We start from the raw sequence: 56,421 nt of genomic DNA, 5'->3' as shown, positions 1-56,421 counted from the left end.
GCGTCTCCTCGATGATCTTGGCCATGGTGAAGGTCTTGCCGGTGCCGGTCGCGCCCAGAAGCACCTGATCCTGTTCGCCGTCGCGGATGCCCTGCGCCAGTTCCGTGATGGCCGTCGGCTGATCGCCCGCAGGCTCGAACGTGGTGTCCATGCGAAAGCGGATGCCGCCCTCCATCTTGGGACGGGCGGCGGGGGCGCGGTTCTGCATGGCGACGTCCGCCCCGTGCATCGGCAGGGTGGCGACATTGCTCTTGGGCTGATTCAGGTTGTTGTGCGCCATGGGTCTCACCGGGTTGGGATGCCCCTTATCTATTTCGCGCGGTGCCGGTCACAACCCCGCACGCCGCCTCTCCTGCCACGGGGGCCTTGCGGCACACTGGGACGAGGTTGTATTCACCCATACGATCCCTGCACTCGGAGAGCTTCATGCGCGCGCGTATCTACAAGCCGGCCAAGACGGCCATGTCCTCGGGCACGGCCAAGACCCGCGAATGGGTTCTGGAATACGTGTCGGAAACGGCGCGCGAAATCGATCCGCTGACCGGCTGGACGGGCGGGCGCGACACACAGGCGCAGGTTCGGTTGCAGTTCGAAACCCAAAAGGATGCCGAAGATTATGCGCGCGACAAGGGCGTCGAATACGTCGTTTTGCGCCCGCAGACCCGCAAGATGAACGTGCGGCCGGGTGGATACGGCGACAATTTCGCCACCAATCGCCGGGGCGTCTGGACGCATTAGCCGCGCAGCCAACCCGGCGCGAAGGTCACATCCGAGACATCCGCCAGCCGTGCGGTGCGGGCCAGCGCGCGCTCCAACCTGGCGATCCGTCCTTTGCCAAACCGAACGCCCGCCTCGGGCCACAGCGCCTTGACGTGCAATCGATCGGCGTCGCGCTCCGCCTTCATGTCGATGCGACCGACCAGACGGTCGCCTTCGAGGAGGGGGAAGACGTAGTAGCCATAGGTCCGTTTCGCCTCGGGGACGAAGATTTCGATCCGGTAGTGGAACCCGAACAGGCGTTCGGCCCGCTTGCGATCGCGCAAAGCGGGGTCAAAGGGGCTCAGGATGCGCAGGCGCGGTGCGATGTCGGGGACAGGTCGATCGAGGGTTGCGGGTCGGATCAACGACGTGCGCCACCGGCCGTCGGCCTGTTCGATTTCGGCTTCGATCAGGTCGCCGTCATGTATCGCGCGTGTGGCCCATTCCCTTGCCTCGGCGGGGGTGATGAGATCCCAGAACGCGGCGAGTTCGCCGGTCGTGGCAAAGCCCAGCCGGTCAATCGCGAAGGTGCAGGCCCAGTCGATCGTCTCCTCCTGCGTGCGATGCGCGTTCAGCTGTTCGGGCGGGATCACGTTTTCGGTCAGATCGTAGACCTTGCGGAATGCGTCGCGGCGCGTGACCGACAGATGGCCCGTGCGCCAAAGGTATTCCAGCGCCGCCTTCGACGGATGCCAGTCCCACCAGCCGCCTGACGACCGCGGCTCGTCCAGGCCCACATCGGCGGAGGAACAGGGGCCATCGTCCGCGATCCGGCGCTGCACCTCGTCCAGCTTGGACGCGAAATCGCGGCCCCATTTCGTCCATCGCTCGGCCAATCTCGCCTCATTGCGCCGGAACCGCAGGCGCCAATGCGGGAAATGTGCCATGTCGATCATGCTGGCATCGTGGGTCCAATGCTCGAACACGCCGCGATCCCGGTCGTGCAGCCGGTGCAGGGCGGCGGGTCGATAGGACGTGCGCCGTGCGTGCAGGATCATGTGGTGAGCGCGGACGACGGTATTGATCGAATCGAGTTGCACGAAACCGAGGGTGCCGATGATCCGGGACAGATCTGTGCCCGAAGGCGCGTCCGACAGGCCGTGCCGGTCCAGGAAGATCGCGCGGGCATGGCGGTTCGAAAGGCGGCGCAGGGCGTTCATGGCACGGACCTAACAGGTCGTGCCGCCCGGATCACGCCTGCAGGCGACCGGCGATTGCGACCCCCGCGGCCCAGCCCGATGACCACGCCCACTGAAAGTTATAGCCGCCCAGCCAGCCGGTCACATCGACCGCCTCGCCGATGGCATAGAGGCCGGGGACGCTGCGTGCCTCCATCGTCTTGGACGACAGGGCGGCGGTGTCGATGCCGCCCGCCGTCACTTCGGCCTTGGCGTAGCCTTCGGTCCCGGTGGGATGGAACGTCAGATGCTGCAGCTGCGCCGCCACGTCATCGAGCGTCGCGTCGGAGGCGTTGCCAAGTTCGGTCGGCAGGGCGATGCGGTCGGCCAGCACATCCGCCAGGCGTTTGGGCAGATGTTCGATCAGGGCCGCCTTCAGCCCCGAGCGGGGCATCCGCGAGCGGGCATCGCGCAATTTGGCCGCCGCATCGCGCAGCAGGTCGATCGTCACCGCCTGACCCGGCGACCAATAGGACGACACCTGCAGCACCGCCGGTCCCGACAGGCCGCGATGGGTGAAGAGCGATGCCTCCTCGAACGCGGTGGACCCGACGCGCGCGACCGACGGGACGGCCACGCCGGAGATCTCTCTGAAGGCGGCATCGCTATCGCCCAGGGTGAACGGAACCAAGGCGGGTCGGGGCGTCACGAGGGGCAGGCCGAATTGCCGGGCCAGGTCATAGGCGACGCCGGTCGCCCCCATCTTGGGGATCGACGGACCACCCGTGGCGATGACCAGCGCGTCCGCCGTGTCGCCAGCGACGTGGTAGGTGGCGTCGGCATGGCGCACCTCTCCGATCTGGGTGGACAGACGGATGTCAGCGCCGCCCTTGGCGCATTCGTCCAGCAGCATCGCCACGATTCGCCGCGCGCTGTCGTCGCAAAACAGCTGCCCCAGCGTTTTTTCGTGCCAGGCGATGCCGTGGGCCTGTACCATCCCAAGAAAATCCCACTGGGTGTAGCGTGACAGGGCGGATTTGGCGAAATGGGGATTTTCGGACAGGAAATTCCCCGCCTCTGTCCCCGTGTTGGTGAAATTGCAGCGCCCGCCGCCCGAAATCAGGATCTTCTTGCCGGCCTTGGGCGCATGGTCGAGCACCAGAACGCGTGCGCCCGCCTGCCCGGCGATGGCCGCGCACATCAGGCCCGCGCCGCCCGCGCCGAGGATGATCGCATCGTAGTGCATGGAGCGCGTCATATGGTCTGCCGCGCGGTGCTGCAACGCGGACGAGGTTTCCACGGTGTCGCAGCGCCCTAGGTGTCTGGTCATGATGAAAGCGATGACCCTGATCCTTGCCCTGACCACCCCGAGTTTTGCGGAGGACGCGATGACCCTGAACCCCGATTGGACGTTCCAGGCCGACACCGTCATGGGCGGCGTATCGAGCGGGCAGGTCACGCAGGAAGTGATCGCCGGGCGCGACGCGACGCGTCTGACGGGGGATGTCTCGCTCGAAAACAATGGCGGGTTCGTGCAGATGAACTTCGATGTCGAGGCGGATCTGAGCGACGCCCAGGGCGTCGAGTTCGACGTCTATGGAAACGGCGAGCAGTACGACCTGCGCGCGCGCACCGATGCCCTGACCCGGCCGTGGCAGAGTTTTCGTTATGGTTTCGACGCGCCGGCGCAATGGACCACCATCCGTGTGCCCTTTGACGCGCTGGAGCCGAACCGGACCGACGCGGCATTCGACAAATCCGGCCTGCGGCGTCTGGGCATCATCGCGGTCGGGCGCGAAATGCGGGCCGACGTCGCGGTTTCGGGCCTGCGCTTTTACGAATGAGCGACGGGACGAAGGCGCGCGCGATCCCCGTTCCGGCGGGCCGGATCAACCGGCTGGCCCGGATGGGCGGGCTGACGGCGGGCGTGGCGGGGCGCATGGCCCTGGGCGGCGCGCAGGCGCTGGGGCGTGGGGAGCGGCCCGATATGCGGGGTCTGCTGCTGACGCCGCGCAACATCACCCGCGTGACCGAACAGCTGGCCCAGATGCGGGGCGCTGCGATGAAGATCGGGCAGCTGGTGTCGATGGACACGGGCGATATTTTGCCGCCCGAACTGGCGCAGATCATGGCGCGGCTGCGCGACGACGCTCACACCATGCCGCCTGCACAGTTGAAGAAAGTGCTGGCTGAAAACTGGCCCAAGGGCTGGCTGGGACACTTCGAGACGTTCGATGTGCGTCCCATCGCCGCCGCCAGCATCGGGCAGGTGCACCGGGCACGCACCAAGGATGGCCGCGATTTGGCGGTGAAGGTGCAATACCCCGGCGTGGCCGACAGTATTGACAGCGACGTCGCCAACGTCGGCGCGTTGATCCGCATGTCTGGCCTGCTGCCCAAAGGGTTCGAACTGGCCCCCTATCTGGAGCAAGCGCGCCTGCAGTTGCACGAGGAGACGGATTACGCGCTGGAAGGGCGGCATCTGGCGCGGTTCGGCGCCCTGCTTGCCGACGATGCCGATTTCGTGGTGCCGGAGGTGCAGGCCGATTGGACGACCGACAGCATTCTGGCGATGTCCTTCGTGCACGGCACTCCGATCGAGGCTGCGGCGGATGCATCGCAGGACGTGCGCGACCGCATCGCGCGATGCCTGATCGCGCTGACCCTGCGAGAGGTGTTCGACTGGGGCGTGATGCAGAGCGATCCGAACTTCGCCAATTATCGCTGGCAGGCGGATACGGGCCGGATCGTGCTGCTGGATTTCGGTGCCACGCGGGACATCGCGCCGGACATCGCGGCCCGGTACCGGGATCTGCTGCGCGCCGGGATGGAAGGGGCCATGGACCGGGCCGAGATTGCAGCGCAGGACCTGGGCCTTTTGACGCCGGCGGTCGCCGCCGAACACCGCGCCCGGATCCTGCGAATGATGGCGATGGTGTTCGATGAATTGCGCGACCACGATCCCTTCGACTTCGCCGCCACCGACCTGCCGCGCCGGATGCAGCGCGAAGGTGAGGCCTTGGCGCGGTCGGGCTTCGTCCCGCCGCCGGTCCCGATCGACGTGTTGTATCTGCAGCGCAAGTTCGCGGGGATGTTCCTGCTGGCATCGAAGCTGCGCGCGCGGGTCGATGTGCGCGGACTGATCGCGGCACACCTGTGACTTGCGCCGCCGCCCCCCGCGCGGCATGAACGCCGCGGGGCCCATAGCTCAGCTGGATAGAGCAGCCGACTTCTAATCGGCAGGTCGAGGGTTCGAATCCTTCTGGGCCCGCGATCCCCCCTTCTTGGTCCGCCCGCAAGGTCGAGTCCAATCGCAGCGGCGACAGATTGCGACCGGCGTGCTACCGTTCGGTCGTAGGCTGCGTCAGGACGGTCGCACCCGTAGGTGTGGGGGCCTGTCGCCGTGGGGTTCCGTAGATCAATCCGACACCCCCTGAAGGGACACTTCATGTCATCCGACGAACTCCAACCGCGCAAGCCGTCTTTCGGCCTGGCCCTCGTGCCGGTGGTTCTGACGCTTCTTGTGCTGGGAATACAGCTTTTCTACTTCGGGGATTTCACGCCGCACATCCCGCTGGCCATCGGCCTGGCGATCACCGCGATCGTCGGCATCTATCTGGGTCACGACTGGGGCAATATGGAAGACGGGGTCTTCCGCGTCATCAACGTGTCGCTGCCGTCGGTGTCGGTGCTGATCGTCGTGGGCATGATCATCGGGGTCTGGATCGCATCGGGAACGGTTCCGACGTTGATCTATTATGGGCTCAAGGTGCTGTCGCCGCAGATCTTCCTGGCCGCCTCCATGATCATGTGTTCGGTTGTGTCGGTATCGCTGGGCACGTCATGGGGCACGGTGGGCACGGTGGGCCTGGCCCTGATGGGCATCGGTGCGGGTTTCGACGTTCCGATGTACTGGACGGCCGGTGCGGTGGTGTCGGGCGCGTTCTTCGGGGACAAGATCTCTCCGTTGTCGGACACGACCAACCTGGCCCCCGCCGTCACCGGCGTGAACCTGTTCGACCACATCCGCAACATGATGCCGACGACGGTGCCTGCGATGCTGATCGCGCTGGCGATCTATATCTGGGCCGGCTTCTCGCTGGTGGGCGGCGGAGAGGTCGCGTTCGAGCGGATCGACGCGATCACCGGCGCGCTGGACGACAATTTCGCGATCTCGCCATGGCTGCTTTTGCCCGCGGTGATCGTGATCGGGCTGGCGATCGCCAAGAAGCCGCCGATCCCGTCGCTGTTCGCGGGCGTCGTCGCGGGGGCGATCACGGCGATGATCGCGCAAGGCGCATCGCTGCATGACATCTTCGGCTACGCCAACGGCGGTTACAGCATCGAGACCGGAATATCCGAGATCGACAGCCTGCTGAACCGGGGCGGCATCCAGTCGATGATGTGGACGATTTCGCTGATCCTGATCGCGCTGGGCTTTGGCGGGGCGCTGGAACGAACGGGGTGTCTTCAGGCGATCATCGCCAAGATCCTGTCCAAGGTGCACAGCTTCGCGGGCGTGCAGACGGCGGCCATTGCCACGTCGACCGCGACGAACCTGGTGGCGGGGGATCCGTATCTGTCGATCGCGCTGCCGGGCCGGATGTACGCGCCGGTCTATCGCGGCATGGGATATTCCACCCTGAACCTCAGCCGCGCGATCGAGGAGGGCGGGACACTCATGTCCCCGCTGATCCCTTGGAACGCGGGCGGGGCCTTCGTCATTTCGGCGCTAGGGCTGGGGGTTGCGGGCGGCAATTTTGAAAACCTGCTGTATATCCCTCTGTCCTTCGCCTGCTGGCTGACGCCGGTGATCGGAATCATCTTCGCCTGGACGGGGCTTTTCTCGCCTAAGGCATCGCAGACGGACTACGCCGATTGGCAAAGCAACGATCGGTCCGTCGCCGACATGACCGCTTACGGCTACGAAGACCCGTTCAAGCTGGGCCGGATGAAGGCCCCGGCAGAATAGGCCGACCGACCCGACACCGAAAAAGGGGCGCACCGTGATGGTGCGCCCCTTATGCGTCTCTGAACTGCCAAGTGCCTTATCCGGCGGCGCGCGATGCGCGCTTGCGCTCGTGCGGGTCGAGGTGCCGCTTGCGCATGCGGATGGCGTTGGGCGTAACCTCCACCAACTCGTCGTTGTCGATATAGGCGATGGCCTGCTCCAGGCTCAGCGTGATCGGTGTCGTCAGGCGGACGGCTTCGTCGGTTCCGCTTGCGCGCACGTTGGTCAACTGCTTGCCCTTGAGCGGGTTGATCTCCAGATCGTTTTCGCGGCTGTGCTCGCCCAGGATCATGCCTTGGTACACTTGTTCCTGCACACCGATGAAGAAGCGCCCGCGATCCTCCAGCTTCCACATCGCATAGGCGACGGACACGCCCGATTCCATGGAGATCAGGACACCCGCACGACGACCCGGAATCGGCCCCTTGAAGGGGGCCCATTCGTGGAACACGCGGTTCATGACGCCGGTGCCGCGCGTATCGGTCAGGAATTCGCCGTGATAGCCGATCAGGCCACGCGACGGGACATGCGCGATGATGCGGGTCTTGCCCGCCCCGGCCTGCTTCATCTCCGCCAGCTCGCCCTTGCGGGCACCGGTGATCTTTTCGATGACGGCACCGGAATATTCGTCGTCGACGTCGATGGTGACTTCCTCGATCGGCTCGTGACGCTCCCCGTCGATGTCTTGGAACAGGACCTGTGGGCGCGAGATGCTCAACTCGAACCCTTCGCGGCGCATATTCTCGATCAGAACACCCATCTGGAGTTCACCGCGGCCGGCAACTTCGAAGGCTTCGCCGCCGGGGGTGTCGGTAACCTTGATGGCGACGTTGGTTTCCGCTTCCTTCATCAGACGTTCGCGAATGACGCGCGATTGCACTTTCTTGCCGTCACGACCTGCCAGCGGCGAGTCGTTGATGCCGAAGGTCACGGTGATGGTGGGCGGGTCGATGGGCTGCGCCGGGATCGCCTCGGTCACGGAGGTATCGCAGATCGTGTCGGCCACGGTGGCCTTGGCCATGCCCGCGATGGTGACGATGTCGCCGGCTTCGGCCAAGTCGATGGGCTGCTGGCCCAAGCCGCGGAAAGCCAGGATCTTGGTGGCACGGAAGCTTTCGATCTTGGTGCCGTCGCGCGACAGGGCGTTGACCGTCTGGCCGGCCTTCAATGTGCCCGACTCGACACGGCCCGTCAGGATGCGGCCGATGAACGGGTCGGCCCCCAGGGTGGTGGCCAGCATGCGGAAAGGTTTGTCGCGGTCGGCGACCTGCGCGGGCGTCTCGACATGTTCGATCACCAGATCGAACAGCGCGTCGAGGTTTTCGCGCGGGCCGTCCAGTTCGGTATCGGCCCAGCCATTGCGCCCCGACGCGTACAGAACGGGGAAATCCAACTGCTGATCATTGGCACCCAGGTTCGCGAAAAGGTCGAAACATTCGTCCAGCGCGCGGTCCGGCTCCGCGTCCGGCTTGTCGACCTTGTTGAGCACCACGATGGGCTTGAGACCCAGGGCCAGCGCCTTGGAGGTGACGAACTTGGTCTGCGGCATCGGGCCTTCTGCGGCATCCACAAGCAGGACTACACCGTCGACCATCGACAGGATCCGCTCCACCTCGCCGCCGAAATCGGCGTGGCCGGGGGTGTCGACGATGTTGATGCGCACGCCTTTCCATTCCACCGACGTCGCCTTGGCGAGGATCGTGATGCCCCGCTCCCGCTCCAGGTCGTTGGAGTCCATGGCGCGTTCGGTCGTCGCCTGATTCTCGCGGTAGGTGCCGGATTGCTTGAGAAGTTCGTCCACGAGCGTCGTCTTGCCGTGGTCGACGTGGGCGATGATCGCAATGTTGCGAAGGTCCATGGGGGCGTGCCTCGAAATGGGGGGTTGGGCGCGCGTTACCGTCAAACGGCGCGAAAGGCCAGCGCTTATGGTGCAGGGCTGCCATCCGCCCGCAGCATGGCCCCGGTCGCACGCCGCGCGTCACCCGGTCGCTTGTCGCGGTGGGGATGGCGTGGTTTGACTGGATCATGATCCGCTGCGCCTTTCTATGCCTTGTCGCTCTGCCGGCCGCGGCGATGGAGTTTCCGTCGCCCGTCACCGACGACGCGTACCGATCCACCGATCCGGCCAAGGTGGCCATGGGGCGGCTCCTGTTCTGGGACCCGATCCTGTCGGGCAATCGCAACATCAGTTGCGGCACCTGCCATCAGCCGCGGTTCGGCACCGGCGACGGATTGGCGCTTGGATTGGGCGAAGGCGGCGTGGGGCTTGGCCCCGACCGCACCGTTGACCCGACCAACCCGCCCGAGGACCGCATCCCCCGCAATGCGCCGGGCCTGTGGAACCTAGGCGCGCATGAATTCACCGTTTTGTTCCACGATGGCCGGATCGAGGAGACTGCGGCGGGCCTGCGCACGCCCATGGGGCCCGAAATGGTCGAAGGGTTCGACACGCTGCTGTCGGCGCAGACGATGTTCCCGGTGCTGTCGGCGGATGAAATGGCGGGGCATTTTTCCGAAAACGAGATCGCTCAAGCCGTGCGTCAGGGCTTCATCACGGGGCCGGACGGCGCGTGGGAAAAACTCTCCGCCCGGGTCCGGGCGATCCCCGAATACGTTACGCTCTGGCAGGAGGGTTTCCCGAACGACGAAACGCTCGATTTCACCGATATCTCCGACGCGATCGCGCAGTTCGTGGAACACGAATGGCGCAGCGATACCGCGCCCTTCGACGCCTGGCTGCGGGGGGATGGCGATCTGCCGGTGCGGGCGTTGGAGGGGATGGAGCTGTTCTACGGATCGCTCGACTGTGCGTCGTGCCATTCCGGCGCGTTCCAGACCGATCACGATTTTCACGTCACCGGCCAGCCGCAACTGGGTCCGGGCAAGGCCGCCGCCTTCGAGAGCCATGCCCGCGACGACGGGCGGTTTCGGGTCACCGGGGTCGAGGCGGATCGCTATGCCTTCCGCACGCCATCGCTGCGCAACGTCACTGACACCGGACCGTGGGGGCACGCCGGGGCCTATGCCAACCTGCGCGATTTTCTGCGTGCCCATGCCGCGCCGCGTGCGGCGTTGCGCGACTACCCCCGTGCCGTGGCCTTGCCGAAACTGATGGTCAACGACTGGACCATTTTGGACGATGTCGATCAGGTACAGGATATCGCCGCACGGATCACCGGGCCGGACCGCATCCTGACGGAAGCCGAGGTGACGGCGCTGATGGCGTTCCTGGAAACGCTGCGCGACCCAAAGGCGTTGCAGGGGCGGTCGGGAACACCGCGCGTCGTGCCGTCGGGACTGCCGGTGGATCACGGGGACTGAGGGTTTGCGAAACGGCGACGGGGGCGCGCACGCTTAATCCGGCACCCGCGCCAATGTGATGGGACCGACCCCGACGGGCCGCCAATCGCCCTGCGTCCCGTCGGGCCAAAGAACGCGCACCTCGGCCGACGTCGCGCCTCCGATGCCGAAGTGCAGCGGCAGGATCGATCCGCCCGCGTGGCCACCGCCGATCGTCAGTTCCTGAACTTGCAGGCCCGCCGATGTGCGCAGCTCCACCCAGGCCCCCACGGCGGCACGATTGCCGCCCGGCTGCTCCAGCGTGATCGATACGGCGTTGTCAGCGGCCGACACATTGCGCCAGACTTCCAGGGGTGCGCGGCGGTTCACGACGGCCAGATCCAGCCGGCCGTCCGCGTCCAGATCAGCAACGACCGCGCCGCGGCCGCGGTGCAGCGACGCCACGCCTGCCGTTTGGGACACTTCGCGGAAAATGCCGCCTTGGTTAAGCAACAGGTTGTTCGGGTCCGCCATCGCCATCCCCGGCATCTGATCGACGTTGCCCTTGGCGATGAACAGATCCGCGTCGCCATCGTTGTCCACATCCGCGAAGGCCGCGTGCCACCCCGTCGACGGCCGCCCGTCTTCGCCCACATGGGGGCGTTGCGCGAAACTGCCGATGGAAAACGGGGCCATCTGATGCCCCGTCAGGGTCGACAGCATGGTCAGCTGGTCGCCCATCGACGTGAGAACAAGGTCGGGCCGCGCATCGCCGGTGATGTCGCGGCTGGCGATGCCCATGCCCCAGATCGACGGTGCGTCGAAGCCATCGTCGGCGGTCAGAAAGCGGTCGAGGGCGAGCGAATACATCTGCTCCGCCCCGCCGCTGACGTAGTAATGCCGGTCGTTGGACAGCCGCAGGGTGGCGACCCCGTCGCGATTCTCATCCGAAAACAGGACCGACAGCGCGCAGAAGCCGGGATCGAGGATCGTTTCGGCGTATCCGTCGCCGTCGGGCCGCAGCAGAAGGTTGGTATCGCAGGTCCCGAAGGGGCCGCCCGGCGCGTCGCGGTCGACGTAGTTACCGAAGGCCAGGGTCGGGCGGATCGCCCCCTCTTCCCATGTGGCGGAAAAGGCCGTGGTCCAGGCATCGCCGCCGTCCGGGATACCGAAGTCGTGGATTACGAATCCGCAGGTGCCGTCGCCTTTCAACGTGACGTTCGGACCGGCGCGCAGAACGATCAGGTCGTCGACGGCATCGCCGTCGAGATCCAGGGCATAAACGCCGGTCGCCCTGGTGATCGCGGGGAAGGGCGCGACCGCGAAAGCCATGTCGCCCAGGTTGTGCAGCAGGGTGACGGGCCGTTCGCCGCCCGCCGCGACCAGCTCCGGCAGGGCATCGCCGTCGCAGTCGACCGCCGCGATGCCGCCGCCGACGAAATGTTCCCACCCGCCAGCATAGACATGATCCGGCACCGGAACGGGGACGAAGGCGGGGTCGGCCATGGCGGGCGTCGCCAGTAACAGCAGCATCCCCCTCATGCCAGAAGGCGCGGTGTCAGATCCGCCATCGCAAGGGCGGCGGCCCCGCGTGCCCAGACCAGATCGTCCCAGGCATTCACCTCGATCGGGGGGGGCGTGTTCAATGTCAGGTTGGGAACCTGGGCCAGCATCTCCTCGGCGTAGAGGAAATCGTAGCGCATCCGGCTGCCCGACAGGATGATGCGGCGCGGATCGAACAGGTTCGATACATTCGCCAGACCGACCGCCAGATACCGCGCCGCCCGTTCGAAAATGGCGCGCGCCGCCTCGTTCCCGCCCTTGGCCTGTTCATAAAGAGCCTGAAGAACTTCGCCGCGCGGCGGCAATGTGCCGTCCAGCGCGATCGGTGCCTCCCGCACCAAGGCGAAATCGGCCACGTAGGCCTCAAGGCAGCCGCGCTGGCCGCAGCGACACAGCGCCCCGTCCAATTGCACCTTGGTATGGCCCAGCTCCATCCCGTAGCCGTGCCCGCCGCGATAGGGCGCGTGATCCACCACCAGCCCCAGGCCGACGCCGTATTCGATGGTGACGACGGCGAAATCCGACAGGCTGCGCCCCCTGCCGAACCACAGCTCCGCCATGGTCAGAAGGTTGGCATCGTTGTCGACCGACGCGGGCAGGCCGATGCGGTCGGTGACCGCGGCGGCGAGATCCAGATCGCGGTCGCTGACGATGGGGGACCAGCGCAGATGGCCGGATGCGTGGTCGATCATCCCCGGCATGCCAAGGCCCAACCCCATGATCGGCGGCGCGTCCGAACCGGCGGCGTCCGCCAATTGGGCAAGAAGGGTCTCGACCTCGTCCAGAAGGCCCGCGACGTCGCGCACGCCGCCGCCGCGCAGCATCGTGGCCGAGGCGACGGGCTGTCCCGCCAGATCGACCAGGATTGCGGAATGTTCATGATCCGACAGCTTCAGCCCGGCGACAAGACCGCGCCGGGGGTTCACCGCCAAGGTGACGGGCGGGCGCCCGCGTCCATGATGCTGCGAATCGTCGGCCACTTCGTAGAGCAGGTCCTGCGCCAGCAGATCGGACACCAGCGGCGTGACCGAGCCGGGCGAAACCTCCAGCTCCTTGGCCAGGACGGCGCGGCTGATGTGACCAGCGGAGCGGACCTGTTCATAGATTTGCTGGCGCAGCGGCAGGGTGCCCGACTGCCGCGCCCCGCGCAGCGGACCGCAGCCCGGCGCGTCGTCGCCGCCCAATTGCGTCGCCGGTCTGAGCGGGACGTCAAACCCCATTAATTCGATTCGGCAACTAAAAATCCTCCGACCGCATGAAAACGCGGCATCCGGCGCTGTTGCTAGCCGTTTTTCCAAGATCGATTGAACGATTCTTCCGGCCTGAGGTCAAATTAATTTTGACAATCGAATAAAAACTTGTTTCGATGCCGTATCCGATCCGGGCCACCCGCAGAGGTGCGACCCGTTTTGCGATCAACGGGAGGATACCATGAAGAACCTTATGACGGCGGCCGTTGCCGCCTCGATGACCTTTGCAGGCACGATGGCCCATGCGGACGCCCATGCGCCCACCGTCGGCGTCAGCTGGTCCAACTTTCAGGAAGAGCGCTGGAAGACCGACGAAGCCGCCATCGTCGCGGCCCTCGAAGCCGCCGGCGCGACCTATGTGTCCGCCGATGCGCAATCGTCTGCATCCAAGCAGCTTTCGGACGTCGAGAGTCTGATCGCGCAGGGTGTCGATGCCCTGATCATTCTGGCCCAGGACAGTCAGGCCATCGGCCCGGCCGTCACGGCCGCGCAGAACGAGGGTATTCCGGTCGTCGGTTACGACCGTCTGATCGAAGACCCCTATGCGTTCTACCTGACGTTCGACAACGTCGAGGTCGGCCGCATGCAGGCCCGCGCCGTTCTGGCCGAACAGCCCACCGGCAACTACGTCATGATCAAGGGCTCCGGCACCGACCCGAACGCCGACTTCCTGCGCGGCGGTCAGCAGGAGATCCTGCAGGAGGCCATCGACGCCGGTGATATCACCATCGTCGGCGAAGCCTATACCGACGGCTGGCTGCCCGCGAACGCCCAGCGCAACATGGAGCAGATCCTGACGGCCAACGATAACGGCGTCGATGCCGTGGTCGCGTCGAACGACGGCACCGCCGGTGGCGTGGTCGCAGCCCTTACGGCGCAAGGCATGGATGGCATCCCGGTGTCCGGTCAGGACGGCGATCACGCCGCGCTGAACCGTGTCGCCATGGGGACGCAGACCGTGTCCGTCTGGAAGGACGCCCGCGCCTTGGGCAAGGCCGCAGCCGAGATCGCCGTCGCCCTGTCCGGTGGCACCGAGCCGCAGGAAATCGAAGGCGCGATCGAGTGGACCTCCCCGGCGGGGACCGAGATGAACGCCATGTTCCTCGCCCCCGTGCCGATCACCCAGGACAACCTGTCGGTCGTGACCGACGCCGGTTGGATCGAAGTCGACGCCCTGTGCCAGGGTGTGGACGGCGGCCCCGCGCCCTGCAGCTGATCGTGTGATCCCCGGCCTGTCCCGTTCGCGGGGCGGGCCGACCCCCTTTCTTTCCTCCGCGTCGATGCCCCTTTCGCATCGCCCGACCTTTCCGTCCCGGAGTTCCCATGACCGATACAGCAACCGCCCCCGCCTCGCCCCGCACGGGCTGGAAGGCGCTGGACCTCGACACCCGCCTTCTGGGCATGATCGGGGCCTTCATCGTGATCGCGGTGGCCTTCGACATCGCGTCGGGTGGACGGTTCATCACGCCGCGCAACCTGTTCAATCTGACGATCCAGACGGCCTCCGTCGCCATCATGGCGACCGGGATGGTCTTCATCATCGTCACCCGCCACATCGACCTGAGCGTCGGGTCCGTCCTGGCCACATGTTCGGCTGTGATGGCGATGACGCAGACCGCCATCATGCCGGATATGCTGGGCTTCGGGTTGGGTCATCCGCTGACCCCTTGGGTCGCGATCGCCTTCGGCATCGTGGCGGGCGCGGTGATCGGGGGCTTCCACGGCTATCTCGTCGGTTATCTCGCCATTCCGGCCTTCATCGTGACGCTGGGCGGACTTCTGGTGTGGCGCAACGTGGCTTGGTACCTGACCAACGGTCAGACCATCGGCCCGCTCGACCCGACGTTCCAGAAATTCGGCGGCATCAATGGCACGCTGGGCGTGACCGGCAGCTGGATCCTGGGTCTGGCCGCGGCGGCCGTCGCGATCTGGGCGCTGTGGGGCGCGCGGCGCAGCAAGATCGCCCATGATTTCCCGGTCAAGCCGGTGTGGGCAGAAGTTGCCGTCATGGCCATCGTCACCGGCGGCATCCTTGGCTTCGTCGCCCTTCTGAACGCCTATCAGGTGCCCAGCCGCGTGTTGCAGCGCCGATTCGACGCGCAGGGCCTGACCATGCCCGAGGGATACACCGAAGGCTACGGCGTGCCGATTTCCATCGTCCTGCTGATCGCCGTCGCCATCGTGATGACCGTGATCGCGGGGCGCACGCGGTTTGGCCGCTATATCTTCGCCACCGGCGGCAACCCCGACGCCGCCGAACTGTCGGGCATCGATACCAAGATGCTGACGGTCAAGATCTTCGCGCTGATGGGTGTGCTCTGCGCGATATCCGCTGTCGTGGCCTCGGCCCGGTTGACGAACCACTCCAACGACATCGGCATCCTGGACGAGTTGCGCGTTATCGCGGCGGCCGTGATCGGGGGGACCGCGCTCAAGGGCGGGATCGGCACGATCCACGGGGCCATCATCGGCGCGCTGATCATGCAGTCGCTGCAATCGGGCATGGCAATGGTCGGCGTCGACGCACCGCTGCAGAACATCGTCGTCGGATCGGTCCTCGTCTTGGCCGTCTGGATCGACATCATCTATCGCAAGCGCACGGGGGCACGGGACTGATGGCTACGCCACTTGTCGAACTCGAAAACATTTCGATCGCCTTCGGGGGCGTGCGCGCCGTCGATGACGTCAGCCTGAACCTGCATGCCGGCGAAGTCGTCGGCCTGCTGGGTCACAACGGGGCCGGAAAATCGACGCTGATCAAGATCCTGTCGGGGGCGTACGCCCGCGATTCCGGCACGATCCGCATCGACGGGCAGGAGGCGGAGATCCGCAGCCCCGCCGACGCCCGGCGCTACAACATCGAGACGATCTATCAGACGCTGGCGCTGGCCGATAACTTGGACGCCCCCGCGAACCTGTTCCTGGGGCGCGAGTTGACGAACCGCTTTGGCCTGGTGGACGACGCGCGGATGGAGGCGGAGACGCGCAGGATCATGGCGCGCCTGAACCCCAACTTCAAAAAGATCAACGAGCCGGTATCAGCCCTGTCGGGCGGCCAGCGCCAATCCGTCGCCATTGCCCGTGCCGTGTATTTCAACGCCCGCATCCTCATCATGGACGAGCCGACGGCGGCGCTGGGCGTGCATGAGACCAAGATGGTCGCCGATCTGATTCAGGAGTTGAAGGCGCAGGGCTTGGGTATTTTCCTCATCAGTCACGACACGCGGGAGATGATGGACCTCTGCGACCGGGTGTCGGTGATGAAGAATGGCAAGATGGTCGGCACCGAACGGGTGGAGGATGTGACCGAGGACGACATCCTGTCGATGATTATTCTCGGCAAGAACCCAAAAGCAGCCGCCTGATGTTCATCGGCCTCGACCTTGGCACGTCGTCGCTCAAGGCGATCCTGATCGACGCGCACGACCGGGTTCTGGCTGAACATTCCGTACCCCTGTCGGTTCAGCGACCCCGCGATGGCTGGTCCGAGCAATCGCCGGAAAGCTGGTGCAATGCCGCGCGCGACGCGCTGACGGCCCTGGCCGCAAAACACGATTGCAGCGGCCTGCACGGCATCGGTCTGGCCGGGCACATGCACGGGGCCACGATGGTCGGGGCGGACGATCGCGCGCTGCGCCCCTGCCTGTTGTGGAACGACACGCGTGCGCACGCGCAAGCCGCAGAATTGGACGCGGACCCGCGGTTTCGCAGCGGAACCGGCAATATCGTGTTCCCCGGCTTTACGGCGCCCAAGGTCGAATGGGTGCGCCGGACCGAACCGGACGTCTTCGCGCGCACCAAAAAGATATTGCTGCCCAAGGATTACCTGCGCCTGTTCCTGACCGGTGATTGCGTGTCGGAGATGTCGGATGCCGCAGGGACGGCTTGGCTGGATACGGGCGCGCGCGACTGGTCCGACGATCTTCTGGCCGCGTGCCACCTGACCCGCGATCACATGCCCCGCCTGGTCGATGGCTCGCAAATCAGCGGTACCCTGCGCGCCGATCTTGCGGCGCAGGTGGGTCTGCCGCGCGTTCCCGTCGCGGGCGGGGCGGGCGACAACGCCGCCGCCGCCATCGGCGCGGGCTGCGTGTCCGATGGCGCGGCGTTCCTGTCGCTGGGAACCTCCGGCGTATTGTTTGCCGCGACGGACGCATATCGCCCCGACCCGGACACCGCCGTCCACGCCTTTTGCCACGCGGTGCCCGACACGTGGCATCAGATGGGTGTGATCTTGGCGGCCACCGATGCGCTCAATTGGCTGTCGACGCTGACGGGGCAGTCTGCCGCGCATCTGACCACCGATCTGGAGCCGCTGCGCGCGCCCGGCAAGCCGCTGTTCCTGCCCTATCTGGGGGGAGAGCGGACGCCGCACAACGATGCCGCCATCCGGGGTCAGTTCCTCGGCCTCGAACACGCCACTGATGCCCGGGCCGCCGCGCGCGCCGTGATGGAGGGGGTCGCCTATGCTTTCGCCGATTGCCGCGATGCCCTTGCCGCGACGGGCACGAATGTTCCGCGGGCGCTGGCGATGGGGGGCGGCGCGCGGTCGGATTATTGGCTGCGGATTCTGACCACGACGCTGGACATTCCACTGGACCTGCCCGCGCAGGGCGAGTTCGGGGCCGCGCTGGGGGCAGCGCGACTGGGCCGGATGGCCGCCACGGGCGAGGGCGCGGAGATTGCGACGCCCCCGGTCGTCGACCGCACCTATGACCCTAACACTCATCTGACTGACGCTTTCGCCGCCGGTCACGCGCGCTACCGCCGCGCCTATCAACTGCTCAAGGATTTCTGAGATGACCGATTTCTTCGCCGGTATCGACAAGGTGCGATTCGACGCGAACGCCACCGACGACCTGTCCTATCGCCACTACGACGCGGAGGAGGTCATCATGGGCAAGCGGATGGAAGATCACCTGCGGTTCGCCGTCGCTTGGTGGCACAGCTTCGCCTGGCCCGGCGGCGACCCCTTCGGCGGCCAGACGTTCGAGCGGCCTTGGTTCGGGGAGACGATGGAGCTTGCCAAGCTCAAGGCCGACGTCGCTTTCGAGATGTTCGAGATCCTGGGCCAGCCGTACTACTGCTTCCACGACGCCGACATTCGGCCAGAGGGTGCCGACTTCGCCGAGAATACCGCGCGGTTGGAGGAGATCACCGACTATATCGGCGATAAGATGAAGGCGGGCGGGCCCAAGCTGCTTTGGGGGACGGCCAATCTGTTTTCCCACCGTCGCTACATGTCGGGTGCCGCAACCAACCCCGACCCGGATGTCTTTGCCTTTGCGGCCGCGACGGTGAAGACCTGCATCGACGCGACGCACAAGCTGGGCGGTGAAAACTACGTTTTGTGGGGCGGGCGCGAAGGCTATGAGACGCTTCTGAACACCGATCTGAAGCGCGAGCGTGAACAGGCGGGGCGCTTCCTGTGCATGGTTGTCGAGTATGCCAAGAAGATCGGCTTCGACGGTGCCATCTTGATCGAGCCGAAACCGCAGGAACCGACCAAGCACCAATACGATTACGACGTCGCCACGGTTTATGGCTTCCTCAAGGATTTCGGGCTGGAAGGGGAGGTGAAGATGAACCTCGAACAGGGCCACGCGATTCTGGCAGGTCACAGCTTCGAGCACGAGCTGGCCATGGCGCGGTCCCTGGGGATCTTCGGGTCCATCGACATGAACCGCAACGACTACCAATCGGGTTGGGATACGGACCAGTTTCCCGACAACGTGCCGGAAGTTGCACGCGCCTATTACGAGGTGTTGATGGCGGGTGGCTTCACCACGGGCGGCACCAATTTCGATGCCAAGCTGCGCCGTCAGTCGCTGGACCCGGTCGATCTGATTGCGGCGCATGTCGGCGCGATGGACGTCTGCGCGCGGGGTCTGAAGGCTGCGGCCGCGATGATCGAAGGCGGAGAGTTGGAGGCGGCGCGCAATGCCCGCTATGCCGGGTGGGATGCGCAGGGCGATCTGTTGACGTCCGATCTGGGGTCGATCGCGGCGCGGGTGCAGGCGCAGGGGATCAATCCCGACCCCGTGTCAGGCCGGCAGGAGCGGTTGGAAAACATCCTCAACCGCTACGTCTGAGGCGCGCCCTTTGGATCGGGCTTGCGGCGCAGGAACGCCAGCCCGCCCAGCCCCGCCAGCAGCAGAAAACCGGGCGCCGGAAGCGGCACGGCGGCGATGACCGACCCGTTGACGCGGACGGTCGCGCTGAACAGGCGGAAGGTGTCGCTGCGCCCGAAGCCCGGTTCCGAAAACGTGAAGTCGAGGCGAAGGTTCGCCAGCGCGGCATCGAAGGCATCGCTGCCGGCCGTCAGGGTGACGGTCTGCGGGGACAGGCGGTCTTCCAAAAGGGCGATCGTGCTCAGCCCGAAGCCGGACCCGGCCCCCGAAATTTCCACGAACCAGTTTTCCGAATTGCGCGGGTTCGGCCCGGCGCGGTCGAACACCAGATCGAGGTCGATACTGTCGACCGTCACATCCGTGCCGACCACGCCGATGCCGGACAGGTCGATGGAATCGGCGAAATCCGTGACGCCGTTGGTGGAGTCGCGGATCACGACGCGATCGCCCTGCAATCGCCCGTAGGTCTGGGGCGCAACCCGTCCGCCGTTGCGGCCGTAGTCGTGCACATAGGTGCCGATCACCGCCGCATCCACCGGAGATGATAGACCCAGCAGGCAGACGAGGAGGAGGCCCAGTTTGGTCGTGAGCGCCTTGATCATGCCCGTGCCCCCGAAGGGTGCCACGGATCAGGCAACGACATCGGCTGTCTTGCGTCGCCGCAGCATGGCAAGACCTCCGAGGGCCGCAAGCAGCAGGAACCCCGGTGCCGGCAGGGGCACGACGGCGGCGGTGCCGTTCACGCTCAGCGATGCGCCGGCCAGGCGGAAGCTGTTGCCGGGGAGAAGGCCGTCCTGCTCGAACGAGAAGTCGAAGCCGAGATTTGCAAGGGCATCGTCGAAGAACGAACTTCCCGGAGCGGTGGTCGCGTCGATCGTCCCGGCCAGAGGGGCAGTTGCATCCACGAGCGTGCCGAACAGATCGTCGGATGTGCCGGTGGGATCGCTGCCCTCCAGCGTAACGGTCCATTCTTCGAGGGTGAAGATGGTGAAAGACGTCGGTCCGGCACCCGAGAAGGTGAACGACAGATCGAACGATTCGATGATTGCGCCGCTCAGATCCCCGAAGGAGAAGCTGTCGCGGAACGTCGAGCCGTCGTCCGAGATAAGCACGCCATTGGCATTCTGATCCCGACCCTGCCCACTGCGGTTGCCCGTGTCGGAATAGTCGAAATCATAGGTTCCGATGACCGCCGCGCCAGCTTCGCCTGCGGGCAGGATGAACGCGGCCATGACGGCCAGGGGAACGAGAATCTGTTTCATGACGACCGGAATGACCGCGGAATCCGTCCGAATTTGGGCAAATTCGCGATTGTTGCGGGGCGGGCGGGGTCCGCCGGGGGCGATTCAGATGACCGCCGACTCGGGGAAATGCACGCCGGTCGCGATGCGGTCTGGCCCGAACGGCGTCAGGTCCAACGTACGATAGGACCCGTGGATCAGGTATTCGGCCAGGCCCCGCCCCATGGCGGGCGACTGTTGCAACCCATGCCCCGAAAACCCGTTTAGCGTGTGGAACCCCGGCAAGTCGCCGTGCGGGCCCACCACGGCATTCTGGTCGAACGTGTTGTAATCGTAGTGCCCGACCCAGCTTTGCGTCACGCGGATCTCCTCGAATGCGGGGATGCGGGCGGCGATGGCCGGCCAGACCTTGTCTTCCCAGATGGCCCAGTCGCCCGCGAAATCCTCGGGGTCGACGGCGGGGTCCATGTCGGGCGTCGCCCCGGCCAGGTAGTTCGCGCCGTCCTGACGCACGTGAACGCCCGACGGGTCGATGGTCAGCGGCAGGTCGCGGTCCAGCGGGCGCGCGGCCGAGAAAACCCAAGTGTAGCGTTTGCGCGGCTCCACCGGCAAATCCAGGCCTGCCATCCGCGCCACCGCCGCGCCGCGCGTGCCGGCGGCGTTGACCACGATGTCCGCACCCAGCCGCGCCCCGGACGCCAGCGTCACGCCGCCGACCCGTCCGCCCGACGTGTCGATGCCGATCACCGTGTCCGTCAGATAGGTCACGCCCCGATCGCAGGCGCAGCGCCGCCACCAGTCGAACATGGTCGTCCCGTCGAAATACCCCTCGTCTCGCGTGCCGTGGGCCCCCAGCCGAAGCCCGGCCGTGTCGTAGAACGGGAAGTCGCGCGCGATGTCGTCGGGCGACATCAGCCGCGTGCCGGCCCCCGACGCGACCTGCACCCCGTGCATCCGGCGCAGGTTCGCCTCCGCCTCGGGCGTGTCGGCCAGATACATGTAGCCGAAGGGGTGAAAGTGAATCGGCGGCACGCGCGCATCGTCCATGATGGTCTGGAAGTTGCGGATACACTCCACCCCGAATTGGCTGACCGCGATGTTGAGAGGGTTGCCGAACTGCTGCCGGATGCAGCTGTTGGTGAAGGCGGTGCCGCAGGCGGCGTAGGTCGAATCACGCTCCACCACGGTGATGTCGGATGCGGGATGCCCCAGGTCCGTCAACCACCAGGCCAGGCTCGACCCCATGATGGCGCCGCCTATGATCACGATCCTGTCCGCCATACATCCTCCGTGTTCGTTTGAACGCTACACCTTGCCCCCGTGCGATCAAGCGGTCATCCGAAGGTGCATGACGCGTGACATGGCGACATTGGCGGGCTTCGGTGCCGTCGTTCTCTGGGCGACACTGGCGCTGTTCACGACGCTGTCGGGCGACGTGCCGCCGTTTCAGCTTCTGGCGATGTGCTTTGCGGTGGGTGGCACGATGGGCCTGATCGCGGGATGGCGGCGGCGCGGATGGACCGCCTGGCGTCAGCCCTGGCCGGTCTGGGCGCTGGGGGTGGGTGGCCTCTTCGGCTATCACCTTCTTTATGTGCTGGCGTTGCGCGCCGCGCCCCCGGTGCAGGCCAGCCTGATCGCCTATCTCTGGCCGCTGCTCATCGTATTGCTGTCGTCGCTTGGCACTGGCCTGCGGGCGCATCACTTGATCGGCGCGCTGCTGGGGTTGGCGGGGGCGGCCCTGATCGTGACCGGGGGGCAGGGGGTCGCGCTGTCGTCCGACCATGCGGCGGGCTATGCCATCGCTTTTGTCGCCGCCTTCTTCTGGGCGGGGTATTCGGTGCTGTCGCGCCGGTTCGCCGATGTTCCGACGGACGCCGTGACCGGGTTCTGCTTGGCCACCGCGGCGCTGTCGCTGGTGGCCCATCTGGCGCTGGAGTCCACCGTTGTTCCGCAGGGGACCGAATGGCTCGCCATCCTGGGGCTGGGCCTCGGACCCGTCGGTCTTGCCTTCTTTCTATGGGACATCGGGGTCAAGCGCGGCGATCTGCCGGTGCTGGGGGCGGCCAGCTATGGTGCGCCGCTTTTGTCGACCTTCGTGTTGATCGGGGCGGGTCAGGCGACGCTGACCTGGGCGGTGGCGCTTGCCTGCCTGTTGATCACGGGCGGTGCCGGTCTGGCTGCCAAGGACCTGATCTTCCGACGGCCCTAGTCGCGGTGGGTGAGGGAGACGAAGACGTCCTCCAGATCCGCCTCCTCGGTGCGCACGTCGCGGATGGAAATGCCGTTGGCGTGGACGAAGCCCAGCAATTGCTCCGCCGTGATCTTCGCGCGGGCATAGCTGAAGGCCAGCGATCCGTCGCCGCGACGGTCAAGTTCGAGCCCTTCCGGCAGGTCAAGATCGCCAACCGTGGCTTCGGGGACGATGACCATGGTTTTGGCATCCAGCCGGTTGAGGAGGTTCGCCGTTTTGTCACGTATCACCAGCTCGCCGTCAGCGATGATGGCGATTTCGTCGCACATCTCCTGCGCCTCCTCCAGGTAGTGGGTGGTCAGGATGATCGTCATCCCCCGTTCCTGGTTCAGGCGGCGCACGTTGCGCCAGAGCATTTGCCGCAACTCGATATCCACGCCTGCCGTCGGTTCGTCCAGCACCAGGATCTGGGGGTGATGCACCAGCGCCTTGGCCAGCAGAAGCCGCCGCCGCATACCCCCCGACAATGTGCGCGCATAGGCGTCTGCCTTGTCCGACAGGCCCACCAATTCCAGAATTTCCATGGTCTTGCGCTGCGCCTTGGGCACGCCATAAAGCCCCGCCTGCACGTCGAGCGCGCCCGCAGGCGTAAAGAACGGATCGAGGTTCAACTCCTGCGGCATGACACCGATGGCCGCGCGCGACTGGCGCGGATTGCGATCCTGATCGAAGCCCCAGATCCGGACCTTGCCGGCGGTCTTGCGCACCAGACCCGCCATGATGTTGATCGTCGTGGATTTTCCGGCCCCGTTCGGCCCCAGCAGACCGAAGATGCTGCCGGTCGGAATGGTCAGATCCAGCCCCTTCAACGCTTCCTTCGCGGGGGTCTTGCCATCGCCGCCATAGGTCTTGCGCAGCCCTTCGATCTCGATCGCATTGGTCATGCATGGCCCTTCCCGGCGTGTCGCAGTGCCGTGGGAGGTAGAAGGCCCCGGCCCCCAAGGCAACCGCGTCTGGACGCGACCGACCTGTGCGCCCCTGCCGAGCCGCTTGCGGGCGGCGCGGGCGATGGGCCATAAGACGGAGCACATTCGCCCGCACAGACCGAGAGCCAGCATGACCACCGGAACGCCCCGTTATCCCAGCCGTCAGACCCAGTTGCCGGCCCCCGAGATCGAGACGGTCACCGCGACCCGCATCGCGTGCGACGGGGGCGAGGGGGCATTGGGCCATCCACGCGTCTGGCTGTCAATCGACCCCAAGGTCGGGTTCGTCGAATGCGGATACTGCGACAAGCGTTTCGTTCTGGAAGGCGACGGCCACTGAGGCGGGTCCTTCGCGCGCTGCGCTGGCTGCTGATCGTCCCGTGTGCCGTGGCCGTCTGGCTGATCGCCGGGCTGATTGGTGCGATGATTCCGTCCGACGGGGCCGCGCCCGGCGATGACGTTACGATCCATCTGGTCGGCACCGCGATCCACTACGATTTCCTGTTGCCCGCAACGCCGCGCACGCGGGCCGCGTTCGGTTTCGCGACAGACGCGGGCGTGCCGGTGGATGCGCTCGGTGCCCGCTGGATCCTGATTGGTTGGGGCGCGCGGGATTTCTATACTGCGACCGGCCGCTATTCGGACATGGAGGTCGGGCCGGTCTGGCGCGCGGTGACCGGCGATGCCTCCGTCCTGCGGGTGGAGGTTTGGGGCGATGTCGACCTGTCGGGCCGCCCCGAACTTCGGTTGGGCGCGGTACAATACGACCGTCTGCTTGCGGCGCTGGTCGCATCCACCGACAGACAGGCGTTGAACCATCCCGGATTTACGGCGACCGACGGGTTCTTTGGCGCGGTCGGCCGCTTCGATCTTTGGCGCACCTGCAACGTCTGGGTCGGACAGATGCTGCGTGCGGCGGGCGTGCGGTTCGGGGTCTGGACGCCGACCCCGCAGGCGGTGCGGCTGGCGCTTCGGTGGCACGGGTAACGCGGCGTCGTCAGGGTCGTGAGGTGACTGTTAAAATTTGGACGCTATATCTGGATAATGACCCAGATGGATGACACCGCCCCCGCCAACCGCCCCTACGACCGGGCCGAATTGGTGAGCGATGCGGTCGTGCACATCGCCGGGCTGATCCTGGCGCTTGCCGCCGTTCCCGTCCTTATCACGCTCACGGCCGTGCTGCGCGGCGATGCCACCGGCATATTGGCCGTTTCTATCTATGGCGCGACGCTGATCGCGATGTTGTCGGCGTCGCTGGCCTACAATCACATCTCCCACCCCGATTGGCAGGACCGGCTGCGCCGGATGGACCTGTCGGCGATCTACCTCAAGATCGCGGGCACGGTGACGCCGTTCGGCCTGCTGTCGGGCACCGGCAATACGTTCCTGGCCGCGATGTGGACGGCGGCGGTGGTGGCGACGGTCACGACCTTTCTGCGCCGGCGTCGGTCGACGGCGCTGTCGGTGGCGATCGGCCTGTCGATGGGCTGGGCCGTCCTGATCGGCGGCGGCGAAGTGATCGCCACGACGTCCTGGCCCGTCTTCGCGCTGATGCTTGGGGGCGGCCTGATCTATTCGCTGGGCACGCCGTTCCTGATGATGGAGCGGATGCGGTTTCACAACGCGATCTGGCACGGGTTCGTCGTTGCGGCGTCCGTGGTCTATTTCGTTGCCGTCACCTGGCACATGGTCGCGACACGGATCGCCTGACGCCCGCAGAAAACGGTCGCGATGGAAGGGGGCATGGTGGTGCCCCTTTTTGGTTCGTGGCATGGGTGAGGTCACAGCGACGGGGGACACGCGATGACTTTCGGCAAGGGATGCCACCTGCACCTGATCGACGGATCGGCCTATATCTTTCGCGCGTTTCACGCGCTGCCGCCGCTTGCGCGGAAATCGGATGGGCTGCCGATCGGGGCGGTGTCGGGGTTCTGCAACATGCTGGACCGCTACGTCCAAGGCAACGACGGACCGGATGCCGCGACGCATGTGGCGGTGATCTTCGACAAGGGGTCGCACACGTTCCGCAACGACATGTATGATCAGTACAAGGCGAACCGGTCGGAAATGCCCGAGGATCTGCGCCCGCAGATCCCCCTCACGCGCGAAGCGACGCGCGCCTTCAACATCGCCTGCGAGGAGATCGAGGGGTTCGAGGCGGACGACATCATCGCGACGCTTGCCCACCGCGCCCGTGACGCCGGCGGACGGGTGACCATCCTGTCGTCGGACAAGGACCTGATGCAGCTGGTCGGCGGCGGGGTCGAGATGCTGGACCCGATGAAGAACAAGCGGATCGACGACGACGGTGTTTTCGAAAAGTTCGGCGTGGCCCCCAACCGCGTGGTCGACGTGCAGGCCCTGGCCGGCGATTCGGTTGACAACGTGCCGGGCGCGCCGGGCATCGGCATCAAGACCGCCGCCCAGTTGATCCAGGAATATGGGTCGCTGGAGGATCTGCTGGACCGGGCGGCCGAGATCAAGCAGCCCAAGCGGCGCGAGACGCTGATCGAACACCGGGCACAGATCGAATTGTCGAAGCGTCTGGTCCAGTTGGATTGCGAGATGGATTTGCCGTTCGGCCTCGACGATCTGGAAATCAAGGACGCGGTGGCGGACGACCTGCTGGAATTCCTCAACAAGATGGAATTCCGCAGCCTGACGCGCCGCATCGCCGACCGTCTGGGCGCGGAGCCGCCCGCGATGGTCGACGTCGCACCGCAGGCGGATGCGCCCGACGCCCCCGAAGACCCGGCGATCGACCATTCCAGCTATGAAATCGTGCGCGACGCCGCCGCGTTGCAGGATTGGCTGGACCGGATCGCACGCGCCGGGACGGTGGCCGTCGATACCGAGACGACATCGCTCAACGAGATGCAGGCCGATCTGGTCGGCGTGTCGCTGGCCGTGGCCCCCGGAGAGGCGTGTTATGTGCCGTTGACGCATCGGTCGGGGGGTGGGGACCTGTTCGACACCGACGCGCTGGCCGAAGGGCAGATGCCGCTGGACGCGGGCCTCGCCCTGCTCAAGCCGATGCTGGAGGATCCCGCGATCCTCAAGGTCGGCCAGAATATGAAGTACGATTTCAAGATCTTCGCACGCTTGGGCATCACGGTCGGGCCGATCGACGATACGATGCTGCTGAGCTATGCGCAGAACGGCGGACTGCACAATCACGGCATGGACGCGCTGTCGGATCGCTACCTCAACCACCGACCGATCCCGATCAAGGAGCTGATCGGGACGGGCAAGGCTCAGGTGACGTTCGACCGGGTGGAGATCGACAAGGCGGCCCCCTATGCCGCCGAGGATGCGGACATCACCCTGCGCCTGCACCGCCTGTTCAAGCCGCGTCTGCACGTGAACCGCGTCACGCAGGTCTATGAGACGCTGGAACGCCCGCTGGTGCCGGTTCTGGCGCGGATGGAAATGACGGGCGTCAAGGTCGACCGCGATGTCCTCAGCCGCATGTCCGGCAAGTTCGCGCAGAAGATGGCCGCGCTGGAGGAGGATATCCACGCCTCCGCCGGCAAGCCGTTCAACGTCGGATCCCCCGCGCAATTGGGCGAGATCCTGTTCGGCGACATGGGCCTGCCGGGCGGCAAGAAGACCAAGACCGGGGCCTGGTCCACCGGGGCCGACGCGCTGGAGGATCTGGCGACGGAGCATGATCTGCCCAAGCTGATCCTCGATTGGCGGCAGCTGTCCAAGCTGAAATCGACCTATACCGACGCGCTGCAGGGACATATCGACCCCGATACGGGGCGTGTGCACACGTCCTATTCCATCGCCGGGGCAAACACCGGGCGGCTGGCGTCCACCGATCCGAACCTGCAGAACATCCCGATCCGGACCGAAGAGGGCCGCCGCATCCGGGAGGCGTTCGTGGCCCCGGAAGGCCGGGTTCTGGTCGCGCTCGATTATTCCCAGATCGAGTTGCGCATCCTGGCGCATATCGCAGGGATCGATCAGCTCAAGCAGGCGTTCAAGGACGGGCAGGACATTCACGCGCTGACCGCGTCCGAAATGTTCGGCGTGCCGTTGGAAGACATGACGCCAAAGGTGCGCCGACAGGCCAAGGCCATCAACTTTGGCGTGATCTACGGCATCTCGGGCTTCGGCCTCGCCCGCAATCTGCGCATTCCGCGCGCCGAGGCGCAGGCCTTCATCGACACCTATTTCGAACGCTTCCCCGGCATCCGCGACTACATGGACGACACGGTGAAATTCGCGAAAGCGCATAACCGGGTCGAGACGCTGTTCGGGCGCCGCATCCACACGCCCGAAATCAATGCCAAAGGTCCGGGTGCGGGCTTTGCCAAGCGCGCCGCGATCAACGCACCGATCCAGGGCACCGCCGCCGACGTCATCCGCCGCGCCATGGTGCGGATGGAGGACGCCATCGCCGGCATCGACGCCAAGATGCTGTTGCAAGTGCACGACGAATTGCTGTTCGAAGTGGCCGAAGATGACGTGGACAAACTGACCACCGCCGCCCGAGAGGTGATGGAAGGCGCGCATCTGCCGGTCGTCGACCTGTCGGTGCCGCTGATCGTGGATGCGGGGCAGGGCGCGAACTGGGCCGAGGCGCACTGACGCGATGAACCTCGACCGGATTTTCGTTGGCTGTGCCTGGGCGTGGGTGGCGGGAACGGTTTTCTTCTGGATCGCGGCCACCTTCGTGGATGGTGCCGTCGCATTCGAGCTCCTGCCCGGCTTGGCGATCATCGGCACGACGCTGTCGGCCTGGGATACGATGGCGGCAGGATTGGTGGCGGTTGCCATCATGTCCATTTGGCTTTCGGTGAGCTTGACCGACGCTGCCTTGATAAGTGTCGGCCCGGGCCCGAGCGTCGCCATCGGCTGGTCGGCGGTGTTCGGAGCCGGCGCCAGCTTCGATTTTGGTCTGGACCGCGCGGAATGACCCTCATTGCCTTCAACAAACCGATGAATGTCCTCAGCCAGTTCACGGACGAGGGGAAATGGCAGGGGCTGAAGCACTGGATCGACGTGCCGGGCGTCTATGCGGCGGGGCGGCTGGACCGTGACAGCGAGGGGTTGCTGATCCTGACCGATGATGGCCGCACGCAGGCGCGGATTACGCAGCCGAAGACGCAGACGCCCAAGACATATTTCGCGCTGGTCGAAGGGGTGCCGACGGACGATGCCCTGATCGCGTTACGGCAGGGCGTGCCGCTGAAAGATGGCCCCACCCGCCCGGCACTGGTCGAAGCGGTTTGCGCCCCCGACTGGCTTTGGCCCCGCGACCCACCCGTGCGATTGCGCAAGACCGTACCCGATGCCTGGCTGCAGCTGACCATCACCGAAGGGCGCAATCGGCAGGTGCGGCGCATGTGCGCGCATGTGGGCCTGCCGGTCCTGCGCCTGATCCGGTGGTCGGTCGGCGATTGGACGCTGCAGGGCCTGTCGACCGGGACATGGCGGGAGATTGGCACGGAACCCCGCTCACATCCCCCCGTTGACCCGACATAACCAACCGGAGATTACCCATGACCCAGACGACCACCATGCCCCTGCCGGGCCAACCCGCCCCCGCGCTCGACCTGGATCTCATCATCGACGCGAAATGGCGGCTGGCGGATCAATCGCCCAAGGCTTTCACGATGATCGTCTTCTACCGCGGCCTGCATTGCCCGATCTGCGGGGATTACCTGGCGGGCCTGCACGATCTCTATGATGATTTCCTGGCAAAGGGGGTCGAGGTCATCAACGTGTCCATGGACAGCAAGGACAAGGCGGTCGAGGCGCAGGCGAAATGGAACCTCGACCCGATTCCGATGGGATATGGGTTGACCGAAGAGCAGGCGCGCGCCTGGGGGCTGTACATGTCGAAGGCGCGGTCCGACGCGGACCCGGACGTCTTTTCCGAGCCGGGGTTGGCGATGGTCAAACCGGGCGGCACGCTTAACATGATGGAGATGGGCAGCGCACCCTATCTGCGGCCCGACCTGAAGCTGCTCCTGTCCAAGCTGGATTTCGTCATCGACAAAGACTTCCCGCCGCGCGGTGCCTACGGCGGCTGAACGTCAGACGTCCGGCCGCCGGATCGGCCGGGCGTCAATCCGACAGCGCATCCGCATCGATGATCGGAAAGAACGTGCATTTCGATTCGACCCCGAACTGCCCGTCCCGTTCCTCCCCAAGCTCCACCAGGCGGTAGAACGATTTCCGGTCGATCAGGGCCTGCAGACCCCGGCGCACCTCGACGTAGGGCGACGGCTCTCCCTCGTCCGAGAATTCCACACGGATCGGGGCGTCGGGGCCGGCCCCGACCAAATCGTCGACATTGGTTCGGAAGGTGATGACACCGTCGGCCACGTCGAAATCGACTGCGACAAATGGCGCATCCTCCACCTGCAGGCGCACCTTTTCGACCGGCGTGACGAGGAAGTGTTCCTCGCCCTCCTTCTTGAGGATCGACGCGAACAGCTTGACCAGGCCCTGCCGCCCGATCGGCGTGCCTTCGTGGATCCAGGTGCCGTCGCGCTTGATCACGATGTCGATGTCGCCGCAGAACGGCGGGTTCCACAGATGGACCGGCGGCGCACCCCGTTTGCCTTCTTTCGCGGCGACTTGGGCGGATTGCAGGAAGTTGCCTGCCGAGCCGGTCACGCGATCTTGTCCTGCCATTGCCCTTTGCCCTCGCATCCGTCAGCCATAGTTATAATCCAAAGATAACGCGCGCGGGAGCAATGCAATGGTCGAAGATCACGGAGCGGACGAGCTTTTGAACGAGATCGAGGCGCTTGGCGCAAAGCTGACGACGGCGCGCGCCGCGATTGCTACGCGGATCATCGGGCAGGAAACGGTCGTCGACCTGTCGCTTGCGGCGATGCTGGCCGGGGGACACGCCCTGCTGATGGGTCTGCCCGGTCTGGGCAAGACGCGGTTGGTCGAAACGCTGGCCACGGTCATGGGGCTGACGGGCAACCGCATCCAGTTCACGCCCGATCTGATGCCGTCGGACATCCTGGGGTCAGAGGTGCTGGAGACGGCGTCGGACGGAAGCCGGGCGTTTCGCTACATTGAAGGACCGATTTTCGCGCAGCTTCTGATGGCGGACGAGATCAACCGCGCGTCCCCCCGCACGCAATCCGCGCTGCTGCAGGCCATGCAGGAGCGGGAGGTGACGGTCGCCGGCCAGACACGCGCGCTGCCCGCGCCGTTTCACGTTCTGGCAACGCAAAACCCGATCGAGCAGGAAGGGACATATCCACTCCCCGAGGCGCAGCTTGACCGCTTTCTGGTCAAGATCGACGTCGAATACCCCGACCGCGCGACCGAGCGTGCGATCGTGCTGGCCACCACCGGCGGGGCCGAGGCGCAGGCGACGGGCGTGTTCGACAGCGCCAGCCTGATCGCCGCGCAAACGATCGTCCGGCGGATGCCGGTGGGCGACAAGGTGGTGGATTTGATCTTGGACCTCGTACGGGCCTGTCGACCCGACAACCCGGACGCGCCCGAAACTGTCAGGTCCCACGTGGCCTGGGGCCCCGGTCCGCGCGCGGCGCAGGCCCTGATGCTGCTGGTGCGCGCGCAGGCCCTGCTGGACGGTCGGCTGGCCCCCGATGTATCGGACGTCGCCCGCCTTGCCCGCCCTGTCCTCGCCCACCGCATGGCGCTGTCGTTCGCCGCGCGCGCCGAAGGCATCGTGCTGGAGGATGTCATCGACGAAGTCGCGGCCCGGACCACCCGTATCGAGCAAGCCGCTTGAACGAAGCCCTTCATACCGCCGCGACGCTGCGCGCCCGTTCCGAAGGGGCGGCGGCGACGCTGCCTGGCCTGCTCCTGCAGGCGGAGCGGTTGGCCGCGACGATCCTGCTGGGCGACCACGGGCGCAAGCGGGCGGGGCCGGGCGATGCGTTCTGGCAGTTCCGTGCGGCACAACCGGGCGATCCTCGGCGGGCGATCGATTGGCGGCAATCGGCGCGGGGCGACGGTCATTTCGTGCGCGAAACCGAATGGCAGGCGGCGCAATCGCTGATGCTTTGGGTCGATGATGCCGCGTCGATGCGATTTGCCTCCGCGGATCGCCCCTCCAAGCTGCGCCGCGCGCAGACGCTGGCCCTGGCGCTTGCCGTCCTAGCCACCCGCGCCGGGGAGCGGACCGGCCTTGCCACCTTGCCGGAGCCGCCGCGCAGTGGAAAGGCGCAGCTGATCCGCATGGCCGACGCCTTGATGGAACGCGGCGATGTGCCCGATTACGGCGCGCCGTGCCCCCGCGTGATGCCGATGGGCGCGCGGGCCGTCTTCCTGTCGGATTTCCTTGGCCCGGCGGCGGCGGTCACCGATGCGCTGACCGCCGCCGCGGACCGTGGCGTTCAAGGCGTTCTGGTGCAGATTCTGGACCCCGAGGAGGAAGCCTTCCCCTATGATGGTCGCACCGTCTTCGAAAGCATGTCCGGTGCGGTCCGGTTCGAAACGCTGAAGGCCGGTCAGTTGCGCGACGATTATCTGGGCCGTCTGGCCAAGCGCCGCGCGGCCCTGCGCGATCTGTGTCAGCGCACCGGCTGGCGCTATCAATTGCACCACACCGATGCGTCGGCCGAAGCAGCCCTTCTGTCGCTTTACACCGCGCTGGAACGTCGGCGATGACCGCGCTCGCCTTCACCACGCCGCTTCTGCTTTTGGCGCTGATCGCCCTGCCGATCCTGTGGTGGCTGCTGCGCGCCGTTCCGCCCGCGCCGATAAGACGGCGGTTTCCCGGTATCGTTCTGCTGTTGGGTTTGCGCGACGATGAAAGCCAGACAGCGACGACGCCTTGGTGGCTTCTGGCGCTGCGGATGCTGGCGCTGGCCGCCGTCATCCTGGGTTTCGCCGGTCCGATCCTGAACCCGCGACAGGCGGGCACCGGGACCGGGCCGCTTCTGGTGATGATGGATGCCAGCTGGGCCTCGGCCCGCGACTGGCCCGCGCGGACGGCTAAGGTCGATCAGATGCTGCGCGACGCGGCCCGGGCGGGACGTCTGGCCGCCGTGCTGCCGCTGACCGATCCCCTGCCCGCCGAGATCCCGTGGCAAAGTGCGGCCGCCTGGGTCGAACGCCTGCCGTCGATTTCGCCCCGCGCGTGGGAGCCTGAGTACGACGCTCTGGCCGATCTGGACGTAGGCGATGCGGAGGTGGTCTGGGTGTCCGACGGCCTGGCACGCGAAGGGCGTGACGTCATGGACGCACGTATCATCGAAAGCGCGCGGCCCGTTCTGGGTCTGACGCCCGCCACCTACGAGGACGGAATCATCAGCCTGCGTGCCCTGCGCCTGAACGACGGGACCGAGCGCAGCGTCGACCTGCGCGCCATCGGCCCCGGCCCGAACGGCGCATTGACGCAATTGGGCATCGCCAGCGCGGAGTTCGCCGCCGGCGCGACGCAGGCCGAGGTCTCGTTGTCGCTGCCGCCCGAACTGCGCAACCGCGTCGCCCGCTTCGAGATCGCGGGGGAGCGGTCCGCCGGGGCCGTCACGCTGGCCGACGACAGCCTGGCCCGGCGCGAGGTGGCCCTGCTGACGCAGGCCGAGGACGAGGCGCAGGATCTGCTGTCCCCGCTTTACTATCTGCGCAACGCGCTGGCCCCGACCGCCGACATGATCGAGGGCGATCTGGAGACGTTGCTGCCCGCGACGCCAGATGTTCTGGTCATGGCCGACGTCGCTCGTCTTTCGCCCGCCGAGACGGTGCAGGTAACCGAATGGGTCGAGGCGGGGGGGCTCCTCTTGCGCTTTGCGGGGCCGAACCTTGCCGCGTCCGACATCAGCCGGGACACCGAAGACAATCTGATGCCGGTGCGCCTGCGGTCGGGCGGGCGCACGGTGGGCGGCGCGCTCAGCTGGGGGGAGCCGAAGACGCTGCGCCCCTTCGATCGGTCGTCGCCGTTCTTCGGTCTGGACGTATTCGACGAGGTCACCGTCAACAGCCAGATCGTCGCCCAACCCGACCCGACCCTGGCCGACCGCACCATCGCCGCGCTGGCCGACGGCACGCCGCTGGTCACGCGCAAAGCCCTGGGCGAAGGGCAGGTCGTTCTGTTCCACGTCACGGCGAACGCCGAATGGTCGTCTTTGCCGCTGTCTGGCCTGTTCGTGCAGATGCTGGAACGGCTGGCCGTGTCCACCCGGCCTGCGGCCCCGACGGCCGAAATGCTGGAAGGCACGACCTGGGTGCCACGCGTCGTCCTGGACGGGTTCGGCGTGGCGCGGGATGCGGGAACGCTGGCCGGTGTGCCGGGCGAGGATCTGGTCGATCCGACGCCGTCCGCCGACGTGCCGCCGGGTCTCTACGAAGGACCGGGGCAAAGCCTTGCGATCAATGTTTTGAATGCCGAGGCGGAGCTGACCGCAGCCGTCTGGCCCGCAGGCACGTCCGTCGAAGGTCTGGACCGGGCGGAGGAGACGAATCTGATGCCATATCTGCTGGCCGCCGCGCTTACCCTTCTGACACTCGACGCCATCGCGTCCCTTTGGTTGGGCGGACGCCTGCGGCGGGGGGCCACCGTTGTCGTGGCGGTCGCAGCCGCCGCGTTGATGATGGGACCGGAGGCGCGCGCGCAGGAAGGTCAGCCCCCGGCCGAGGTGGCGCTGGCCTACGTGGTGACGGGCGATGCGGGGATCGACGAAGTGTCGGAGGCGGGGCTGCGCGGCTTGTCGTCCGTTCTGGCGCAACGGACCAGCGTGGAACCGGATGCCCCGCGCGGCGTCGATCTGGAGGTGGACGAACTGGCGTTCTTCCCCGTGATCTACTGGCCTGTGGATGCGTCGCAGCCGATCCCGTCGTCTGACGCCTATGCCAAACTGAACCGGTATCTGCGCGGCGGTGGCATGATCGTTTTCGACACCCGTGACGCGGATCTGGGTGGTTTTGGATCATCCTCGCCGGCGGCCCTGCGGTTGCGCGATCTGGCCGCCCCGCTGGACATTCCACCGCTGGAGCCGTTGCCCGACGACCACGTGATGACGCGAAGCTTCTATCTGCTGCAGGATTATCCCGGACGCTACAATTCCCGCGAGGTCTGGGTAGAGGCCAGTCCGGACGTCGAACAGGTCGAGGGGATGCCGTTCCGCAACCTCAACGACGGGGTGACGCCGGTGGTGATCGGGGCGAACGACTGGGCGGCGGCCTGGGCCGTCGATGGCGGCGGTCGATCGCTTCTGCCGGTGGGACGCGGGTTTGCGGGCGAACAGCAGCGCGAGATTGCGTTCCGTTTCGGCGTGAACCTGGTGATGCATGTCCTGTCGGGAAACTACAAATCCGATCAGGTGCATGTGCCCGCCCTGCTTGACCGGCTTGGAAACTGACATGACGCGACAGATCCTCCTCGATCCGATGTTTCCCATCTGGCTGATCGCCGCGCTGGGCGGCGTGGCCCTGCTCGCCTGCCTGCTGGCGGCGTTGCGCGGCCTGCCCGGCTGGTGGCTGCGCGCGCTGGGTGTCGTGACGCTGGCCGTCGCGCTGCTGAACCCGTCGCTCCAGACCGAAGATCGGGAGCCGTTGACCGACATCCTGCTGATCGCGGTGGACGAAAGTGCCAGTCAGGGCCTGTCCGACCGTACCGCGCAGACCGAAGCCGCGCTGACCGACCTGTTGGCCGAGGCGGAGGCCGAGGGCCTCGACACCCGCGTCGCCCGCGTCGGCGATGGGGACGGTGACAGCGGGACACTGGTGATGGGCGCCCTGTCGGAGATGATGGCCGAAGTGCCGCGCGACCGCATCGCCGGGGCCGTCGTCATTTCGGATGGACGGGTCCACGACGCCGCGCAGGCACCGGAGCTGCCCGCGCCCCTGCACCTGCTGCAGACCGGACGGGACGGCGATTGGGACCGGCGCCTGATCGTGTCGAACGCCCCAAGCTTTGCGATCCTGGACGAGGAATTCACGATTACCCTGCGGATCGAGGACCAGGGCGACGTGCCTGACACCGCCGGAGACAGCGCGGAAATCGTTCTGGCCGTCGATGGCGGTCAGCCGCGCGCCTACGTCATGCCGGTGGGCGAAGATATCGAACTGCCGGTGACGCTGCCCCATGGCGGGTTGAACGTCATCGAATTTCGCGTCCCCGAGGCCGAAGGGGAACTGACGGATCGCAACAACGCCGCCGTGATCCAGATCAACGGCGTGCGCGACCGCCTGCGGGTGCTGCTGGTGTCCGGGGAGCCGCACACCGGCCAGCGAACCTGGCGCAACCTGCTCAAGGCGGATGCTGCCGTCGACCTCGTGCATTTCACGATCCTGCGCCCGCCGGGCAAGCAGGACGGCGTCCCGGTGACGGAGTTGAGCCTCATCGCCTTTCCGACGCGGGAGCTGTTCTCCGAGAAGATCGGCGAATTCGACCTGATCATCTTCGACCGCTATCAACGGCGCGGCATCCTGCCGACGATCTACCTCGATAATGTGCGCGCCTATGTCGAACAGGGCGGGGCGTTATTGGTCGCTGCCGGGCCGGACTTCGCCGGCGCGGACAGCATCTATCGCTCCCCGCTTGCGCCGATCCTGCCGGCCGTGCCCACGGCGATCGTGCGCGACGAAGCGTTTGTGCCCGAAGTCTCCGACCTGGGCGAGAAGCATCCCGTCACCGAAGGGCTGCCGACCGGGTTCGGCCTTGACGGTGCGCCCTGGGGGCGTTGGTTCCGGCAGGTCCAGGTGGAGGCGCTGCCCGACACGCAATCGGTCATGACCGGGCTGGAGGAGGAGCCGCTTCTGGTGCTGGACCGGGTGAAGGCGGGGCGCGTGGCGCTTCTGGGGTCCGATCATGTCTGGATGTGGGACCGCGGGTACGAAGGGGGCGGCCCGCAGGCGGAATTGCTGCGCCGCCTGGCCCATTGGCTGATGCAGGAGCCGGAGTTGGAGGAGGAGGCGCTGATCGCGTCTGCCATCGGTCAGGAGATCACGGTGACGCGCCGGACCCTGGGCGATGCGCCCGGCGCGGTCACGGTGACGGCCCCGGACGGCACTGAAACGGAATTGACCCTGACCGAAGAGACGCCGGGCCGTTTCGTGGGCCGGTTGACCGGCCCGGAGCAGGGGCTTTACCGCCTGCGCGAGGGGGAACGGATGGCCGTGATCGGCCTGGGCCCCGCCGCCCCGCGCGAATTCGTCGAGACGATTTCCACCGATAGCGTGATGCGCGCGGCGATCGACGCGCGCGAAGGCGGGGCCGTGATGCTGCAGGATGGGACGCCCGATCTGCGTGCCGTGCGCGAAGGGCGCCGTGCCTCCGGGCGTGGCTGGATCGGGTTCACCCCGCGCGATGCCTATCTGACGGCGGATGTGCGGGTCCTGTCGTTGGTGCCGGCCTGGCTTTTCCTGATGCTGGCCGCCGGGTTCGCGACCTGGGCCTGGCTGCGCGAAGGTCGCGACTGACGCGCGGCGCGGGTCGGGCCGCGTTGGCTTTTGCAATGGTCTGTATTTCGTGGTCAGGTCGGCGGAACGGGGGCCAGGTCTCCCGCGTCATTCAGGGAGGATGAACCACATGATCGATCGTAGGACCCTTGCCCGGCTTGTCGGGGCCGCCGCCTTCGCCGTCGCCGCATGGCCCGCCGCCGCGCAGGAGGTGACGCTCAAGCTGCACCAGTTCTTGCCCGCGCAGGCGAATGTTCCCAAGCTGATCCTCGACGTCTGGGCCGACAAGGTCGAGATCGCTTCCGACGGTCGCATCAAGATCGAACGCTATCCATCGATGCAATTGGGCGGTGCCCCGCCGCAGTTGATGGATCAGGCGATCGACGGTGTGGCCGATGTTGTCTGGACGGTCGTGGGCTATACCCCCGGCCGCTTCCCGAGGACGGAAGTGTTTGAATTGCCGTTCATGGTACGCGACGCGGAGGCCGGGTCGTCGGCCTATTGGCAGATGTTCAAAAGTCGGATGCAGGAGGAATTCTCCGACGTGCATATCCTGGCGACCTGGGTCCACGGGCCCGGCATGATCCACACCAACAAGCAGATCACCACGCCCGCGGATATGCAGGGCCTAAAGATCCGCGGCGCGACCCGTCAGGTGAACGCCCTGATCGAAACGTTGGGCGCGACCCCGGTCGGCATGCCCGTGCCCGCCATCCCCGAGGCGCTGTCCAAGGGTGTCATCGACGGCACCACCATCCCGTGGGAAGTGACGCCGGCACTCAAGATTTCCGAGTTGATCGAGCATCACACCGAATTCGAGGGCGACCACCTCTATAATGTGACGTTCGTTCTGGCGATGAACAAGGCGCGCTACGAAGGCCTGCCCGATGATCTGAAGCAAGTGATCGACGATAATTCGGGTCTGGAGTTTTCGATTTTCGCCGGCGGCCAGATGGTCGCCGCAGACGGGCCATCGCGCCAGATTGCCGTCGACGCGGGCAATTCCATCGTCACGCTGACCGAGGAACAGGCCGCCGAATGGCGCGAGGCCGCGCAGCCCGTCTATGACGCGTGGTTGTCGGAAATGTCGGACATGGGCATCGACGGTCAGGCCCTGATCGACGAGGCGCGCGCGTTGATGGACGCCTACGAAGGCTGACGTTAAGACCATGGCGGAAGGCCGTGCCCAAGGGTGGGTGCGGCCTTTTTTGCGGGAGAATCGCATGCTGCGACGCATTATCGAAGCACTGGCCCGTCTGATGGCCATCCTGGGCGGGCTGGTTTTGACGGTGCTGATCGTGATGACATGCCTGTCGGTGCTGGGCCGGTTCATGAACGGGGTCCTGCACGGCCCGCCGTTCGACGGCACGGCGCTGGCCACCTGGGCGCTTGGCCTTGGCATCGGGCCGATACAGGGCGATTTTGAGCTGATCGAGGCGGGCATGGCCTTCTGCATCTTCGCCTTCCTGCCGATCACGCAGCTGACCGGCGGCCACGCGGCGGTCGACATCCTGACCAACCGTTTCGGCGTCACCGCGAACCGCGTGCTGGCGGTGCTCTGGTCGCTTCTGTTTGCCTTCGTGATGGCCGTGATTGCCTGGCAGCTGTGGCAGGGAACGGCGGCCAAGATGCGGTATGGCGAGACGACCTATCTGATCCAGTTTCCCATCTGGTGGGCTTATGCGGCGGCCCTGGCGGGGGCGGCGGTCACGGCCCTTGTCGCGGTCTACATCGCTGTGGTGCGCCTGGCCGAACTGCTGACGCGGTCGGACATCCTGCCCGCCGGGGGGGCGGAGCATTGACCGCCATCGAGATCGGTCTGTGGTCCTTTCCCGGCCTTTTGCTGCTGATCTTCCTGCGGGTGCCGATCGGGCTGGCGATGTTCGTCGTGGGGTTGATTGGGCTCTACCTGGTGACGGGTGGCAACGTGGTGGCCTTGTCGCGTTTGAAGAACGAGACGTTCTCCACCTTCTCCTCCTACTCGCTCTCCATCATCCCGATGTTCCTGTTGATGGGTCATTTCGCGACGCTGGGCGGCATGTCACAGGCCCTGTTCCGCGCGGCCGAAGGGTTCCTGGGTCACAGGCGGGGCGGGGTCGCCATGGCTGCGATCGGGGCCTGCGCGGGGTTCGGGGCGATCTGCGGGTCGTCGCTGGCCACGGCCGCCACCATGGGCCGCGTCGCCCTGCCGGAGCTGCGGCGTTACGGCTATGACGGGGGGTTTTCGACCGCGACGCTGGCGGCGGGCGGAACGCTGGGCATCCTGATCCCACCGTCGGTCGTCTTGGTGATCTATGCCATCCTGACCGAGCAGAACATCGCCAAGCTGTTCCTTGCCGCCTTCCTGCCGGGCGTGATCGCGGCGCTTGGCTATGTCATCGCGATTTCGATCTATGTCCGGCTGAACCCCGATTCCGCAGGCACCCGCGACGCCATTCCGATGGGGGAAAGGTTCCGTCTGCTGGCGGCGGTCTGGCCCGTGCTTCTGGTATTCGTGGCGGTCGTCGGCGGCATTTATGGCGGTATCTTCACACCGACCGAGGCGGCGGCGGTCGGGGCGCTTGGCACCGGTCTGATCGCGCTGGTGAACGGTGGCTTGAACGGCAAGACACTGATCGAGAGTTTCCTCGTCACCGCCAAATCCTCGGCGATGATCTTCTTCATCGTGCTGGGGGCGGCCATCTACAACGGTTTCCTGGCTTTGACGCAGGTCCCGCAGGAGATGTCGATTTGGGTCGTCGAACAGGGGTTCGCGCCGATCACGGTCCTGATCGTGATCCTGATCTTCTATCTGCTGCTGGGCTGCGTGATGGATTCGCTGTCGATGATCCTGCTGACCATTCCGATCTTCTTTCCGGTCATTGTCGCACTCGACTTCGGCATGACGACCGAGGAGGTGGCGATCTGGTTCGGTATTCTAACCCTGATCGTGGTGGAAGTCGGGCTGATCACGCCGCCGGTGGGCATGAACCTGTTCGTCATCAATTCGATGGATCGGGGCACGCCGATGCTGCAAACGTATAGGGCGGTTTTGTATTTCGTCGGATCCGACCTGGTTCGCGTGGCACTTCTGGTGGCGTTTCCGGCCATCACACTATTCCTGATTTAGGGCCGGGTTAGGGGCCAGCCTACTACCACCGAGGTATTTCTGACCAAAAGAAGAGGCATCATGTCCAAGCCCTGCATCATCTGCGTCGCGATCACCGGATCGGTGCCGCGCACGTCCGACAACCCGGCGGTGCCCGTCACCGTCGCGCAGCAGATCGAGAGCACTCAGGCCGCGTTCGAAGCCGGGGCCAGCATCTGTCACGCCCATGTCCGCGACGACGACGAAAATCCGACGTCGGATCCGGAGCGGTTCGCGCGGCTGCAGGAAGGGTTGGCGAAGCACTGCCCCGGCATGATCGCGCAGTTTTCCACCGGCGGGCGCTCGGGTGCCGGTCGCGACCGGGGCGGAATGCTATCGCTGCGCCCCGACATGGCGTCCCTGTCTGTGGGGTCGAACAACTTTCCGCTGCGCGTTTATGAAAACCCGCCCGATCTGGTCGATTGGCTGGCGTCCGAAATGCTTGCCTACGACGTGAAACCCGAAATCGAATGTTTCGACCTGTCCCATATTCATCAGGCGGCGAAGATGCAGGCGGACGGGCGACTGGCGGCCCCCGCCTATGTGCAGTTCGTGATGGGCGTGAAGAACGCGATGCCGGTCGACCGCCCGACCTTCGATTTCTATGTGGAGACGCTGAAGCGGCTTCTGCCCGGCAGTGAATGGTGCGCCGCCGGGATCGGGGCGGGTCAGGCGACGCTGAACGACTGGGCGATCGCCGCCGGTGGACACGCGCGCACGGGGCTGGAGGATAACATCCGCTGGGACCGGGACACGCTGGCCCCATCGAATGCCGCGTTGGTGCGGCGAACGGTAGAGATCTGTGCCCACCACGCGCGCCCGGTCGCCACGGTGGATCAGGCGCGCGCGATGCTGGGGCTGCGGCCGGCCTAGTCGCCCTCGGGCATCTCACCGGCGCGTTGACGGCGCGACCGCCAGGCCGGCAGCACCACCAGAAGGACCGCGAAAGCCAGCAGGCCCATCGTCATGGGGCGTTCCAGGATGAATCCGATCCCGCCCTCCAACTGCATGGAGCGGCTGAAGTTGTCCTCCAACATCTGGCCCAGGATGAACCCGATCAGAAGCGGGGCCAGCGGATAGTTGGCGAAGCGCAGGATCGTCGCGCAGATGCCAAAGCCAACCAGCATCAGCAGTTCCGTCGCGTTGTTCTGGCCGATGTAGGCCCCCATCAGGGTGAAGAACAGGATGAACGGGATCAGGAAGGTGCGCGGCACGGCCAGCACCTTGGCGATATACGGGATCAGCGGCAAATTCAGGACCAGCAGGACCACGTTGCCGATATACATCGATATTATGACCGACCAGAAGATCTGCGGCTCGTCCACCAGCAACCGCGGACCCGGCGTCACGTTGAGCGCGATGAGCGCACCCAACAGGATCGCCGTCGTGCCCGACCCGGGGATGCCCAGCGTCAGCAGCGGCACGAAGGATCCCGTCGCGGCGGCGTTGTTGGCGGATTCGGGGGCTGCGAGGCCTTTGAGCGACCCCTTGCCGAATTCCTCCTGCTCCGCCTTCGGGGCGATGTTGCGCTCCACTGCGTAGCCCAGGAACGACGCGATGGTCGCGCCTGCGCCGGGCAGGACGCCGATCAGGAACCCCTGGATCGATTGTCGTCCGATGACCGGCGCGATGCTGCGGGCTTCGGCCCGGGTGATGCGCAGGTCCTTGATCTCTCCGCCGCCGTCGTTGTCGGACCGGCGTGGGTCCAGCACCAGGTACATCGCCTCGGGCAGGGCGAACATCGCCATGGCCAGCGTGATGAAGCCGATGCCCGATTGCAGATCCAGTATCCCCATCGTGAAGCGCGGCGCATTGAACAGCGCGCCTTCCCCGACGGTCGACAGGATCAAGCCCAGCAATGTCATCAAAAGGGCCTTGCCGACGTTGCCCGACCCCGCAAAGGCCGCGATGGCCGACAGGCCCACGACCATCAGCGCGAAATATTCCGCCGAATGGAACAGCAGCGCCACGGAGGCCAGCGACGGCGCAAAGATCATCAGAAGGACGGCGCCGATGGTACCGCCACAGAACGACGCGATGGCGGCCACCGTCAGCGCCTTGCCGGCCTTGCCCTGCCGGGCGAGGGGATAGCCGTCGAAACTGGTGGCGACCGTCGAGGCGACCCCCGGTGCGTTGATCAGGATCGAGGATGTGGAGCCGCCGAAGATCGCGCCGTAATACACACCCGCCAGCAGGATCAGCGCCGCCGACGGATCGCCGATGGAAATTGCGACCGGGATCATGATCGCGATGATCGACATCGGACCAAGGCCCGGCAACATGCCGATGAACGTTCCGATCAGGCAGCCGCCGATCACCATCAGTAGATTACCCGGCGAGATGGCCGTGTTCAGGCCCATCAGGATGCCTTCGAGCATGGCTCAGACCCCCATGAAGAAGGGCAGGGGCCGCAGGAAGATGCCCAGCACCTCCTGAACCAGATACCAGATGCCGCCCGCCGCAAGGAGCGAGACCGGGATCATCAGGTGCCACCGCCGCTCCCCCAGAAGAAACGAGCCGGCCACCAGGAAGACGACCGTGGAGACCAGGAACCCTGCGCTGCGAAGTGTGAGCGCGTAGAGCACCATGAGGGCGAGGAAGAAGACGGCCTGCCCGACCTTGTAGTCGCCCAGACGGCGGTAATCGACGTCGCCTTCGCCGGGGTTGTATTCGGATTTCTCCAACCCCAGCAAGATCGACAGGGCCACAAGGATCGTCAGCACCGACAAAACCTTGGGGAAGGTCGAGGGCCAGACGGGATTGCGCTGCATGAACGGGGGCAGCGAGGCATCCATCGTGAAGAAGGCGGCATAGCCGTAAACCAGAGCGACGAGCAGAACGGTCAGCGCGATCCAGCGATCCAGCGCCATGGCGTATCCTCCGATGGGGGCGGAACGGCCCGCCCCTTCAAGGGACGGGCCGATTGTCTTGGGCGTCAGAGGAAGCCTAGTTCCTTCATCAAGTCGCCGATCACCTTTTCCTGATTTTCCAGGAAGGTGCGGAACTCCTCGCCGTTGTTGTGGATGTTGACCCAGCCGTTGGCGGCGCGCACGGCTTCCCATTCCGGCGTGTCGTACATCTTGGCCAGCGCCTCCTGATAGGCGGCCAACTGCTCCTCGGGCAGGCCGGGGACGGCGAAGAAACCGCGCCAGTTGACGAACTCCGTGTCGATGCCCTGCTCCATCATCGTGGGCGCGGTGTCGTAGGCCGGCACCCGCTCGGGCGAGGTGACGCCGAGAATGCGGACTTCGCCCGCCTCGGCCAGGCCAATCGCTTCCGACAGGCCGGTCGACAGGGCCTTGATCTCGCCCGACAGAAGGCCGGCCATGGCGGTGCCGCCCGCATCATATGGGATATAGTTGACGGCCAGCGGATCCTGGCCGGCAGCCTTCATCGTCATCGCGACGACCAGATGGTCCAGACCACCGGGGACCGACCCGCCGCCGATGGCGGTGCCCGACGGATCGGCGGTGAACGTCTCGATCAGGCCGGCCATGTCCTGAATGTCGCTGTCCGCGGGGACGACGATGGCGGCATAGTCGCCGATCGTGCCGGCGACCAGCGTCAGGTCGCTGAAATTGTAAGGAAACTCGCCGGTCAAAGACCGGATCACGATGGGCGTCGAATTGACCATCAGGGTGCCCTGCTGGCTGTCGGCGTTTTCGATCATGTAACCGATCGCCACGCCGCCGCCGCCGCCCGACATGTTCTCATAGGACGCCTGCCCGATCAGGCCCGCTTCGGTCAGGGCCTGCCCGGTGCCGCGTGCGGTTCCATCCCAGCCGCCGCCGGCACCGCCGGGGATCAGGAAGTGGATGCTGTCGACGACCTGGTGCCCATCGGCCAGCGCCGGCGCGCCCAGTGACAGGGTTGCGGCCACACCGGCCATCAGGACGCGGCGCGTCATTGCGAAATTCATTGTGTCTTCCTCCCATACGACAGGATCGGGCGTTGCCGATCGTCGGGGTCGATATTGCCGGGGATGTCGGGTGCTGTCACGGCAATTCGCAAACACTTCAGGCCGCTTTGCGGTCGCCACGCCCGCCCGGGTCCGTCAGCAGACCGGCTGGGCAGGGTCCAACGCTGCGCGCCGCTGGATCGATGATCCGGGGCGAACCGCTTCGGTCGAATGGGGGAATGGTGGAGCCTAGCGGGGTCGAACCGCTGACCTCCTGCATGCCATGCAGGCGCTCTACCAACTGAGCTAAGGCCCCTTACCGGCCTGCGATCTAAGGCAGGCCCATGGGCGGCGCAAGCGGAAATATCGCCTGCATCGCCCGATCGCACGGACGGATCAATCGTCGTCGCTGTCTTCCGAGCTGACGTCCGCGATCTCGTCGAGAGAGACGGTATCTTCGTCGTCGTCCAGAACGTCTTCGGCTGCATCGTCGTCGTCGTCGTCGTCATCTTCCAGATCGACGTCATCGTCGTCCAACAGCAGATCGTCCTCGACCTTCTCGTCGTCTTTCTTGGCGTCCACGTCGTCCTTGTCGGCGACCAGGATGCGGGTCTTGCCGCCGGTTTCGACGTTCACGACCTCGCCCGTGTACGGGCTGACAACGGGGGAGCGGTTCAAATCGTAGAAGCGCTTGCCGGTCGTCGGGCAGACCCGCTTGACGCCCCATTCTTCCTTGGGCATGTCGGTTCCTTCATCTCGTCCGGCCAGAAGTGGCCCGGGTGCAGGGAATTGGGGTCGGATGCCACAGGCGACAAGGGGTGACAAGCCCCCGTCTGCGAGGGGGAAAGAGCATGGAAGACCGTCTTCCCGTTCCCGGTGCCCCCGGTTTGGAGGTGATCGTCAAACGCTCCGCCCGCGCGCGGCGCATGTCGCTGAAGGTCGGGCGATCGGACGGCCGCGTGTCGCTGTCGATGCCCCCCCGCATGGCCCTGTCGGAAGCAACGGCCTTCATCGCGCAGCAGGCCGGGTGGATCGCCCGGCATGTCGCGGCCGCCCCCGCGCCGCGGGTCGTCGCCGTGGGGGCGACACTGCCCCTGATGGGACGCGCCGTGCCGGTCGTCGTAGGGGGCGGCCGGTCGGCGCGGTTCACCGGCGATACGATCGCGGTCGCCGACGATGCGCGCGCCGGGCCACGGATCAAGGCGCTGTTGCAGACGATGGCGCGCACGCATCTGGCCGAGGCCGTCGACCGCCACGCTGAAGCCCTGGGCCGACAACCCACGAAGATGACGTTGCGCGACACCCGATCCCGATGGGGGTCGTGTTCGTCGCGCGGGGAATTGATGTTCAGTTGGCGGCTGATCATGGCACCGTCCGAGGTGCTGGATTATGTCGCCGCACACGAGGTCGCGCATCTGGCGCATATGGACCATTCCAGCCGGTTCTGGTCACAGGTGGAGGCGCTGATGCCCGACTTCGCGCCCCGGCGTGCCTGGCTCAAACGCGAAGGGGCGGCACTTCATGCGGTGGATTTCACCACGAACTAGGGGCAAGGTCGCGCCATGATGCTCAACCCTCTTCCCGACGGCACGGCGGCGGCGCACGAACGGCTCTATCGGTCGCTTCGCAGTCGGATCATGCACGGCGAGTTGGAGCCGGGCCAGCCGCTGACCCTGCGCGGGGTCGGCCGCGACTACGGCGTCAGCATGACCCCGGTGCGCGAAGCCCTGCGCCGCCTGGTGGCCGAAGGCGCGCTGTCTCTGTCTGCGTCGGGTCGGATCACGACGCCCGCCCTGTCGAATGACCGGATCGAGGAATTGGGGGCGCTGCGATCCCTGCTGGAGCCGGAATTGGCGCTGCGGGCGCTGCCGCGTGCGCATCTGGCCCTGATCGACCGGATGGAGGCGATCAACGTGTCCATCGCCGAACAGATCGCCAAGCAGGACGCGTCGGGCTACATCCGCACGAACCTGGAATTTCACCGGACGCTTTACCTGCGCGCGCAGGCCCCGGCGATCCTGGCAATGGTGGAGACGGTCTGGTTGCAACTGGGTCCGACGATGCGGGCGCTTTACGGTCGGCTCAACCGGACGGAGCTGCCCAAGAACCACCGCCTGATCGTCGCGGCCCTGCGGGCGGGGGACGAACCGGGCCTGCGACTTGCCGTGCGCGCCGACGTCACGCAGGGGCTGCGTTTGCTGGCCGGTTAGGTCGCGATCAAATGGGCAAGGTGGCGCAGGTCCTTGTCCTTGAGCCCAAGGCCACGCGCCACCGTCCGCAGGAATGACCGGTCCGACCGGGTCAGAGGCCCGTCCGTCAGAAGCACCGAAAGCGTCGAATTGAAGATCACCATCCGCTCCGGCTGTGTCAGGCCGTCGCGCATCCAGCGAAAGTTGGACGGGAAAATGATCCTGTCTGTCCGCAGCGCGATCTCCCGCAGATGATCCTTGCTGAAATCCATGTCGGTCGTGTCGCGGGCGATTTCCAGCGCGCGGCTCAGACGTTGTTCGTTGATCCCACGTCCCTTCCAGACGGCATGGGCCATCGCATCCACGACGCGGAACCGCGGTCCATTGCTGAGCCCGGCGATGCCGACGCGCACCTTGCGCCGCGCCAGGCGTGCACGGTGAATCAGCAGCAGGACGACCGCGATGATCGCCAGACATCCAGCCAGCCAAGGAAGGATTTCGACCCCGGGCAGCAGACGTTGCAGCGGCAGGGTCAGCGGCCCCAGAAATGTCGTCGACGTCTCATGATCCTTCGCGTGGACCGCGACCGGCCAAGACAAGGCCAATGCGGCCACGGGCCGCAATACGACAGTTTTCATCAACGAACACATCCAGACGGGTAACAACAAAACGACTGGAAACCTTCGACCATCAGAAAGCGGCAGGACTGGGAAGGACCTGCCGCCAGATTGTGACCTTTGCGCGAATGGCTGGGTCCAGATCATTATGTTCAGGCGTGAATCGCCCCGTCGCCGCAGGCCAGCGCGGCCTCTCGCATGGCTTCGGAATAGGTCGGATGCGCGTGACAGGTGCGGGCCAGATCCTCGGCTGCCGCGCCGAATTCCATCGCCACGCAAACCTCGTGGATCAGGTCGCCGGCCATGGGCCCGATGACGTGGCACCCCAGAATCCGGTCTGTCTTGGCATCCGCCAGCATCTTGACGAAACCGTCGCCGGCGAAGTTCGCCTTGGCGCGCCCGTTGCCCATGAACGAAAACTTGCCAACCTTGTAGTCGCGGCCCTCCTCCTTCAGCTGTTCCTCGGTCATGCCGACGGAGGCCACTTCGGGGTGGGTGTAGATCACGCCGGGAATCACGTCGTAATTCACGTGCCCATGCTGACCGGCCAGCATCTCCGCGATGGCCATGCCCTCGTCCTCGGCCTTATGGGCCAGCATCGGACCTTCGATCACGTCGCCGATGGCATAGATACCCTCCACGCTGGTGGCATAGCTGTCATCGACGGCGATCTGCCCCCGCTTGGTCAACTTCACGCCAAGGGTGTCCAGCCCCAGCCCCTCAACGAAAGGTTTGCGCCCCGTGGCGACCAAAACCGTATCGACCTTGAGCTCATGCGTGCTGTCGTCCTTGCGTAGCGCATAGGTGACGGTCGCCTTGCCGCCCTTCGCCTCCACCTTGGATACGGCGGCGCCGGTGATGAATTTCAGGCCCTGCTTCTGCAGAAGCTTCTGGAATTGCTTGGCGACTTCCGCGTCCTGACCCGGCGTGACTGCATCCAGGTATTCGACGACGGTCACTTCCGTGCCAAGGCGCGCATAGACCGACCCCAGCTCCAACCCGATGACGCCACCGCCGACGACGACCATGTCCTTGGGGATGCTCGCCAGTTCCAACGCGCCGGTGGAGGTGACGATGGTCTTCTCGTCGATCGTGACCTCCGCGCCCGGCACGTTCGCGCTCTCGGAGCCGGATGCGATGATGACGTGCTTGGCTTCGTGGACGTCGTCGCCGACCTTCACGCGGCCGGCCTCGGGGATCGACCCCCAGCCCTTGAGCCAGTCGATCTTGTTCTTCTTGAACAGAAATTCGATGCCCTTGGTGTTCTGCGCGATGACCTCGTCCTTATAGGACAGCATCTGCTTCCAATCGACGGAGGGCGATTTGCCCTTCAGGCCCATCTTGGCGAAGTTGTGTTCCGCTTCGTGCAGGGAATGGGTCGCGTGCAGCATGGCCTTCGACGGGATGCAGCCGACGTTCAGGCAGGTCCCGCCCAGCGTGTCACGCCCCTCGACCACGGCCGTTTTCAGACCCAGCTGCGCGCAGCGGATGGCGCAGACATAGCCGCCGGGGCCGCTGCCGATAATGATGACGTCATATTGGGACATGGGGCCTCCGGGGCACGGGTGACGAACGGGTGATCCACGGGTGATCTGCGTCGGACGTGGATCGGATCAGACGAGGGTGGAGATAACCATTGCAACGGTCGCCGTGAACCCCGCCATCCAGATGAATGACCGACCCGGCCGCCATCCAAGCACATAGGCAGGAACGTAAACGACACGCGCCACCAGATAGATCCAGCCGCACCAGGCGGTGAACACGGTGGCCTGGCCCGAGAGCGTGACGAGGGCGACGGCGGCGGTGAAGAGGATCAACCCTTCGAAATGGTTGTTCAGCGCGCGTTGCAGGCGACCCGCGCGAACCGACAGATTGCGGCTCGGCTCCCGGTCGCGGGCCGACATGGTGTAGCCCGGTCCGACGTCGAGATTGGCCTGCACGGCATAGACGATGAATTGCGCCGTCTGGAGCAGGATCGCGAGGGCGAGGACGGTGAGTTCGGGGGTCATTTCATGCGCCTGATGAGGAGGTAGGTGGTGAAGGCCGAGATCGCCGCATAGGCGGCGGCGAGATACCACAGGACCGGATCAGGTCCGCGCCAGGCCTGAAGGACGAGGACGAGGATGACGGCGATGGCGACGCGGATGATCCAGAAGGCGATGGCGCGGCGGGTTGGGGTCACGGGGCTCGGGTCCATGTCAGGCGGTTTTCATGAAGCGCCCGTTGACGGGGCCGTTGGTCTGGTCTTCGCGGTCGAGCCAATCCTGCGCCTTCTTGCGGTCGTTGATCTCGAAGAGCGCGGTGACGCCGGTGCCCTCGGCATCTCGCCATAGCTGGAGCAGGGTTAGACCCGCGTTCATGCGCATCTCGGTGCTGGCGTCGAAGTCCTGTTTCCAGGTGTCGTAAGAGGTGGGGGAGTGGTGGGTGAGGAGGTTCATGGGGTTGGGTCCGGTTCTGTGGGCGCAGGGTGGGTGAGAACCCACCACTCTGGTGGGGCGATAGATAGTGGCCTTTCGCCCGCCCTACTTTGCTTATGCGGGCCCTGAGCCTTTCTGATGCACTTTTGCAAGTTCAAGTGCATCGTTTACTCTGGAGCGTTCGGCGAGAGAGACACCACATCGTCTGTAATAGGCAAAAGCACTTTCAAGGCTATCTCCACGATCACCGCGTCCCAATTTCTTGTCCTCACTTTTGAGAATCCAGGCTACGCAGTATTTTTGTTTTACAATTTCCGCCAAAGACCGAGCTCTATCAGTCTCGTGCAGGAGCTTTTCGACGTCTTGTCTGAACATGTGGCCGGTATAAACATGTTCCAAATGGAACGTTCCTTTTGCCCGGCCATTATCAAATCTAGGCTGATCGCCCCAACCCATATCTCGCATGTCGCAGTTCAATCCTTTTTTCTCAAATTCTACTAGTGCTGCTTCGGAAGCTATCACACGAGCCAAGGGTCCAAGGTAGTCAAACAAGCCATAGAAAGACTGCCTATATAAGTACCAGCAATGACGATCCTTGCGCCACTTTTCTCGACAGCAGATATCCGCCAACGACAGAACAAAATCGCAGTAGTCCACCAAAGAAACGTTCCTTGGAGTTCCTCTGTTAATTTCGGTCATGTCACAGATCCATCAACAACCGACGAGGATCCTCCAGCGCTTCCTTCACCCGCACGAGGAACGTCACCGCGCCCTTCCCATCGACGATCCGGTGGTCGTAGCTCAGGGCCAGATACATCATCGGGCGGATGACGATCTCGCCGCCGACGACCATCGCGCGGTCCTGGATCTTGTGCATGCCCAAAATGCCCGACTGCGGCGGGTTCAGGATGGGGGACGACATCAGCGAGCCGTAGACGCCGCCATTGGAGATGGTGAAGGTGCCGCCCTGCATTTCCGCCATGGAGAGTTTGCCGTCGCGGGCCTTGGCCCCCATTTCGGCGATGGCCTTCTCGATCTCGGCGAAACCCATCTGATCGGCGTCGCGGATGACGGGCACGACGAGGCCCTGGGGCGTGCCGGCGGCGATGCCCATGTGGACGAAGTGCTTGTAGACGACGTCGGTGCCGTCGATCTCGGCATTCACCTCGGGCACCTCGCGCAGGGCGTGGACGCAGGCCTTGGTGAAGAAGGACATGAAGCCCAGCTTTACGCCGTGTTTCTTCAGGAACAGGTCCTTGTATTCGCTCCGCAGGTCCATGACCGCCTTCATGTCCACCTCGTTATAGGTGGTGAGCATGGCGGCGGTGTTCTGGCTGTCCTTCAGACGCTTGGCGATGGTCTGGCGCAGGCGGGTCATCTTCACCCGCTCCTCCCGGCCCTCGTCCCCGGCGGCGACGGGTGCGCGGGCGGCGGGCGCGGCGGGTGTGGGTTTCGCGGCCCCGGCGGCCTTCATCACGTCTTCCTTCATCACGCGACCGTCGCGGCCCGTGCCGGTGACCTGATCCGATGTCAGACCCTTCTCGGCCATGGCTTTCTTGGCGGACGGCGCGTCTTCCACGTCGCCCTTGGCGGCGGACACGTTGGCCTTTGCCTGTTCGATTTCGGCTTTCCCGGCGTCCGCGGCGGGTTCGGGGTTCATGGCGGCGGGCTTGGCCGCGCCGCCCTCACCGGTCGACATCACGGCCAGCTTGCCGCCGGCGGCGACGGTCTCGCCCTCGGCCGCGACGATCTCGGTCAGGGTGCCGGCCGCGGGCGCGGGCACTTCGACCGAAACCTTGTCGGTCTCCAACTCGCACAGCATTTCGTCGGCCTCCACGCTGTCGCCAACGGCCTTGAACCAGGTGGCGACGGTGGCCTCCGAAACGGATTCCCCCAAGGCGGGGACCATGACGTCCATTGCCGCGCCGTCGTCTGCCTGCTCGGTCATTTCAGCCTTGGCCTGCCCCGGCGCGTTGTCGGCCGACTGGTCGTCTTTCGCCTTGGGCGCGGGTGCCGCGCCCTCTCCTTCCGTGATCGTGGCCAGCAGGGCGTCGACGCCCACGGTCTCGCCTTCGTTCGCGACAATCTCGCCCAGGGTGCCGGCGGCGGGGCTGGGCACTTCGACGGTGACCTTGTCGGTCTCCAACTCGCACAGCATTTCGTCGGCTTCCACGGCGTCGCCGGGCTGCTTGAACCAGGTGGCGACGGTGGCTTCGGTGACGGACTCGCCCAGGGTTGGGACTTTGACTTCGATGGACATGGGACTGTTACTCCGTGCGCAGCGCGTCATCGACGAGCGCGGCTTGTTGGGCTTTGTGTTGGCTGGCCAGACCCGTCGCGGGCGAGGCGGAGGCGGCACGACCGGCATAGACCGGCCGCGTATGGGCGGCACCGATGCGGGTCAGCACCCATTCGATGTTCGGCTCCACGAAGGTCCAGGCCCCCTGGTTCTTGGGCTCTTCCTGACACCAGACGATTTCGGCCTGCTTGAAACGTTGCAGTTCGTTGACCATCGACAGGGCGGGGAACGGATAAAACTGCTCCAGCCGCAGGATATAGACATCCGTCAGGCCGCGTTCGTCCCGCTCCTCCAGCAGATCGTAGTAGACCTTGCCCGAACACACGACCACGCGCTTGATCGATGCGTCGTCCACCAGCTTTGTGTCGGAATTGCCGTGTTGTGCATCGTCCCACAGAACGCGGTGGAAACTGGACCCGGTGGTGAATTCCTCTTTGGTCGACACCGCCATCTTGTGACGAAGCAGCGACTTGGGCGTCATCAGGATCAGCGGCTTGCGGAAGTCGCGGTGCAGCTGTCGGCGCAGGATGTGGAAGTAGTTGGCGGGCGTGGTGCAATTTGCGACGATCCAATTGTCGGAGCCGCACATCTGCAGAAACCGCTCCAGCCGCGCCGATGAATGTTCCGGTCCCTGACCTTCGTACCCGTGCGGCAGCAGGCAAACCAATCCGCTCATCCGCAGCCATTTGGCCTCCCCGGAGGAGATGAACTGGTCGAACATGATCTGCGCGCCGTTGGCGAAATCGCCGAACTGCGCTTCCCACATGGTCAAGGCGTTGGGTTCGGCCAGCGAATAGCCGTATTCGAAACCTAGCACCGCGTATTCGGACAATGCGCTGTCGATCGCTTCGTAATGCGACTGTCCCTCGCGGATATGGTTGAGGGGGTAGTAGCGGTCCTCGTTCTCTTGATTGATCAGGGCCGAATGCCGCTGGGAGAATGTTCCCCGCGTGCTGTCCTGTCCGGCCAGACGCACCTTGTAGCCTTCGGTCAACAGGGATCCGAAAGCCATCGCCTCGGCGGTGGCCCAGTCGAAGCCGGTGCCGCTCTCGAACATCTGTGCCTTGGCGTCCATCAGGCGGCCGATGGTCTTGTGCAGTGGAAAGTCCTTGGGGGCCGTCGTCAGGGCGCGTCCGACCGCGTCGTAGGTTTCGGGCGCGATGGCCGTCTCCCCACGGACGTAGTCTTCTTCCTTGCGGCGATCCAAATGCGACCAGCGCCCGTCCAGCCAGTCGGCCTTGTTGGGTTTGTAGTCTTTGCCAGCCTCGAATTCCTGCGCCATGCGGTCCTGGAAGGCGGTCTTCATGTCCTCGATCTCGCCCTCTGGGATCAGGCCATCGCGCACCAGGCGTTCGGTATAGAGGGTCAGGGTCGTCTTCTGACCCTTGATCTTCTTATACATGACCGGGTTCGTGAACATGGGCTCGTCGCCCTCGTTATGGCCGAACCGGCGATAGCAGAAGATGTCCAGAACGACGTCCTTGCCGAACTTCTGCCGGAACTCCGTCGCGACCCGGGCCGCGTGAACGACGGCTTCGGGGTCGTCGCCGTTGACGTGGAAGATCGGCGCTTCGACCACCAGCGCGTTGTCGGTCGGATAGGGGCTGGAGCGTGAAAAATGCGGCGCGGTCGTGAACCCGATCTGGTTGTTGACGACGATATGGATCGTGCCGCCCGTCCGGTGCCCGCGCACGCCCGACAGGGCGAAACATTCGGCCACCACGCCCTGGCCGGCGAAGGCAGCATCCCCGTGCAGCAGGACGCCGGCCACCTTGCGCCGTTCGGTGTCGCCCAGCTGATCCTGCTTGGCGCGGACCTTGCCCAGCACCACGGGGTTCACCGCCTCCAGGTGGGAGGGGTTCGCGGTCAGCGACAGGTGGACGGTGTTGCCGTCGAAGTCGCGGTCGGAACTGGCCCCGAGGTGGTATTTCACGTCGCCCGAGCCATCGACATCCTCGGGCTTGAAACTACCGCCCTGAAACTCGTTGAAGATCGCCTTGTAGGGTTTTTGCATCACGTTGGCCAAGACACTCAGCCGGCCGCGGTGGGGCATGCCGATGACGACGTCCGACAGGCCCAGCTGACCGCCGCGCTTGATGATCTGTTCCATCGCGGGGATCAGCGCTTCGCCACCGTCCAGACCGAAGCGCTTGGTGCCCATGTACTTGACGTGCAGGTATTTCTCGAACCCTTCCGCCTCGACCAACTTGTTGAGAATGGCGCGGCGGCCGTTCTGCGTGAACTCGATCTCCTTTCCAAGACCCTCGATCCGCTCCTTGAGCCAGGCCGATTCCTCGGGGTTGGAAATGTGCATGTACTGCAGCGCGAAGGTGCCGCAATACGTCCGCTTCAGAATCGAGACGATCTGCTTGAGCGTCGCGATCTCCAGTCCCAGGACGTTGTCGATGAAGATCGGACGATCCATGTCGGCGTCCGAGAACCCGTAGGACTTCGGATCCAGCTCAGGATGGGGCGTCTCGGCGCGCATCCCCAGCGGGTCCAGATCCGCCGCCAGGTGGCCCCGGATGCGATAGGCGCGGATCAACATCAGCGCCCGGATACTGTCGAGGACGGCGCGTTTGATCGCGTCATCATCCGGGGCGGACCCGATCTCGGCCGCCTTCGTCCTGATCTTGTCACCGGCCGCCTTGGCCTCTTTGGGGTCGACGGGGGCTGCGGGCCATTCGCCCGTCAGCGCCGCCGTCAGGTCGTCTGCCGGAACGGGCGGCCAGTCGGTGCGCGCCCAGCTGGGACCAGCGGCTTCCGCCTGCGCGGTGCCCGCATCGTCGTCGAGGGCTGCGAAGAATTGCTTCCACGTCTCATCCACGGCACCGGGATCGTCGGCATACCGCGCGTACATCTGTTCGAGATATTCGGCGTTGTGCCCCTGCATGAAGCTGGTGGAATGAAAGATGTCGTTGTCGGATTGATCGGTCATTTTGGGACCTCGGGGGTTCGGATGCGGGAAGGGAGGAATGGATTGCAACGGGTGCCGGGCGGCCGGGCGACGCGGCCCGGCGGGGGCCTTCGCAGGGGCGGAACGCGCGTCATCTCAGCACCTTCGGCACGGGAAACACCTGCGTCGTGATGATCGCGTCCAGATGTGTCGGTGCCTCCGCGCCCGGTGGCGGGACGTTCCGCGTCAGCACGACGGAGGTATAGGGCAAGGCCCCGTCGTCTTCGGGCAAGAAGGCCAGGCTGCGCAGGTCGTCGACCGTCGCCTCCTCCGCCAGAAGCCGCGCGACGTCGTCCAGTTCGGGTGCCCCGAACAGACAGGTGGTCCGATGGATGCGGCCGGCGGTTTCATCGGTGATCTGTTCGCCCATCAGCAGCAGGACGGCATCGCCGCGCTCGTACAAGGTTCGGTTCGCGCTGGCGTCCTCGATCCAGACCAGCGTGTCGTCGCGGTGGTCCCAGCGTTCGGCCCAGCCGATTGTTCCCGTCTTACCCTGGATCTCATCGTGGTCATGGTCACCGTGATCATCGTCCAGTTGCAACGCGGCCAGCATCGCGTGCGACAGGTCGCGTTGGGCCGCTGGGCGGTCGAGGGGCCGCACCGGGCTCCAGCCCGCCGAGGCGAGCGCGGCGACATAGGGCGCGACGGCGACATGCTGTTCCAGGCAGGCCGTAATTTCGGGTCCCATGGCGGGCAGGTCGACCGCCCCCGCCTGCGTCGCCATCACCGAAAAAAGGGCCGTGCGGATCATTGCGCCGCCTCCGGCGTGACCGACAGCAGCGTGGCGATCCCCGCCCGCGTGGCCGGCGTGTCGATGCCGGGGGCGGGCCGCGTCAGGTAGAGCCGCAGCGTCTCGTCCGACCCCGGGGTGTTCTGCGTCAGGACCAGAACCTGTTCATCGCCCGGGGCCGGGGGATCGGTGGCCTGTGTCAGAAGTTGCACGAAAAGGTCGTCCATTCGCGTGCCATCCGCAAAGGCCATCCAGCACCGCAATTGCGCGACACCGTCCGCGTTCGCACCACCCGCGACCATCAGGGCCTGACCTCCGTCCGGTGTCGTAAAGACCAGTTGGCTGACCCCCAGGTCGGCCCAGACGGCACGGCCCCGTTCAAGTCTGGCATCGCGCGGTCCGTCCCGCCCGGAGACGAGGGAGACGAACGCGTCGTTGAGCAATTCCAGCTGCCCAGCCCGCGCATTCGCCGGAACGAAGACCCAGCCAAGGTCCTGCAGGTCCGTGCGGTAGCGGGCCGCATCGAGATGCCCCTCCCCGCAGGGGGCCAGCGCGGGGGGCAGGCCGTAGCCTTGGGCCGCGACAGGCCCGGTTAAGCACACAAGAAGGGCGACCAAACGGATCATCGCGCGTCCTCCGCTCCATAGATGAGATACGTGTCGACAAGCTGCGCCGTTTTGACGTCGCGCCCTGTCGCCCGTGCCAGCGCGGCCCGGTCCAGTGCGACCGTCAGGATCTGTCCGTGATCGACCTGTTCCATTGCGTGACGGGCGAAGGGATCCGATCCGGGCGTGTCGGGGCCGTCCAGCGCAATCCGGCATTGCAATTCGAACCGGCCCGGCACAGGCGCGCGCCAGAACAGGATCATCGCGCCTTCGTGCCGCGTCAAGAACCGGGTCTTGCTGGTGGGAATGTCACGCTTGCGGGCCAGACCCTTGATGGTACGGCTTTGCAGATCGACGATCGACGCCAGCGCCTCGCCGCCGGTGTCGCCTGTCGTATAATGCGCGACATAGAGCCAGACGAGCCGGTCCGCGACGTCCTGCGGCAGGGTGCTGTCGGGAAGGGCGGTCCAGCCTTGGGTGGCGAGCGCGGCCAGGGTAGTGTCGGTATCGGCAGCGGGGGTCAGACAGGCGGTGGGTGCCTCTTGGCTATGCGCAAGGCTTGGCCAAACGGAACTCATCAAAGCTGCCGCCAAGGCTGCGTGAACCGTCGTGGAGAATGGGTGACAAAGCATCATCGATCCCGTGCCTTCAGACTGGCTTGGGGTGTTACCGTGATGGAGACGGGTTTGAGCATACCTACA

55 protein-coding genes and 2 tRNA genes (2 of these 57 cut by a window edge) are annotated in these 56,421 nt (G+C 65.5%); 29 read left to right on the top strand and 28 right to left on the bottom strand.

Annotated features, from left to right (window positions below; translation table 11 throughout):
- Positions 1-280: the 5' portion of an excinuclease ABC subunit UvrB gene (gene uvrB / locus JDO7802_RS05315; protein WP_438501625.1), read on the bottom strand. 1,952 nt of this gene lie to the left of the window's left edge; 280 of the gene's 2,232 nt are visible here — the first part of the coding sequence; its start codon is at positions 278-280; its stop codon lies off the left edge, out of view.
- 146 nt (positions 281-426) lie between these two features.
- Here uvrB and JDO7802_RS05310 point away from each other — a divergent pair, with 146 nt between their 5' ends.
- Positions 427-738 (top strand): ETC complex I subunit, encoded by a 312-nt coding sequence (locus JDO7802_RS05310; protein ID WP_055083400.1) that lies wholly within the window; start codon positions 427-429, stop codon positions 736-738.
- Here the strand turns inward: JDO7802_RS05310 and JDO7802_RS05305 are convergent.
- Together JDO7802_RS05305 and JDO7802_RS05300 are read right to left on the bottom strand one after the other, a co-directional pair.
- A complete protein-coding gene (locus tag JDO7802_RS05305) occupies positions 735-1,919 on the bottom strand; it encodes a winged helix-turn-helix domain-containing protein (RefSeq protein ID WP_055083398.1) in 1,185 nt (394 codons plus the stop codon). The genes JDO7802_RS05310 and JDO7802_RS05305 overlap by 4 nt on opposite strands.
- Positions 1,920-1,950: 31 nt before the next feature.
- Positions 1,951-3,123, bottom strand: coding sequence for a BaiN/RdsA family NAD(P)/FAD-dependent oxidoreductase (locus JDO7802_RS05300; RefSeq protein WP_144430571.1), 1,173 nt, complete (start codon positions 3,121-3,123; stop codon positions 1,951-1,953).
- Positions 3,124-3,205: 82 nt separating this feature from the next.
- On the opposite strand from JDO7802_RS05300, the gene JDO7802_RS05295 reads away from it, so the two are divergent.
- From JDO7802_RS05295 to nhaC, 4 genes are all read left to right on the top strand, one after another.
- Complete coding sequence (locus JDO7802_RS05295; protein WP_245624117.1) at positions 3,206-3,721, top strand: CIA30 family protein; 516 nt, start codon at positions 3,206-3,208, stop codon at positions 3,719-3,721.
- Positions 3,718-5,037, top strand: coding sequence for an ABC1 kinase family protein (locus JDO7802_RS05290; RefSeq protein WP_055083396.1), 1,320 nt, complete (start codon positions 3,718-3,720; stop codon positions 5,035-5,037). Before JDO7802_RS05295 ends, JDO7802_RS05290 begins: the two co-directional genes overlap by 4 nt.
- A gap of 37 nt (positions 5,038-5,074) precedes the next feature.
- A tRNA-Arg gene (locus JDO7802_RS05285) sits at positions 5,075-5,148 on the top strand.
- Between the two features lie 177 nt (positions 5,149-5,325).
- Positions 5,326-6,849: a Na+/H+ antiporter NhaC gene (gene nhaC, locus JDO7802_RS05280; protein WP_055083393.1), complete on the top strand. Its 1,524-nt coding sequence runs from the start codon at positions 5,326-5,328 to the stop codon at positions 6,847-6,849.
- 76 nt (positions 6,850-6,925) lie between these two features.
- Here the strand turns inward: nhaC and typA are convergent, their stop codons facing one another.
- A complete protein-coding gene (gene typA, locus JDO7802_RS05275) occupies positions 6,926-8,746 on the bottom strand; it encodes a translational GTPase TypA (protein ID WP_055083391.1) in 1,821 nt (606 codons plus the stop codon).
- 167 nt (positions 8,747-8,913) lie between these two features.
- Between typA and JDO7802_RS05270 the strand changes: the two genes are divergently transcribed.
- Positions 8,914-10,209 (top strand): cytochrome-c peroxidase, encoded by a 1,296-nt coding sequence (locus tag JDO7802_RS05270; RefSeq protein WP_055084722.1) that lies wholly within the window; start codon positions 8,914-8,916, stop codon positions 10,207-10,209.
- A 33-nt stretch (positions 10,210-10,242) separates the two neighbouring features.
- Here JDO7802_RS05270 and JDO7802_RS05265 read toward each other — a convergent pair whose 3' ends face one another.
- Together JDO7802_RS05265 and JDO7802_RS05260 are read right to left on the bottom strand one after the other, a co-directional pair.
- Positions 10,243-11,700: a CRTAC1 family protein gene (locus JDO7802_RS05265; protein WP_245624116.1), complete on the bottom strand. Its 1,458-nt coding sequence runs from the start codon at positions 11,698-11,700 to the stop codon at positions 10,243-10,245.
- Between the two features lie 5 nt (positions 11,701-11,705).
- The gene (locus tag JDO7802_RS05260; RefSeq protein ID WP_055083388.1) at positions 11,706-12,950 is read right to left on the bottom strand and encodes an ROK family protein; all 1,245 of its coding nucleotides are present in this window, start codon (positions 12,948-12,950) and stop codon (positions 11,706-11,708) included.
- Between the two features lie 247 nt (positions 12,951-13,197).
- Here JDO7802_RS05260 and xylF point away from each other — a divergent pair, with 247 nt between their 5' ends.
- The 5 genes from xylF to xylA all read left to right on the top strand — a co-directional run bounded on the left by xylF (position 13,198) and on the right by xylA (position 19,072).
- On the top strand, positions 13,198-14,196 hold the full coding sequence (xylF, locus tag JDO7802_RS05255; RefSeq protein WP_245624151.1) for a D-xylose ABC transporter substrate-binding protein: 999 nt from the start codon (positions 13,198-13,200) through the stop codon (positions 14,194-14,196).
- A 107-nt stretch (positions 14,197-14,303) separates the two neighbouring features.
- On the top strand, positions 14,304-15,596 hold the full coding sequence (locus tag JDO7802_RS05250) for a sugar ABC transporter permease (protein ID WP_055083384.1): 1,293 nt from the start codon (positions 14,304-14,306) through the stop codon (positions 15,594-15,596).
- A complete protein-coding gene (locus JDO7802_RS05245; protein ID WP_055083382.1) occupies positions 15,596-16,345 on the top strand; it encodes an ATP-binding cassette domain-containing protein in 750 nt (249 codons plus the stop codon). The genes JDO7802_RS05250 and JDO7802_RS05245 overlap by 1 nt, the downstream gene beginning before the upstream one ends.
- Positions 16,345-17,778 (top strand): xylulokinase, encoded by a 1,434-nt coding sequence (gene xylB, locus JDO7802_RS05240; RefSeq protein ID WP_144430534.1) that lies wholly within the window; start codon positions 16,345-16,347, stop codon positions 17,776-17,778. Before JDO7802_RS05245 ends, xylB begins: the two co-directional genes overlap by 1 nt.
- Position 17,779: 1 nt before the next feature.
- Positions 17,780-19,072, top strand: a complete 1,293-nt coding sequence (gene xylA, locus JDO7802_RS05235; protein ID WP_055083377.1) for a xylose isomerase — start codon at positions 17,780-17,782, stop codon at positions 19,070-19,072.
- Here xylA and JDO7802_RS05230 read toward each other — a convergent pair.
- From JDO7802_RS05230 to JDO7802_RS05220, 3 genes are all read right to left on the bottom strand, one after another.
- Complete coding sequence (locus JDO7802_RS05230) at positions 19,063-19,713, bottom strand: VPLPA-CTERM sorting domain-containing protein (protein ID WP_055083375.1); 651 nt, start codon at positions 19,711-19,713, stop codon at positions 19,063-19,065. The two genes, xylA and JDO7802_RS05230, sit on opposite strands and share 10 nt — an antisense overlap.
- Before the next feature lie 27 nt (positions 19,714-19,740).
- Positions 19,741-20,373, bottom strand: coding sequence for a VPLPA-CTERM sorting domain-containing protein (locus tag JDO7802_RS05225; RefSeq protein WP_055083373.1), 633 nt, complete (start codon positions 20,371-20,373; stop codon positions 19,741-19,743).
- An 84-nt stretch (positions 20,374-20,457) separates the two neighbouring features.
- Entirely contained in the window at positions 20,458-21,633 is a 1,176-nt protein-coding gene (locus JDO7802_RS05220; protein ID WP_055083371.1) for an NAD(P)/FAD-dependent oxidoreductase, read from the bottom strand.
- A gap of 67 nt (positions 21,634-21,700) precedes the next feature.
- Between JDO7802_RS05220 and yddG the strand changes: the two genes are divergently transcribed.
- Complete coding sequence (yddG, locus tag JDO7802_RS05215; protein ID WP_055083369.1) at positions 21,701-22,561, top strand: aromatic amino acid exporter YddG; 861 nt, start codon at positions 21,701-21,703, stop codon at positions 22,559-22,561.
- On the opposite strand, the gene JDO7802_RS05210 is transcribed toward yddG, so the two are convergent.
- Positions 22,558-23,487, bottom strand: a complete 930-nt coding sequence (locus JDO7802_RS05210; protein WP_055083367.1) for an ABC transporter ATP-binding protein — start codon at positions 23,485-23,487, stop codon at positions 22,558-22,560. The genes yddG and JDO7802_RS05210 overlap by 4 nt on opposite strands.
- A 172-nt stretch (positions 23,488-23,659) precedes the next feature.
- On the opposite strand from JDO7802_RS05210, the gene JDO7802_RS05205 reads away from it, so the two are divergent.
- From JDO7802_RS05205 to JDO7802_RS05175, 7 genes are all read left to right on the top strand, one after another.
- Entirely contained in the window at positions 23,660-23,869 is a 210-nt protein-coding gene (locus JDO7802_RS05205) for a zinc-finger domain-containing protein (protein WP_055083365.1), read from the top strand.
- Between the two features lie 47 nt (positions 23,870-23,916).
- Positions 23,917-24,516, top strand: coding sequence for a DUF2459 domain-containing protein (locus tag JDO7802_RS05200; protein ID WP_055083364.1), 600 nt, complete (start codon positions 23,917-23,919; stop codon positions 24,514-24,516).
- A gap of 57 nt (positions 24,517-24,573) precedes the next feature.
- The gene (gene trhA, locus JDO7802_RS05195; protein WP_055083362.1) at positions 24,574-25,242 is read left to right on the top strand and encodes a PAQR family membrane homeostasis protein TrhA; all 669 of its coding nucleotides are present in this window, start codon (positions 24,574-24,576) and stop codon (positions 25,240-25,242) included.
- Between the two features lie 93 nt (positions 25,243-25,335).
- The gene (gene polA, locus JDO7802_RS05190; protein WP_055083360.1) at positions 25,336-28,128 is read left to right on the top strand and encodes a DNA polymerase I; all 2,793 of its coding nucleotides are present in this window, start codon (positions 25,336-25,338) and stop codon (positions 28,126-28,128) included.
- A 4-nt stretch (positions 28,129-28,132) separates the two neighbouring features.
- Positions 28,133-28,456 (top strand): hypothetical protein, encoded by a 324-nt coding sequence (locus JDO7802_RS05185; protein ID WP_055083358.1) that lies wholly within the window; start codon positions 28,133-28,135, stop codon positions 28,454-28,456.
- Positions 28,453-29,025 carry a pseudouridine synthase gene (locus JDO7802_RS05180; RefSeq protein WP_055083356.1) on the top strand — a complete coding sequence of 191 codons (573 nt, stop codon included), beginning with the start codon at positions 28,453-28,455 and terminating at the stop codon, positions 29,023-29,025. The genes JDO7802_RS05185 and JDO7802_RS05180 overlap by 4 nt, the downstream gene beginning before the upstream one ends.
- 17 nt (positions 29,026-29,042) lie before the next feature.
- Entirely contained in the window at positions 29,043-29,576 is a 534-nt protein-coding gene (locus JDO7802_RS05175; protein ID WP_222836394.1) for a redoxin domain-containing protein, read from the top strand.
- A 34-nt stretch (positions 29,577-29,610) separates the two neighbouring features.
- Here the strand turns inward: JDO7802_RS05175 and JDO7802_RS05170 are convergent, their stop codons facing one another.
- Positions 29,611-30,183 carry a DUF1285 domain-containing protein gene (locus tag JDO7802_RS05170; protein ID WP_055083353.1) on the bottom strand — a complete coding sequence of 191 codons (573 nt, stop codon included), beginning with the start codon at positions 30,181-30,183 and terminating at the stop codon, positions 29,611-29,613.
- 67 nt (positions 30,184-30,250) lie between these two features.
- Between JDO7802_RS05170 and JDO7802_RS05165 the strand changes: the two genes are divergently transcribed.
- From JDO7802_RS05165 to JDO7802_RS05130, 8 genes are all read left to right on the top strand, one after another.
- Positions 30,251-31,267 (top strand): AAA family ATPase, encoded by a 1,017-nt coding sequence (locus JDO7802_RS05165; protein ID WP_055083351.1) that lies wholly within the window; start codon positions 30,251-30,253, stop codon positions 31,265-31,267.
- Complete coding sequence (locus JDO7802_RS05160) at positions 31,264-32,148, top strand: DUF58 domain-containing protein (RefSeq protein WP_055083349.1); 885 nt, start codon at positions 31,264-31,266, stop codon at positions 32,146-32,148. Before JDO7802_RS05165 ends, JDO7802_RS05160 begins: the two co-directional genes overlap by 4 nt.
- Complete coding sequence (locus tag JDO7802_RS05155; RefSeq protein ID WP_055083347.1) at positions 32,145-34,841, top strand: DUF4159 domain-containing protein; 2,697 nt, start codon at positions 32,145-32,147, stop codon at positions 34,839-34,841. The genes JDO7802_RS05160 and JDO7802_RS05155 overlap by 4 nt, the downstream gene beginning before the upstream one ends.
- A 1-nt stretch (position 34,842) precedes the next feature.
- Positions 34,843-36,903: a hypothetical protein gene (locus JDO7802_RS05150; protein ID WP_055083345.1), complete on the top strand. Its 2,061-nt coding sequence runs from the start codon at positions 34,843-34,845 to the stop codon at positions 36,901-36,903.
- A 109-nt stretch (positions 36,904-37,012) separates the two neighbouring features.
- Positions 37,013-38,041: a TRAP transporter substrate-binding protein gene (locus JDO7802_RS05145; RefSeq protein WP_055083343.1), complete on the top strand. Its 1,029-nt coding sequence runs from the start codon at positions 37,013-37,015 to the stop codon at positions 38,039-38,041.
- A gap of 64 nt (positions 38,042-38,105) precedes the next feature.
- Positions 38,106-38,684, top strand: coding sequence for a TRAP transporter small permease (locus tag JDO7802_RS05140; RefSeq protein ID WP_055083341.1), 579 nt, complete (start codon positions 38,106-38,108; stop codon positions 38,682-38,684).
- Positions 38,681-39,991, top strand: coding sequence for a TRAP transporter large permease (locus tag JDO7802_RS05135; RefSeq protein WP_055083339.1), 1,311 nt, complete (start codon positions 38,681-38,683; stop codon positions 39,989-39,991). Before JDO7802_RS05140 ends, JDO7802_RS05135 begins: the two co-directional genes overlap by 4 nt.
- Before the next feature lie 60 nt (positions 39,992-40,051).
- Positions 40,052-40,882 carry a 3-oxoadipate:acetyl-CoA acetyltransferase gene (locus tag JDO7802_RS05130; protein WP_055083337.1) on the top strand — a complete coding sequence of 277 codons (831 nt, stop codon included), beginning with the start codon at positions 40,052-40,054 and terminating at the stop codon, positions 40,880-40,882.
- Here JDO7802_RS05130 and JDO7802_RS05125 read toward each other — a convergent pair.
- The 5 genes from JDO7802_RS05125 to JDO7802_RS05105 form a co-directional block, all read right to left on the bottom strand.
- Positions 40,879-42,387 (bottom strand): tripartite tricarboxylate transporter permease, encoded by a 1,509-nt coding sequence (locus JDO7802_RS05125; RefSeq protein ID WP_055083334.1) that lies wholly within the window; start codon positions 42,385-42,387, stop codon positions 40,879-40,881. The two genes, JDO7802_RS05130 and JDO7802_RS05125, sit on opposite strands and share 4 nt — an antisense overlap.
- A 3-nt stretch (positions 42,388-42,390) precedes the next feature.
- Positions 42,391-42,879 carry a tripartite tricarboxylate transporter TctB family protein gene (locus JDO7802_RS05120; RefSeq protein WP_055083332.1) on the bottom strand — a complete coding sequence of 163 codons (489 nt, stop codon included), beginning with the start codon at positions 42,877-42,879 and terminating at the stop codon, positions 42,391-42,393.
- Positions 42,880-42,944: 65 nt separating this feature from the next.
- Complete coding sequence (locus JDO7802_RS05115; protein WP_055083330.1) at positions 42,945-43,928, bottom strand: Bug family tripartite tricarboxylate transporter substrate binding protein; 984 nt, start codon at positions 43,926-43,928, stop codon at positions 42,945-42,947.
- Positions 43,929-44,147: 219 nt separating this feature from the next.
- Positions 44,148-44,223, bottom strand: a tRNA-Ala gene (locus tag JDO7802_RS05110).
- A gap of 80 nt (positions 44,224-44,303) precedes the next feature.
- Entirely contained in the window at positions 44,304-44,648 is a 345-nt protein-coding gene (locus JDO7802_RS05105) for a TIGR02300 family protein (RefSeq protein ID WP_055083328.1), read from the bottom strand.
- 110 nt (positions 44,649-44,758) lie between these two features.
- Here JDO7802_RS05105 and JDO7802_RS05100 point away from each other — a divergent pair, with 110 nt between their 5' ends.
- Positions 44,759-45,454, top strand: a complete 696-nt coding sequence (locus tag JDO7802_RS05100; protein WP_055083326.1) for a M48 family metallopeptidase — start codon at positions 44,759-44,761, stop codon at positions 45,452-45,454.
- 15 nt (positions 45,455-45,469) lie between these two features.
- Positions 45,470-46,117 carry a GntR family transcriptional regulator gene (locus JDO7802_RS05095; RefSeq protein WP_055083324.1) on the top strand — a complete coding sequence of 216 codons (648 nt, stop codon included), beginning with the start codon at positions 45,470-45,472 and terminating at the stop codon, positions 46,115-46,117.
- Here the strand turns inward: JDO7802_RS05095 and JDO7802_RS05090 are convergent.
- The 12 genes from JDO7802_RS05090 to JDO7802_RS05035 all read right to left on the bottom strand — a co-directional run.
- On the bottom strand, positions 46,114-46,734 hold the full coding sequence (locus JDO7802_RS05090) for a hypothetical protein (RefSeq protein WP_144430533.1): 621 nt from the start codon (positions 46,732-46,734) through the stop codon (positions 46,114-46,116). The genes JDO7802_RS05095 and JDO7802_RS05090 overlap by 4 nt on opposite strands.
- Before the next feature lie 131 nt (positions 46,735-46,865).
- Positions 46,866-48,260, bottom strand: coding sequence for a dihydrolipoyl dehydrogenase (gene lpdA, locus JDO7802_RS05085; RefSeq protein WP_055083320.1), 1,395 nt, complete (start codon positions 48,258-48,260; stop codon positions 46,866-46,868).
- Between the two features lie 66 nt (positions 48,261-48,326).
- On the bottom strand, positions 48,327-48,722 hold the full coding sequence (locus JDO7802_RS05080; protein ID WP_055083318.1) for an MAPEG family protein: 396 nt from the start codon (positions 48,720-48,722) through the stop codon (positions 48,327-48,329).
- Positions 48,719-48,910, bottom strand: coding sequence for a hypothetical protein (locus JDO7802_RS05075; RefSeq protein ID WP_055083316.1), 192 nt, complete (start codon positions 48,908-48,910; stop codon positions 48,719-48,721). The genes JDO7802_RS05080 and JDO7802_RS05075 overlap by 4 nt, the downstream gene beginning before the upstream one ends.
- 1 nt (position 48,911) lies before the next feature.
- Positions 48,912-49,151: a DUF3303 family protein gene (locus tag JDO7802_RS05070; RefSeq protein ID WP_055083314.1), complete on the bottom strand. Its 240-nt coding sequence runs from the start codon at positions 49,149-49,151 to the stop codon at positions 48,912-48,914.
- Positions 49,152-49,244: 93 nt separating this feature from the next.
- Positions 49,245-49,829 carry a hypothetical protein gene (locus tag JDO7802_RS17915; protein ID WP_144430532.1) on the bottom strand — a complete coding sequence of 195 codons (585 nt, stop codon included), beginning with the start codon at positions 49,827-49,829 and terminating at the stop codon, positions 49,245-49,247.
- Between the two features lies 1 nt (position 49,830).
- Positions 49,831-51,390 (bottom strand): 2-oxoglutarate dehydrogenase complex dihydrolipoyllysine-residue succinyltransferase, encoded by a 1,560-nt coding sequence (gene odhB, locus JDO7802_RS05060; RefSeq protein WP_055083311.1) that lies wholly within the window; start codon positions 51,388-51,390, stop codon positions 49,831-49,833.
- Between the two features lie 7 nt (positions 51,391-51,397).
- Entirely contained in the window at positions 51,398-54,367 is a 2,970-nt protein-coding gene (locus JDO7802_RS05055; RefSeq protein ID WP_055083309.1) for a 2-oxoglutarate dehydrogenase E1 component, read from the bottom strand.
- Between the two features lie 109 nt (positions 54,368-54,476).
- A complete protein-coding gene (locus JDO7802_RS05050) occupies positions 54,477-55,136 on the bottom strand; it encodes a hypothetical protein (RefSeq protein WP_055083306.1) in 660 nt (219 codons plus the stop codon).
- Positions 55,133-55,741, bottom strand: coding sequence for a hypothetical protein (locus tag JDO7802_RS05045; protein ID WP_055083304.1), 609 nt, complete (start codon positions 55,739-55,741; stop codon positions 55,133-55,135). Before JDO7802_RS05045 ends, JDO7802_RS05050 begins: the two co-directional genes overlap by 4 nt.
- Positions 55,738-56,298, bottom strand: a complete 561-nt coding sequence (locus JDO7802_RS05040; RefSeq protein WP_055083302.1) for a hypothetical protein — start codon at positions 56,296-56,298, stop codon at positions 55,738-55,740. Before JDO7802_RS05040 ends, JDO7802_RS05045 begins: the two co-directional genes overlap by 4 nt.
- A 53-nt stretch (positions 56,299-56,351) precedes the next feature.
- A protein-coding gene (locus tag JDO7802_RS05035) for a hypothetical protein (RefSeq protein ID WP_144430531.1) crosses the window boundary here: on the bottom strand, positions 56,352-56,421 show its end. 533 nt of this gene lie beyond the right edge of the window; the window shows 70 of its 603 coding nt (coding positions 534-603); its start codon lies beyond the right edge, outside the window; the stop codon is at positions 56,352-56,354.

The organism is Jannaschia donghaensis, assembly GCF_001403795.1.
Taxonomy (GTDB): Bacteria; Pseudomonadota; Alphaproteobacteria; order Rhodobacterales; family Rhodobacteraceae; genus Jannaschia; species Jannaschia donghaensis.
This window is presented reverse-complemented; position numbering and strand designations above follow the sequence as displayed.

Coding starts and splice junctions, on each gene's coding strand:
- JDO7802_RS05310 (WP_055083400.1), top strand. CDS start 427: ATGCGCGCGCGTATCTACAAGCCGGCCAAGACGGCCATGTCCTCGGGC.
- JDO7802_RS05305 (WP_055083398.1), bottom strand. CDS start 1,919: ATGAACGCCCTGCGCCGCCTTTCGAACCGCCATGCCCGCGCGATCTTC.
- JDO7802_RS05300 (WP_144430571.1), bottom strand. CDS start 3,123: ATGCACTACGATGCGATCATCCTCGGCGCGGGCGGCGCGGGCCTGATG.
- JDO7802_RS05295 (WP_245624117.1), top strand. CDS start 3,206: ATGATGAAAGCGATGACCCTGATCCTTGCCCTGACCACCCCGAGTTTT.
- JDO7802_RS05290 (WP_055083396.1), top strand. CDS start 3,718: ATGAGCGACGGGACGAAGGCGCGCGCGATCCCCGTTCCGGCGGGCCGG.
- nhaC (WP_055083393.1), top strand. CDS start 5,326: ATGTCATCCGACGAACTCCAACCGCGCAAGCCGTCTTTCGGCCTGGCC.
- typA (WP_055083391.1), bottom strand. CDS start 8,746: ATGGACCTTCGCAACATTGCGATCATCGCCCACGTCGACCACGGCAAG.
- JDO7802_RS05270 (WP_055084722.1), top strand. CDS start 8,914: ATGATCCGCTGCGCCTTTCTATGCCTTGTCGCTCTGCCGGCCGCGGCG.
- JDO7802_RS05265 (WP_245624116.1), bottom strand. CDS start 11,700: ATGCTGCTGTTACTGGCGACGCCCGCCATGGCCGACCCCGCCTTCGTC.
- JDO7802_RS05260 (WP_055083388.1), bottom strand. CDS start 12,950: ATGGGGTTTGACGTCCCGCTCAGACCGGCGACGCAATTGGGCGGCGAC.
- xylF (WP_245624151.1), top strand. CDS start 13,198: ATGACCTTTGCAGGCACGATGGCCCATGCGGACGCCCATGCGCCCACC.
- JDO7802_RS05250 (WP_055083384.1), top strand. CDS start 14,304: ATGACCGATACAGCAACCGCCCCCGCCTCGCCCCGCACGGGCTGGAAG.
- JDO7802_RS05245 (WP_055083382.1), top strand. CDS start 15,596: ATGGCTACGCCACTTGTCGAACTCGAAAACATTTCGATCGCCTTCGGG.
- xylB (WP_144430534.1), top strand. CDS start 16,345: ATGTTCATCGGCCTCGACCTTGGCACGTCGTCGCTCAAGGCGATCCTG.
- xylA (WP_055083377.1), top strand. CDS start 17,780: ATGACCGATTTCTTCGCCGGTATCGACAAGGTGCGATTCGACGCGAAC.
- JDO7802_RS05230 (WP_055083375.1), bottom strand. CDS start 19,713: ATGATCAAGGCGCTCACGACCAAACTGGGCCTCCTCCTCGTCTGCCTG.
- JDO7802_RS05225 (WP_055083373.1), bottom strand. CDS start 20,373: ATGAAACAGATTCTCGTTCCCCTGGCCGTCATGGCCGCGTTCATCCTG.
- JDO7802_RS05220 (WP_055083371.1), bottom strand. CDS start 21,633: ATGGCGGACAGGATCGTGATCATAGGCGGCGCCATCATGGGGTCGAGC.
- yddG (WP_055083369.1), top strand. CDS start 21,701: ATGACGCGTGACATGGCGACATTGGCGGGCTTCGGTGCCGTCGTTCTC.
- JDO7802_RS05210 (WP_055083367.1), bottom strand. CDS start 23,487: ATGACCAATGCGATCGAGATCGAAGGGCTGCGCAAGACCTATGGCGGC.
- JDO7802_RS05205 (WP_055083365.1), top strand. CDS start 23,660: ATGACCACCGGAACGCCCCGTTATCCCAGCCGTCAGACCCAGTTGCCG.
- trhA (WP_055083362.1), top strand. CDS start 24,574: ATGACCCAGATGGATGACACCGCCCCCGCCAACCGCCCCTACGACCGG.
- polA (WP_055083360.1), top strand. CDS start 25,336: ATGACTTTCGGCAAGGGATGCCACCTGCACCTGATCGACGGATCGGCC.
- JDO7802_RS05185 (WP_055083358.1), top strand. CDS start 28,133: ATGAACCTCGACCGGATTTTCGTTGGCTGTGCCTGGGCGTGGGTGGCG.
- JDO7802_RS05180 (WP_055083356.1), top strand. CDS start 28,453: ATGACCCTCATTGCCTTCAACAAACCGATGAATGTCCTCAGCCAGTTC.
- JDO7802_RS05175 (WP_222836394.1), top strand. CDS start 29,043: ATGACCCAGACGACCACCATGCCCCTGCCGGGCCAACCCGCCCCCGCG.
- JDO7802_RS05170 (WP_055083353.1), bottom strand. CDS start 30,183: ATGGCAGGACAAGATCGCGTGACCGGCTCGGCAGGCAACTTCCTGCAA.
- JDO7802_RS05165 (WP_055083351.1), top strand. CDS start 30,251: ATGGTCGAAGATCACGGAGCGGACGAGCTTTTGAACGAGATCGAGGCG.
- JDO7802_RS05155 (WP_055083347.1), top strand. CDS start 32,145: ATGACCGCGCTCGCCTTCACCACGCCGCTTCTGCTTTTGGCGCTGATC.
- JDO7802_RS05150 (WP_055083345.1), top strand. CDS start 34,843: ATGACGCGACAGATCCTCCTCGATCCGATGTTTCCCATCTGGCTGATC.
- JDO7802_RS05145 (WP_055083343.1), top strand. CDS start 37,013: ATGATCGATCGTAGGACCCTTGCCCGGCTTGTCGGGGCCGCCGCCTTC.
- JDO7802_RS05140 (WP_055083341.1), top strand. CDS start 38,106: ATGCTGCGACGCATTATCGAAGCACTGGCCCGTCTGATGGCCATCCTG.
- JDO7802_RS05130 (WP_055083337.1), top strand. CDS start 40,052: ATGTCCAAGCCCTGCATCATCTGCGTCGCGATCACCGGATCGGTGCCG.
- JDO7802_RS05125 (WP_055083334.1), bottom strand. CDS start 42,387: ATGCTCGAAGGCATCCTGATGGGCCTGAACACGGCCATCTCGCCGGGT.
- JDO7802_RS05120 (WP_055083332.1), bottom strand. CDS start 42,879: ATGGCGCTGGATCGCTGGATCGCGCTGACCGTTCTGCTCGTCGCTCTG.
- JDO7802_RS05115 (WP_055083330.1), bottom strand. CDS start 43,928: ATGAATTTCGCAATGACGCGCCGCGTCCTGATGGCCGGTGTGGCCGCA.
- JDO7802_RS05105 (WP_055083328.1), bottom strand. CDS start 44,648: ATGCCCAAGGAAGAATGGGGCGTCAAGCGGGTCTGCCCGACGACCGGC.
- JDO7802_RS05100 (WP_055083326.1), top strand. CDS start 44,759: ATGGAAGACCGTCTTCCCGTTCCCGGTGCCCCCGGTTTGGAGGTGATC.
- JDO7802_RS05095 (WP_055083324.1), top strand. CDS start 45,470: ATGATGCTCAACCCTCTTCCCGACGGCACGGCGGCGGCGCACGAACGG.
- JDO7802_RS05090 (WP_144430533.1), bottom strand. CDS start 46,734: ATGAAAACTGTCGTATTGCGGCCCGTGGCCGCATTGGCCTTGTCTTGG.
- lpdA (WP_055083320.1), bottom strand. CDS start 48,260: ATGTCCCAATATGACGTCATCATTATCGGCAGCGGCCCCGGCGGCTAT.
- JDO7802_RS05080 (WP_055083318.1), bottom strand. CDS start 48,722: ATGACCCCCGAACTCACCGTCCTCGCCCTCGCGATCCTGCTCCAGACG.
- JDO7802_RS05075 (WP_055083316.1), bottom strand. CDS start 48,910: ATGGACCCGAGCCCCGTGACCCCAACCCGCCGCGCCATCGCCTTCTGG.
- JDO7802_RS05070 (WP_055083314.1), bottom strand. CDS start 49,151: ATGAACCTCCTCACCCACCACTCCCCCACCTCTTACGACACCTGGAAA.
- JDO7802_RS17915 (WP_144430532.1), bottom strand. CDS start 49,829: ATGACCGAAATTAACAGAGGAACTCCAAGGAACGTTTCTTTGGTGGAC.
- odhB (WP_055083311.1), bottom strand. CDS start 51,390: ATGTCCATCGAAGTCAAAGTCCCAACCCTGGGCGAGTCCGTCACCGAA.
- JDO7802_RS05055 (WP_055083309.1), bottom strand. CDS start 54,367: ATGACCGATCAATCCGACAACGACATCTTTCATTCCACCAGCTTCATG.
- JDO7802_RS05050 (WP_055083306.1), bottom strand. CDS start 55,136: ATGATCCGCACGGCCCTTTTTTCGGTGATGGCGACGCAGGCGGGGGCG.
- JDO7802_RS05045 (WP_055083304.1), bottom strand. CDS start 55,741: ATGATCCGTTTGGTCGCCCTTCTTGTGTGCTTAACCGGGCCTGTCGCG.
- JDO7802_RS05040 (WP_055083302.1), bottom strand. CDS start 56,298: ATGAGTTCCGTTTGGCCAAGCCTTGCGCATAGCCAAGAGGCACCCACC.